This window comes from Streptomyces sp. NPDC001709 (genome assembly GCF_053596375.1).
This window is the reverse complement of the sequence record NZ_JBSFGB010000027.1, coordinates 57672-115099: the sequence shown is the minus strand read 5'-3', so window position 1 is coordinate 115099 and position 57428 is coordinate 57672. Positions and strand designations below refer to the sequence as shown.

At 69.6% G+C, this 57428-nt stretch carries 48 protein-coding genes and 2 tRNA genes (2 of these 50 cut by a window edge); 19 read left to right on the top strand and 31 right to left on the bottom strand.

Features of this window, described 5'->3' with window-relative positions:
• The 3 genes from ACWC0C_RS32835 to ACWC0C_RS32825 all read right to left on the bottom strand — a co-directional run.
• Positions 1–34, bottom strand: partial view of a TIGR03936 family radical SAM-associated protein gene (locus ACWC0C_RS32835; protein WP_449195111.1) — the 5' end (the start) only. The gene continues 743 nt to the left of window position 1, outside the view; the window shows 34 of its 777 coding nt (coding positions 1–34); the start codon lies at positions 32–34; its stop codon lies beyond the left edge, outside the window.
• Between the two features lie 46 nt (positions 35–80).
• The gene (locus ACWC0C_RS32830) at positions 81–1193 is read right to left on the bottom strand and encodes a hypothetical protein (protein ID WP_450867733.1); all 1113 of its coding nucleotides are present in this window, start codon (positions 1191–1193) and stop codon (positions 81–83) included.
• A gap of 96 nt (positions 1194–1289) precedes the next feature.
• A complete protein-coding gene (locus tag ACWC0C_RS32825; RefSeq protein WP_450867732.1) occupies positions 1290–1700 on the bottom strand; it encodes a VOC family protein in 411 nt (136 codons plus the stop codon).
• A 256-nt stretch (positions 1701–1956) separates the two neighbouring features.
• On the opposite strand from ACWC0C_RS32825, the gene ACWC0C_RS32820 reads away from it, so the two are divergent.
• A complete protein-coding gene (locus tag ACWC0C_RS32820) occupies positions 1957–3129 on the top strand; it encodes a serine hydrolase domain-containing protein (protein WP_450867730.1) in 1173 nt (390 codons plus the stop codon).
• A gap of 98 nt (positions 3130–3227) precedes the next feature.
• Here ACWC0C_RS32820 and ACWC0C_RS32815 read toward each other — a convergent pair whose 3' ends face one another.
• Positions 3228–3977 carry a glycosyltransferase family 2 protein gene (locus ACWC0C_RS32815; RefSeq protein WP_450867728.1) on the bottom strand — a complete coding sequence of 250 codons (750 nt, stop codon included), beginning with the start codon at positions 3975–3977 and terminating at the stop codon, positions 3228–3230.
• A gap of 289 nt (positions 3978–4266) precedes the next feature.
• Entirely contained in the window at positions 4267–4839 is a 573-nt protein-coding gene (locus tag ACWC0C_RS32810) for a hypothetical protein (RefSeq protein ID WP_450867727.1), read from the bottom strand.
• Positions 4840–5136: 297 nt separating this feature from the next.
• On the opposite strand from ACWC0C_RS32810, the gene atpF reads away from it, so the two are divergent.
• Positions 5137–5649: a F0F1 ATP synthase subunit B gene (atpF, locus tag ACWC0C_RS32805; RefSeq protein ID WP_449195116.1), complete on the top strand. Its 513-nt coding sequence runs from the start codon at positions 5137–5139 to the stop codon at positions 5647–5649.
• 10 nt (positions 5650–5659) lie between these two features.
• Here the strand turns inward: atpF and ACWC0C_RS32800 are convergent, their stop codons facing one another.
• Positions 5660–8665, bottom strand: a complete 3006-nt coding sequence (locus ACWC0C_RS32800) for a SpoIIE family protein phosphatase (protein ID WP_450867725.1) — start codon at positions 8663–8665, stop codon at positions 5660–5662.
• Here ACWC0C_RS32800 and ACWC0C_RS32795 point away from each other — a divergent pair.
• Positions 8664–8888 carry a hypothetical protein gene (locus ACWC0C_RS32795; protein WP_449195118.1) on the top strand — a complete coding sequence of 75 codons (225 nt, stop codon included), beginning with the start codon at positions 8664–8666 and terminating at the stop codon, positions 8886–8888. The genes ACWC0C_RS32800 and ACWC0C_RS32795 overlap by 2 nt on opposite strands.
• Positions 8889–8965: 77 nt before the next feature.
• Here the strand turns inward: ACWC0C_RS32795 and ACWC0C_RS32790 are convergent, their stop codons facing one another.
• Positions 8966–9370 carry a (2Fe-2S) ferredoxin domain-containing protein gene (locus ACWC0C_RS32790; protein WP_450867724.1) on the bottom strand — a complete coding sequence of 135 codons (405 nt, stop codon included), beginning with the start codon at positions 9368–9370 and terminating at the stop codon, positions 8966–8968.
• Positions 9367–11337, bottom strand: coding sequence for a heavy metal translocating P-type ATPase (locus ACWC0C_RS32785; RefSeq protein ID WP_450867722.1), 1971 nt, complete (start codon positions 11335–11337; stop codon positions 9367–9369). Before ACWC0C_RS32785 ends, ACWC0C_RS32790 begins: the two co-directional genes overlap by 4 nt.
• Before the next feature lie 109 nt (positions 11338–11446).
• Between ACWC0C_RS32785 and ACWC0C_RS32780 the strand changes: the two genes are divergently transcribed.
• Positions 11447–11851 carry an ArsR/SmtB family transcription factor gene (locus ACWC0C_RS32780; protein ID WP_449195121.1) on the top strand — a complete coding sequence of 135 codons (405 nt, stop codon included), beginning with the start codon at positions 11447–11449 and terminating at the stop codon, positions 11849–11851.
• Between the two features lie 1758 nt (positions 11852–13609).
• Entirely contained in the window at positions 13610–14689 is a 1080-nt protein-coding gene (locus tag ACWC0C_RS32775) for a S1C family serine protease (RefSeq protein ID WP_450867720.1), read from the top strand.
• A 412-nt stretch (positions 14690–15101) separates the two neighbouring features.
• Here the strand turns inward: ACWC0C_RS32775 and ACWC0C_RS32770 are convergent, their stop codons facing one another.
• From ACWC0C_RS32770 to ACWC0C_RS32720, 11 genes are all read right to left on the bottom strand, one after another.
• Positions 15102–17063: a TIGR03960 family B12-binding radical SAM protein gene (locus tag ACWC0C_RS32770; RefSeq protein WP_450867719.1), complete on the bottom strand. Its 1962-nt coding sequence runs from the start codon at positions 17061–17063 to the stop codon at positions 15102–15104.
• Between the two features lie 70 nt (positions 17064–17133).
• Positions 17134–18633 (bottom strand): CYTH and CHAD domain-containing protein, encoded by a 1500-nt coding sequence (locus ACWC0C_RS32765; protein ID WP_450867718.1) that lies wholly within the window; start codon positions 18631–18633, stop codon positions 17134–17136.
• Positions 18634–18736: 103 nt separating this feature from the next.
• Entirely contained in the window at positions 18737–19936 is a 1200-nt protein-coding gene (gene rodA, locus ACWC0C_RS32760; RefSeq protein WP_449195124.1) for a rod shape-determining protein RodA, read from the bottom strand.
• Positions 19933–22182 carry a penicillin-binding protein 2 gene (mrdA, locus tag ACWC0C_RS32755; protein ID WP_450867716.1) on the bottom strand — a complete coding sequence of 750 codons (2250 nt, stop codon included), beginning with the start codon at positions 22180–22182 and terminating at the stop codon, positions 19933–19935. The genes rodA and mrdA overlap by 4 nt, the downstream gene beginning before the upstream one ends.
• Positions 22183–22298: 116 nt before the next feature.
• Positions 22299–22976: a rod shape-determining protein MreD gene (gene mreD, locus ACWC0C_RS32750; protein WP_449195126.1), complete on the bottom strand. Its 678-nt coding sequence runs from the start codon at positions 22974–22976 to the stop codon at positions 22299–22301.
• 14 nt (positions 22977–22990) lie between these two features.
• Positions 22991–23932 (bottom strand): rod shape-determining protein MreC, encoded by a 942-nt coding sequence (gene mreC, locus ACWC0C_RS32745; RefSeq protein ID WP_449195127.1) that lies wholly within the window; start codon positions 23930–23932, stop codon positions 22991–22993.
• A gap of 164 nt (positions 23933–24096) precedes the next feature.
• A complete protein-coding gene (locus ACWC0C_RS32740) occupies positions 24097–25116 on the bottom strand; it encodes a rod shape-determining protein (protein WP_031158632.1) in 1020 nt (339 codons plus the stop codon).
• Between the two features lie 313 nt (positions 25117–25429).
• On the bottom strand, positions 25430–25843 hold the full coding sequence (gene ndk / locus ACWC0C_RS32735) for a nucleoside-diphosphate kinase (protein WP_449195128.1): 414 nt from the start codon (positions 25841–25843) through the stop codon (positions 25430–25432).
• Positions 25844–25904: 61 nt separating this feature from the next.
• Positions 25905–26267 (bottom strand): DUF4233 domain-containing protein, encoded by a 363-nt coding sequence (locus ACWC0C_RS32730; RefSeq protein ID WP_449195129.1) that lies wholly within the window; start codon positions 26265–26267, stop codon positions 25905–25907.
• A 7-nt stretch (positions 26268–26274) separates the two neighbouring features.
• Positions 26275–27789 carry a bifunctional tetrahydrofolate synthase/dihydrofolate synthase gene (gene folC / locus ACWC0C_RS32725; protein WP_450867714.1) on the bottom strand — a complete coding sequence of 505 codons (1515 nt, stop codon included), beginning with the start codon at positions 27787–27789 and terminating at the stop codon, positions 26275–26277.
• A gap of 204 nt (positions 27790–27993) precedes the next feature.
• Positions 27994–30618 (bottom strand): valine--tRNA ligase, encoded by a 2625-nt coding sequence (locus ACWC0C_RS32720; protein ID WP_450867712.1) that lies wholly within the window; start codon positions 30616–30618, stop codon positions 27994–27996.
• Positions 30619–30754: 136 nt separating this feature from the next.
• Here ACWC0C_RS32720 and ACWC0C_RS32715 point away from each other — a divergent pair, with 136 nt between their 5' ends.
• Entirely contained in the window at positions 30755–31759 is a 1005-nt protein-coding gene (locus tag ACWC0C_RS32715) for a hypothetical protein (RefSeq protein WP_450867711.1), read from the top strand.
• Between the two features lie 125 nt (positions 31760–31884).
• Here the strand turns inward: ACWC0C_RS32715 and clpX are convergent, their stop codons facing one another.
• From clpX to ACWC0C_RS32690, 5 genes are all read right to left on the bottom strand, one after another.
• Positions 31885–33171: an ATP-dependent Clp protease ATP-binding subunit ClpX gene (gene clpX / locus ACWC0C_RS32710; protein WP_449195133.1), complete on the bottom strand. Its 1287-nt coding sequence runs from the start codon at positions 33169–33171 to the stop codon at positions 31885–31887.
• Positions 33172–33342: 171 nt separating this feature from the next.
• Entirely contained in the window at positions 33343–34008 is a 666-nt protein-coding gene (locus tag ACWC0C_RS32705; protein ID WP_449195134.1) for an ATP-dependent Clp protease proteolytic subunit, read from the bottom strand.
• Between the two features lie 69 nt (positions 34009–34077).
• Positions 34078–34683, bottom strand: coding sequence for an ATP-dependent Clp protease proteolytic subunit (locus ACWC0C_RS32700; RefSeq protein WP_449195333.1), 606 nt, complete (start codon positions 34681–34683; stop codon positions 34078–34080).
• Between the two features lie 247 nt (positions 34684–34930).
• Positions 34931–36325, bottom strand: coding sequence for a trigger factor (tig, locus tag ACWC0C_RS32695; protein WP_450867710.1), 1395 nt, complete (start codon positions 36323–36325; stop codon positions 34931–34933).
• 178 nt (positions 36326–36503) lie between these two features.
• Positions 36504–36580: transfer RNA gene (locus ACWC0C_RS32690), tRNA-Pro, on the bottom strand.
• Between the two features lie 150 nt (positions 36581–36730).
• Here ACWC0C_RS32690 and ACWC0C_RS32685 point away from each other — a divergent pair.
• A tRNA-Gly gene (locus ACWC0C_RS32685) sits at positions 36731–36801 on the top strand.
• A 74-nt stretch (positions 36802–36875) separates the two neighbouring features.
• On the opposite strand, the gene ACWC0C_RS32680 is transcribed toward ACWC0C_RS32685, so the two are convergent.
• Both ACWC0C_RS32680 and ACWC0C_RS32675 read right to left on the bottom strand, forming a co-directional pair.
• A complete protein-coding gene (locus ACWC0C_RS32680) occupies positions 36876–39083 on the bottom strand; it encodes a protein kinase domain-containing protein (protein ID WP_450867708.1) in 2208 nt (735 codons plus the stop codon).
• A 65-nt stretch (positions 39084–39148) separates the two neighbouring features.
• Positions 39149–39343 (bottom strand): hypothetical protein, encoded by a 195-nt coding sequence (locus ACWC0C_RS32675; RefSeq protein ID WP_055703542.1) that lies wholly within the window; start codon positions 39341–39343, stop codon positions 39149–39151.
• 508 nt (positions 39344–39851) lie between these two features.
• Here ACWC0C_RS32675 and ACWC0C_RS32670 point away from each other — a divergent pair.
• Positions 39852–40973 carry an acyltransferase family protein gene (locus ACWC0C_RS32670; protein ID WP_449195137.1) on the top strand — a complete coding sequence of 374 codons (1122 nt, stop codon included), beginning with the start codon at positions 39852–39854 and terminating at the stop codon, positions 40971–40973.
• Between the two features lies 1 nt (position 40974).
• Here the strand turns inward: ACWC0C_RS32670 and ACWC0C_RS32665 are convergent, their stop codons facing one another.
• Together ACWC0C_RS32665 and ACWC0C_RS32660 are read right to left on the bottom strand one after the other, a co-directional pair.
• Positions 40975–41424 (bottom strand): HD domain-containing protein, encoded by a 450-nt coding sequence (locus ACWC0C_RS32665; protein WP_449195138.1) that lies wholly within the window; start codon positions 41422–41424, stop codon positions 40975–40977.
• A 68-nt stretch (positions 41425–41492) separates the two neighbouring features.
• Positions 41493–42665: a PP2C family protein-serine/threonine phosphatase gene (locus ACWC0C_RS32660; protein WP_449195139.1), complete on the bottom strand. Its 1173-nt coding sequence runs from the start codon at positions 42663–42665 to the stop codon at positions 41493–41495.
• Positions 42666–42840: 175 nt separating this feature from the next.
• On the opposite strand from ACWC0C_RS32660, the gene ACWC0C_RS32655 reads away from it, so the two are divergent.
• Positions 42841–44082, top strand: a complete 1242-nt coding sequence (locus ACWC0C_RS32655) for a GNAT family N-acetyltransferase (protein ID WP_450867707.1) — start codon at positions 42841–42843, stop codon at positions 44080–44082.
• A gap of 7 nt (positions 44083–44089) precedes the next feature.
• Here the strand turns inward: ACWC0C_RS32655 and ACWC0C_RS32650 are convergent, their stop codons facing one another.
• Complete coding sequence (locus tag ACWC0C_RS32650) at positions 44090–44899, bottom strand: Fpg/Nei family DNA glycosylase (RefSeq protein ID WP_450867706.1); 810 nt, start codon at positions 44897–44899, stop codon at positions 44090–44092.
• 176 nt (positions 44900–45075) lie between these two features.
• Positions 45076–45561, bottom strand: coding sequence for a ribose-5-phosphate isomerase (locus ACWC0C_RS32645; RefSeq protein ID WP_450867704.1), 486 nt, complete (start codon positions 45559–45561; stop codon positions 45076–45078).
• A gap of 227 nt (positions 45562–45788) precedes the next feature.
• Here ACWC0C_RS32645 and ACWC0C_RS32640 point away from each other — a divergent pair, with 227 nt between their 5' ends.
• The gene (locus ACWC0C_RS32640; protein ID WP_450867702.1) at positions 45789–47213 is read left to right on the top strand and encodes an amino acid permease; all 1425 of its coding nucleotides are present in this window, start codon (positions 45789–45791) and stop codon (positions 47211–47213) included.
• A gap of 252 nt (positions 47214–47465) precedes the next feature.
• On the opposite strand, the gene ACWC0C_RS32635 is transcribed toward ACWC0C_RS32640, so the two are convergent.
• The gene (locus ACWC0C_RS32635) at positions 47466–48047 is read right to left on the bottom strand and encodes a biotin transporter BioY (protein WP_449195144.1); all 582 of its coding nucleotides are present in this window, start codon (positions 48045–48047) and stop codon (positions 47466–47468) included.
• Between the two features lie 443 nt (positions 48048–48490).
• Between ACWC0C_RS32635 and ACWC0C_RS32630 the strand changes: the two genes are divergently transcribed.
• The 9 genes from ACWC0C_RS32630 to ACWC0C_RS32590 form a co-directional block, all read left to right on the top strand.
• On the top strand, positions 48491–49690 hold the full coding sequence (locus ACWC0C_RS32630) for an ROK family protein (protein ID WP_450867700.1): 1200 nt from the start codon (positions 48491–48493) through the stop codon (positions 49688–49690).
• Positions 49691–49906: 216 nt separating this feature from the next.
• Positions 49907–50950, top strand: coding sequence for an ABC transporter substrate-binding protein (locus tag ACWC0C_RS32625; RefSeq protein ID WP_450867698.1), 1044 nt, complete (start codon positions 49907–49909; stop codon positions 50948–50950).
• A complete protein-coding gene (locus ACWC0C_RS32620) occupies positions 50947–51795 on the top strand; it encodes an ABC transporter permease (RefSeq protein ID WP_450867696.1) in 849 nt (282 codons plus the stop codon). The genes ACWC0C_RS32625 and ACWC0C_RS32620 overlap by 4 nt, the downstream gene beginning before the upstream one ends.
• Positions 51771–52502 carry an ABC transporter ATP-binding protein gene (locus ACWC0C_RS32615; protein ID WP_449195148.1) on the top strand — a complete coding sequence of 244 codons (732 nt, stop codon included), beginning with the start codon at positions 51771–51773 and terminating at the stop codon, positions 52500–52502. The genes ACWC0C_RS32620 and ACWC0C_RS32615 overlap by 25 nt, the downstream gene beginning before the upstream one ends.
• Positions 52499–53833: an LLM class flavin-dependent oxidoreductase gene (locus tag ACWC0C_RS32610; RefSeq protein WP_450867694.1), complete on the top strand. Its 1335-nt coding sequence runs from the start codon at positions 52499–52501 to the stop codon at positions 53831–53833. The genes ACWC0C_RS32615 and ACWC0C_RS32610 overlap by 4 nt, the downstream gene beginning before the upstream one ends.
• A 21-nt stretch (positions 53834–53854) precedes the next feature.
• Complete coding sequence (locus tag ACWC0C_RS32605; protein ID WP_450867693.1) at positions 53855–54751, top strand: TauD/TfdA dioxygenase family protein; 897 nt, start codon at positions 53855–53857, stop codon at positions 54749–54751.
• Between the two features lie 126 nt (positions 54752–54877).
• Complete coding sequence (locus ACWC0C_RS32600; RefSeq protein WP_450867691.1) at positions 54878–56260, top strand: amino acid permease; 1383 nt, start codon at positions 54878–54880, stop codon at positions 56258–56260.
• 118 nt (positions 56261–56378) lie between these two features.
• Entirely contained in the window at positions 56379–57026 is a 648-nt protein-coding gene (locus ACWC0C_RS32595) for a superoxide dismutase (RefSeq protein ID WP_450867689.1), read from the top strand.
• A 175-nt stretch (positions 57027–57201) separates the two neighbouring features.
• Positions 57202–57428: the 5' portion of a DUF3887 domain-containing protein gene (locus ACWC0C_RS32590; protein ID WP_450867687.1), read on the top strand. It continues 217 nt past the right edge of the window; only the first 227 of its 444 coding nucleotides appear in the window; its start codon is at positions 57202–57204; the stop codon falls past the right edge of the window.

Sequence of the window (57428 nt, the reverse complement as noted above, 5' to 3'; positions counted from 1 at the left end):
CGCGCTTGGTGTAGCGCAGTCGGATGCGCTGCACCGCGGGTGCGGGCGGCGGGCCTTCGGGCTGTCGCTTGCCCAGTGTCCTAGTCCTTCGTGAGTGCGGTCCTACTGCTACCAAGAGTACGTGTCGCGGGCCCCTGAGGTTCCCGCCGGTCCACCGCGGCCGGCTGCCGCGGCTCGCCGAACAGCATCCGCCGGAAGTCTGCGCGGGCCTGCCGTACGGTCTCGCGGGCGCTGCCCAGTGCCTCGCGCACGGCCCGCCCCACCACGCGCGCGCCCTCGGCGACGGGCCGCAGGACGGCGTCCCGGACGAGGTGGCCGACCGTGGTGAGCACGGTCCGGTACACCCAGCGCAGCGGCTCCACGAAGATCCACCGGAAGAGGGTCCCGAGCGCGCGGCCGACGGCCCGCGAGATCCGTCCGGCGATCCGCCAGGCGTGCCCGAGGGCGTCGCCCACCTCGCGTGCCAGGACGGCGAGGAAGCGGCCGACGGGCGCCAGGGCCCAGCGCCACAACGCGAGGGCGGGCAGGACGAAGAGGACGCGGAGAATCCAGTACAGCGCGACCCCGATGCCGGCGGCGATCACGCCCAGCAGCCACCCCAGCCCTCGTACGCACCAGGCGACGGCACGCCCGACGGGCGCGAGGACCCGGTCGTACAGCCACCGCGCGGGGACGACGAGCAGATACCGGGCCAGCCAGGAGACGGCCGTGTACACGCCGATGCCCACGGCGGAGAGCAGGGCACCGATGCCCCGCAGCAGCCAGGTGACGACGTGCCCGATCGGGCACAGCACGCGCGCGTACACCCACGCGAGCCCGGCACCCGCCCCGCGCGCGAGCCAGGCGACGGCGTGCCCGACGGGGTTGAGGACGTACCGGTACAGCCACACGGCCGGTACGACGACGAGGACGGTGCCGAGCCAGGCGAGCGCCCTGCCGACGGGGACCAGGACATAGCGCCACAGGGCCGTGAACGGCCATACGAACAGGGCCGTTCCAACCCACAGCAGCGCCCGGCCGAGCGGCCTGAGCACGCTGTCCCGCAGAAACCTTCCGGTGACGACGAGCGCGTCCCACGCCATCCGCACCGGCACCACCAGCACCAGGACGACGATCCGCAAGGGGACACGGATCGCGACGGTGAGGCACCCTTCCGGCTGCCGGGGCTGGGGAGACGGCTTGTGCGGTTCCATACCGGGGTAGACGCCCGTGCCGCCCGTTCGGATCCGGCCGACGTCCAGGTCGTGAAGGTCAAGGATGTGTAGCCGCGGGTGCCGGAGCTGGTCGGCTCACCCGGGCAGGTTCAGCTGCCAGGAGACGCCGAACCGGTCGTTGACCCAGCCGAACTTGGCGCTGAAGCCGTGGTTTCCCAGCGGCATGAGCTCCGTGCCCTGCTCGGCGAGGGCCAGGTAGAGACGGTCGATCTCGGCCTCGTTCTCGCACTGCACGAACAGCGAGAACGCGGGGGTGAAGGTGAAGTCGTGTTTCGCGGGGCTGTCGATGCACATGAACTGCTCGCCGGCGAGCGAGAACGTCGCGTGCTGCACGCTCCCGTCCTTGCCGGGGCCATCGGCACCGTAGCGGGTGATGCCGACGACCTCGGCGTCGTCGAAGAGTGAGGTGTAGAAGGTCATCGCGTCCTCGGCGTTGCCCTCGAACATCAGGAACGGGGTGATCTTCTGCGACGTCGCGATCTCCATACGACTTGCTCCTTCGGCGCTGTCAGGCAGTCGGCATGGGGCCACGGTAGCGAGCAGCGGCGCCGGATCCCCAGGATGTGAAGCCAGGGGTGTCTAGGGGCCGAGTCAGGGGTGATCCCTGATGGAAGGGCGCCCCGGGTGCTGGATTCTCGTAGGCATGACGATCAAGCCTTCCTCCAGCCATCGTGCGACCGCCCGGGGGTCCCGGCGACGCACGCGAACGTGGGCGGCAGTGTCGTGCGCGGCCGCTACCGCCGTGGTCATCGGTGCGGCATCGCCCGCACCGGCCGCACCGGCCACGGCTGACGCGCACCGGGTCGCCGCAGCCCGACACGCTGACGGCTCACTGCCCGAGCTGGACCCCCAGGCGCTCCAGCAGGCGATCTCCAGCGCACCGGACCGGGTGACGGGGGTATCGGCGCAGGTCAACGGGCCGGCCGGACACTGGGCGGGGACATACGGAGTCGCCGACATCACGACGCGGCAGCCGGTTCCGGCCGACGGTCATTTCCGTCTCGGCAGCGTCACCAAGACCTTCATCGCCACCGTGGTCCTGCAGCTGACCGCCGAACACCGCGTCGACCTCGACCAGCCCGTCCAGCGCTACCTCCCGGACGTACTGCCTGCCTCCTACCCGCCGATTCCGGTTCGCACCCTGCTCGACTTCACCAGCAGCCTGCCCGAACTGACGGCCGACGACCTGCCGTCCACACCCGACGCCATCGTCCGGCACCGCTTCGACGACCACCCGCTGTCCGAGCTCGTCGCCAAGGCCGTCCGCCACGAACGGCCCTTCGCCGAGCCGGGCCACATGCAGGTCTACGGAGCCACCGGCTATTACGTCGCCGCCATGCTCGTCGAGAAGGTCACCGGCCACAGCTACGAGCAGGAGATCACCGATCGCATCCTGCGCCCGCTGCACCTGCGGTGCACCACCGCGCCCGAGACCGACCCCACGATCCCCGGCCCGCACGCCCACGGCTACCTCGCGGTCCCCCAGCCCGACGGGGGAAGCAGCCTGGCCGACGTCACCGAGCAGAACCCGCACGCCGGCGGCATGATCTCCACCACCGCCGACCTCGACCGCTTCCTGACGGCCCTGTTCCGGGGACGGCTCCTCGCACCCGCGCAGATGAAAGAACTGCTCACCGTCCCCGGCGTGGACTATCTGAACGGCGGTAAGAACGACCCGGGCCAGGGCAAGGCCTACTACAGCGCCGGCCTGATGCGCGCCACGGTTCCGGGCCGCGACGGCCGCCCCGGCGTGACGGTGTGGGGCAAGACCGGCAGCACCTACGGCTACACCGACGGCATGTTCACCACACCCGACCTCCGCCGCCGCCTGGTCTACTCCTTCAACCCCGTCACCGGCGGAGGCAACGACATGGCCCTGGTCAACCAGATCATCGGAGCCGCCTTCGCCTCATGAGCGGCTGACACTTCCGTCCACCGCCGGGAAGCCGGCGAGCCCCCGCTCCCCAGGCTGTCGCAGCCCGGGAAGGTCCCCACCGTGGCCGGGGCAGTACGTCAGTGCTCGGTGCCGGCCCAGGCTCGGATCGCCTGCGCATGTTCACGGATCAGGGACATCCGGGCCTCCCACTCCTCTCCGCTCCGATGGTCGGGGTGGGCGGTGATCTGGCCTCCGTGCTTGCGGTAGGCAAGTCCGGTCTCGCCGATGAACCATCCGTCCGCCAGGGCGTCCAGACCGAGGAGGAGTCCGGTGTCGCCGGAGGCAGGCAGGGCCATCCAGCCGCCCAGCAGTGCCAGCAGGGAGCGCCTGACGCACAGTGTGGCGGGGTGGACCTGTGGGCGGTGATGCTCGGTCCAGAAGCCGAACGCGCTTCCCCTGGGGAGCCGGCCCGGTTGCGGATCGCTCAATTCGAAGGAGACAGTGCTGCCGTCCTCGAGGAGATCGACGACCCGCGACGTGGTCCAGCCGATCGAGGCATGTTCCTCCAGCACGGCGATGTCACGTGCGAGGGTGCCGGGGGTGAGCTGGTCGTCGGAGTCCAGGGTCTTCACGTAGGTACCGGTCGAGCGCGCGAATGCCATGGTGCGTGCCACGTGGGGGCCGCCGGCGCGGGACGCCGAAATCCGGATCCGTGGATCGTCGGCGGGTAGATGCGACTGTGCGCGGACGTCGCTGCCGTCTTCCTGTACGCACCACTCCCATGACCATCCGCCGGGAAGGTCCTGGCACAGCAGAGAGGCGTAGGCGTCGGGAAGGAAACGGACAGCGCCGCTGTGTACGGGGGTAACGATGGAGACGACGTTCACGAAGTCTCTTCCTGGTTCGCGGGACGCTGGGCAGGGGACCAGTGCCGGCCGGGGGCACGCAGCGCCGTCGGCCTGGACAGGAGAACCTCGTCGATGGGCGGCGACGTCGGCTGGGGAACAGCCTCGCACAGCAGCCGAGGCTCCTGCGAGGCCGGTGTTGGATGCGTCGCTCGATCGGCACGCGCGTAGGGCTCACTCCCACATCCGCGCTACCTCGCTGCTCCACCCCGTGCGCGGTGACCTCCTTCATGCATGGCGCACACCTGGACATGCGAACTGTCGCTCTCGGTCAGGAGTCGCCCGTCTCTTGGCCCGTGTCCGTCATGCGGCGGGCCGACGCCTCTGCCCGGTCGGCATGGGCCAGAAGGCGGTCTCGACTGCGAGGCCACCACATCAGGTCAGCCAGGAAGAGCACGACCACCAGCCACGAGGCGATGGTCTCGCCGGTGGAACCCATCACGGTGTCGTACACGGCGAGAGCGACCGCGAACGCGGTGACGAGCAGGACGACCCAGCGGCGCAGCCGGTCCTCCTCTGCGGTCCGGCGCAGGGCGCCGGCGTACTCCACGACCAAGGGGGCCAGCCGGGGATCGTCGACGGCCTCGCCTCGCCGGGTGGCGCGTACCACGGCGGCGCGGTCGGCGCGGTTCATGCCCTTGGCCGCAGGCCAGATCCTGTCCATCCGGCGCGCCACTCGGGTCCCGTAGAACAGGCTCAGCACCACAAAGACCACCATGGCGGCCGCCCATGACTGCGCCTCGACGAGAGCGAAAGCCCCGAAGAAGACGCCGGCGGCAAGGCCCACGCCCGCGGCCCGGCCCACCGACCCCCGCTGCCACATCCAGCCCGGAACGAGAATCACCCGTTCACGGTGGCCATCACCCGTCAAGGACGCAACCACCGCACCGGCACGTCACCCCCAGCACACGCACACGGCGTACCACAGCGGACAGGGGCTGGAGAGCCACCTCGGCCGCGAGCTGTTCGAACGCCGGGCGCGCGCGGGGTGCCGACCCCAGCGGACGCCGCAGCAACTTCTTGCCAGCCGGGACGATTTATACGGTCCTATCCACCAAGTCGGCTGTGGCTCAGGTCAGTTGAGGGCAAACTCTTACCTGAAACACACCATAGAACTTCAATTTTTCCCTAAAGTCTTGGCATGGGAATTCTCATACCACGGCTCGCCCCGACGCTCGTGTGCGCGCTGACCTTCGCCGTGATCTTCGTCTGCCTGTCCAGGATCCTTCTGCCTCGGATCAACAAGGTCCTTGCCGAACGACGCGACGCCATCGACGGTCAGAGGGAACAAGCCGAGCGGACAGCGATCGAGGCCGGTGAGGTCCTCGCCAAGTACCGCGAGGAACTGGCCGAAGCCCGGCACGAGGCGGCTCGCCTGCGTCAGGAATCCTTGGAGCAGGGCACGCAACTGATCACTGAGATCCGCGCCGAGGCCTTGCGGGAACGCGAGACGATGATTGCGGAAGCTCAGGCACGGCTCGCGACCGACCGGGTGATCGCGGAAACAGAACTTCGCGGTGTCGTCGTGTCGTTGGCCACGGAGCTGGCCGGCCGGGTAGTCGGCGAGCCCATCGACAGCGTCGCCCGGGAAAGCAACATCGTGGACCGCTTCTTTTCCGACCTCGATGCCCGAAGCAGGGCCGGCTTGCAGTAGTCCTCGTACCTCACACCACCGGCAGAGGCTGTTCGGTCCAGATGGACTTGCCGGTTCGGGTGTGCCGCGTGCCCCAGCGCCGGCAGAGGGCGGAGATGAGCTGCAGACCTCGGCCACCCTCGTCGGTGACGGAGGTGTGGCGGATGTGCGGGGTGGTCGGGCTGGCGTCGGAGACTTCGCAGATCAATGAGCGGCTGCGGAGCAAGCGCAGCCGGATGGGGCCGCAGGCGTGCCGGACGACGTTCCCGACCAGTTCGCTGACCAGGAGCTCGGTGGTCATGATCAGGTCCTCATCGGCCAGGTCCCAGTCGGTGAGCTGGGCGCGGACCAGCTCACGGGCACGGCCTGCCGCCATCGGGTCCTCCGGCAACGGCCACTCCGCGACATTCTCCGCGTCCAGCGGGTGGGTGCGGGCCAGCAGCAGGGCGGCGTCGTCCACCAGCGCGCCTTGGGCGGGGAGGAGAGCAGAGGTGAGGGTGGTGCAGAGGGCGTCCAGGTCGGACGCGTCCGCCAGTGAGGTCGGCATGGCGTTCACGGACTGGAAGAGGAGCTCGGCGAGGCGGCTCATGCCGGTGGTGACGTCCCTGTCCTTGCTCTCGACCAGGCCGTCGCTGTAGAGGGCGAGCAGACTGTCGGCGGGCAGCAGCGTCTCGAGGGTTTCGAAGGGGGGAGCGGCCACCCCCAGTGGCGGGTCCGGCGTCATGGGCAGGAAGGTGACGGGGCCGCCGGGGTGGGCCACCGCCGGGGGCGGATGACCGGCGCTGGCGTACGACAGACGCCGGGTCACCGGGTCGTAGATGCCGTACAGGCAGGTCGCGAAGGCATCGTTACCCAGGTCGCCGACAATGGCGTTGAGGTGCTCCAGGATTTCGTCGGGTGGCAGCTCCAGCTCCGAGAGGGTCCGCACGGCCGTGCGGAGCCCGCCCATCGTGGCGGCCTCGGCCATGCCGTGGCCCATGACGTCGCCGATCACGAGCGCCACCCGGGCCGCGGACAGCGGGATCACGTCGTACCAGTCGCCGCCGACGTCGGCCCCCTGTTTGGCCGGCTGGTAGCGCGCCGCCGTCGTCACCTCGGGCAGCTCGGGCAGGGCCCGCGGCAGCAGGCTGCGCTGGAGGGTGCGGGCCCGGGTCGTCGCCTCGTCATAGAGCCCGGCCCGTTCCAGGGCCTGCGCGATCAGTCCGCTGAGCGCGGTCAGCAGTGTTCGTTCGTCATCGTTCAGCATCCGCGGTCGGCCGAAGGAGATCACCGCCGCGCCGATCTCGCGCCCCGACACCGCCAGCGGCAGAAAGGCCCACGCCTGCTTGCCGCCCTCCCGGATCAGGACCTCGGTGTTCGGGTATCGCTGCAGGAACTCCTCCGGGGAGGAGATGAAGAGCGTGGTGCGGGTGCGCAGGGCGTCCCCCACCGGGCTGGTGGTGTCCCTCACCGTCCACTGCCCGTCCAGAAGTCGGGTGAAGCGCTCCGAATAACCCCGGGAACCGACCACGGTCAGCCGGTCGCCGACCACGCCGAGCATGACGAGTCCGGTGGCCCCGAGGGGTGTCATCACGCCGTCGGCCACCGCCGCCATCACGTCCTGGGCCGTGACGGCCTCGGCCAGCTCCCGCGTGATCCGCTGCACCAGGGCCGCGCGCTCCGTGGCCGCCCGCTCCGCCGCGGCACGCTCGATCTCCCGCAGATGCCGCTCGGTGGTGTCGGTGATGTAGAGCGTGAGGCCTTGCGGCACCGGCACCAGCCGCAGGTGGTACCAGGACGCCCCGTCCGGCCCCGGTACGTCGAATCCGGCCGGTTGGCCCTCAGCCGCCGTGGCTCGGCACCGTTGCTCCAGCCCCGGCACGGCATGCAGCGCGGGAATGTCCCAGAGCAGGGCTCCGGCCACATCTCCCGCGGCGCCGAAGAGCCGCTCGGCGGCCTGATTGAGGAATCCGATGCGCCAGTCCGTGTCCAGGGAGACGAAGCCGTCGCTCATGTGTCGCAGCGCCCGCCCCACCGACTCGGCGGCGGTGTGCGTCTCGCTGCTGTCCCGGAGGGTGCCGATCACCTTCGCCGGTGTCCCCTCCTCGTCCGTGAGCGTCCGGGCGCGAGCCTCGATCCAGAGGTACGTGCCGTCCTGGCGCCGGACCCGGTACTCGTCCTGGAAGCCGCCACGGAGCTGGATGCCCATGTCGAAGCCGCTGACCGCCCCCGGCAGGTCGTCCGGGTGGATCAGCGCCGCCCACGCCTCGATGCCGCCGGCCATCACCGCCGGATCGATGCCGCCCAGCACCTCCTCGACGGGTCGGTCGGCGGTCAGATCGCCGGTACGCAGGTCCCAGGTGTACGTGATGGACGGCACCCCTTCCGCGTCCCGCGGGGGTGTCTCCCGTTCGGCGTCCCACGGGGGAGTCTCCCGCGGTCCCGGCCCGTTCTCCAGGGCGCGCAACAGGGTGGGGGACGGATTCAGGATCCCGGACGACCTGAGCCTCTCGGACATCCATGCCGCCACCTCGCTCAGAAAGGCGCACTCCGCCGCGCCGGGCTCGTCGCCCGGGGCGAACAGGACCGAGAGCGCGCCCCGTCGCCGGCCACCCGGAATGGGGACGGCCAGGTGAGCGATGCCGGCGGGGACTCGGGAAGGCCACAGGGCGGCGGGGTCCCGGCCGGGCACCGGGTCGGGCGGGGCCAGGTCGGGCTGCCACGTGAGGGTGTCCTCGCGGGCGGCCCTGCTGGGCGGCGCCGTGCCCCGTGCCGGGATGATCAGCCAGGGCCGGACCATCGACTCCGGCAGGCCGCTGTCGGCGACCAGGTAGAGGATGCCGCTCATGCCGCCGCCCGGGAGATGAACCATGCCGCCCAGGCCGTGCACCTCGGCCACCGCCTGCTGCAGCGCGGTCAGCAGCACTTCGACATCGCGCCGGTCCCTGTCCACGGCGTCGAGCAGCCGCATCCGCATGAGGTGCCGCTCCGAGAGCCGTACGTTCTGTACGGTCCCCGAGCCCCGCGGGTTGTGCAGCGGCTGAGAGGAGCGGGGCATGGACGGCTCGGTGTCGCGCGTATCGCCGGCTCTGGAATTCACCACTGTCGACAGTCACCTCCGCACGCCCCCTGGGCCGCATGGGTTCGGATGCGCACCTGCGGCGATCTACATCCGGGAAATCAATCTCAATCGGGCCAACTTAAGTGATTTCACCCGCTTGAGGGAACCGCTCGCATCACTTGACGGAAAGTGGGACCAGCTCACCCTTTGTCACCATTGAGGCTTTGGACTTGTGCGCCCGGAAGATCCGCATTGTCACGCCGTCGCCCGCTGGTGGGCCTCGGGTGCTGCTGCCGTTCAGCCCAGGATCTGTCCGCGAATGCGCCGGGAGGGCGTGAATGCGTAGAGGTCGAGCACCCCGGGCGGGTCGGCCAGCCCGGGGCCACCAGCGGCGATCCATGCGGCGATGTCATCGATGGCGTCAGGGTCGTTGACCAACCCCAGCCATACGGGCCGCCCGCCGGCAGCCCGCCCTTCGGCAGAGGGCTGGACGACCATGACGTTGGCGTGCTCGCAGGCGTCGAGGCAGCCGGTCAGCCTGACCTGCGCGGTTCCGGGAAGCGCCCGCCGCAGTCGAGCGAGCTGCCCGGCATGGTCCAGGTCGGGGATCTTCTCCGTGCCGCAGCAACAGCCACGGCACACGGTGACTGTGCAGCGGGCCGCTGCCGTGGAGGGGGCGGCCCTGCGGGCGCGACGGCTCACCGGTCCATCCCGGTGTGGATGCGGCGCCATGCGCCGTCGGCCAGCAGGCGCAGGCCGTTGAGGCCGACGATGACGGTGGAACCCTCGTGTCCGGCGACACCCAGCGGCAGCGGAAGGTGGCCGACCAGGTCCCAGATGACCAGGCCGGTGATGAACACCGCGGCGATCACCAGGTTCTGCACCACCAGACGGCGGGCCCGCCGGGAGAGCCCGATCACGGTGGGGATGGTCGCCAGTTCATCGCGCACCACCACGGCATCGGCGGTCTCCAGGGCCAGATCGGAGCCTGCTCGGCCCATGGCGATGCCGGTGTGCGCGGCAGCCAGGGCGGGGGCGTCATTGACGCCGTCACCCACCACGAGAACCTTCCGCCCGGCCTGCTCCAGTTCCCGCACCGCGGTGACCTTGTCCTGCGGCAACAGACCGGCACGCACGTCCACGATGCCGACCTCCGCGGCCAGCCGCTTTGCGGCGCGCGGGTTGTCACCCGTGACCAGCACCGGAGCGGCGCCGATCAGGCGGCCCAGCGCGGCGGTGGTGGCCGCGGCCTCCTCGCGCAGCCGGTCGGCGATGCCCAGCACACCCACCGGCGCGCCGTCAGATGTGACCAGTACCGCGGTACGGCCTTCCTCCTCCAGTCCGGCGGCGACCGCGGCCAACGGGTGAGTGCTGTCAAGCAGGCGAGCCGGGCTGCCTACCGCGATCGCACGACCGTCCACCGTCGCGGTGACGCCAGTGCCTGGTGCGGAGGCGAAGTCCTCCGCCAGCGGAATGCCGAGGTCGCGGGCGTGGGCGGCATCCACGATGGCGCGGGCCAGCGGATGCTCGCTAGGGCGTTCGGCCGCTGCCGCCAGCCGCAGCAGTTCCCGCTCGCTCAGGCCGGAACCGGCCAACGGGCGAATGTCGCTGACCCGCGGGGTGCCCTCGGTCAGGGTCCCGGTCTTGTCCAGCGCCACGGCATCCACCTGACCGAGCCGTTCCATGACCACGGCCGACTTCACCAGCACGCCCTGACGTCCGGCATTGGCGATCGCCGACAGCAGGGGCGGCATGGTGGCCAGCACCACCGCACACGGCGAAGCGACGATCATGAAGGTCATCGCGCGCAGCAGCGTGGACCGGACGTCGGCGCCGAACAGCAGCGGCAGGACGAACAGCGCCACTGTGGCAGCGACCATGCCCAGGGAATAGCGCTGCTCGATCTTCTCGATGAACAACTGCGTGGGTGCCTTGGTCCCGGAGGCCTCCTCGACCATGGCCACGATCCGTGAGATCACCGAGTCGGACGGGTCCCGCTCCACCTTCACCCGCAGTGCGCCCGTGCCGTTCAGAGTGCCGGCGAACACCTCGTCCCCGGCCTCCTTGGCCACCGGCAGCGGCTCACCGGTGATGGTGGCCTGGTCGACCTCGCTCGCTCCGTCCAGGACGCGGCCATCAGCTCCGACCCGCTCGCCGGGACGCACCACAATCGTGTCCCCGACGGCCAACTGTCCGGTGGGCACCTCGGATTCGGACCCGTCGTCGCTCAGGCGGGTCGCGGTAGCGGGCGCCAGATCGAGCAGGCCGCGGACCGAATCGACGGTGCGGGCGGTGGCGATGGCCTCCAGCGCGCCGGAGGTGGCGAAGATGACGATCAGAAGCGCTCCGTCCAGCACCTGCCCGATCGCCGCCGCTCCGAGCGCGGCGACGACCATGAGCAGATCCACGTCCAGGGTCTTGTCCTTGAGCGCCTGCAGGCCGGCCCAGCCGGGCTCCCAGCCGCCAGTGACGTAGACAGCCGCGAACAGCGGCCCCCACGACCATGCAGGTTCCCCCGCCAGACGGAGCGGCAGTGCGACCAGGAACAGCACCAGGGCGGCAGCCGCCCACCGGGCCTCGGGCAACGCGAAGATCCTCGTGCGCCGCCGGGGCGCCACCGTCTCGCGGGCGGCGCCGGTCTCGGCCGGGCGGGTGAGGGTGGAAGACATGGGAACGCGGTCCTTCGCAGGTTCGGGCGCGACGATCGACCCCACCACCGTAACAGGAACGAATGAAGAGGCATTCATGTATTCATGTGTGGTGCCGTAGCATGGGCGCATGGGTCACGGAGCCGCACCGCCAACCGGAAGCGTCCCGCGCAAACACCTGGACGCCGCCAGTGCCGCCAAGGTCGCCACCACCCTCCAGGCGCTGGCGACTCCCTCGCGGCTGCTCATCCTCGCGCGGCTACGCGAGGGCCCTCTTCCGGCAACCGAACTGGCGGCGGAAGTCGAGATGGAGCAGTCCGCCTGTTCCCACCAATTGCGACTGCTCCGCAACCTCGGCCTCGTCGTCGGCACTCGTAAAGGCCGGTCGGTGGTGTACTCCCTCTACGACAACCACGTCGCCGCACTCCTCGACCAGGCCCTCTACCACGTCGAACACCTCCGCCTCGGTTTGAGCGACACCCCGGCCACCGTTGAAGACTCGGAGCCGGAGCCGGTCGCAGCGCCGAACGCCTAGTCGACGGCCCGATCACCCGAACCGCCACGAGCGCGCGAAACAAACGAGCCCCTTCCCTGGATCGGGAAGGGGCTCAGTCGGCTGAGCGGCCATCAGAAGCGCGGCCGGGACGACCACGTCGGCAGCGAGGGGCGAGGACGCGGAACGCCTGCCGTAGCCGGTACGGCAGCCACCTCGTCCTCGCTCAGCCCCGCCAAGACGCGAATCACCCGATCGAGCGCCCCACTCGCCTCAGTGCGCGTGACCGCTCGAAGCCGGCGCCTTACCAGCGTTCTTGACCGTCAACGGGAGCAGCTTCTTGCCGGTCGGGCCGATCTGGATGTGGGTGTCCCTCTGCGGACAAGGCGCGCAGCGCACTGTGAGTTGTAGAGTCTGGAACATCTGAGTGATGGTGTTGACAGCAGCATCCGACCGGTTTTCATACCGAGTTGAGACGGAGACGCACGTATTGCTGGCACCTTCATCGTGCCACTCCACAAGAGTCACGTCTCCCTGGGGAGCCTTGACGGCACTGGTGGCAGCCGCTGGCGGTGAACTGATGATCGCGGGTGGGGACGGGTCACAGCTGGCTTTGGCGCGCCGGTAGCGCACCCGCCCAGGCAAACAAGCACTACCAAGAGTCCCAGGGACGCGCCTGGGACGGATATTCGCAAGCGAGGCAAAGCATCCCCTTCGAGAGGCGCCGGAGGATGGGTGAGCGGATTGTTGCTTTGTACGTGGATCCGGCAGCGGACTGCCCAAAACACCAACGAGCCCCCTCCCGGTCAGGGAAGGGGCTCAACGGGTCACACAGTCACACACAGCCTGGACACGGCCCTCAAACCCGCCTCAACCACCCGATCGAGTGCCTCGCCCACGTCAGTGCGCATGGCCACCCGAAGCCGGCGCTGGCCCACCGTTCTTGACCGTCAAAGGAAGCAACTTCTTCCCGGTCGGGCCGATTTATATGGCCGTGCCCATCTGCGGACAGATAGCCACCCACATCCGCCCTCTGCCGAGACGAGGGTGGTCGCCCACCTCCTCTCGCCGCCGCCTTCGTCGCTCCCTTGGCCGGCGCTCCTCGGGGACCGACAGCCTGGTCCCCGCCGCTCCCCGTGGTTACCCGCACAATCTGGCACGTGTCCGGCACGGGCGCGGTTGTCGGCTCTGCCTCGGATTACTCGTAGGTGGTCGCAGCTCGTAGAGCTCGTGCGAAGAAGCTCCAGTCCCCGACGAAGGCAGCCAGGTCTTCTCTGCTGCCGACATGGTCAGGAGAAGTGGTCATGAGCGGCACCCTACTTGGCACGCTCGTGGTTGGAGGGGGCTGGCGAACACCGCTTTAGGAGTTCGATCCGAGCCTGCTCCGGCTCCGGTCGGCGACTGGGGCGATAGTCGGACAGAGACGCTGGTGTACGCCTCCGTCCGACGTCCTTGATGTCAGCCGTGGATGTCAGAGCCTCTGTACCGATCACTCCAGCTTCCGCGAAGGCGGCGACGGGTCGTTGGTCACTGGCGAGCGGCCTCGGACGGCTCAGGGACGAGGCAATGATCAATCGCCGGACGTCCGCCACTCGTCCAGGCGGACCCGCACCTGGCAGTTGTGCGGGTGCCAGAACACCTCGCCCCCGACAGAGGCTCCGAGAGCAGGCAGCTCCATGCCGGGGCGCTCCGGGGTTGTCCCCGAGAAGAAATGCCCGAAGTCGGGCATACTGATCCGAGGGGGCAGACATTCGAGCTTCGGGTGAGGGGCAGTGCCGAGTATCCGAAGGGTGTCGTTCTATGAAGTACAGGGCCTTCATCATCGGAATGGTGACCGTCGCGCTGGCCGCATGCGGCGGCGGAAATGGCGCCGGCAAGATGACACCGAAGCAGGTCTTTGATCGGGCGTCCCCAGCGACTGTGGAGCTGCACGGCAACAGCGGCGGCGAAGAATCCGGCGGTACCGGATTTATCTACGACGCCGGCAAGGGTCTCATCCTGACCAACGCGCATGTCGTGCAAGGCCTTACTACGCTGAAGGCCAGGCTCAATGACCAAAGCGATGTTCCTGTGCGGGTCCTCGGCATTAATCCCTGCGAGGACGTGGCGGTCCTCACGTTCACCCAACCGCAGTCGAACCTGAAGCAAATCCCGTTGGGTGACAGCAGCACGGTTCAAAGCGCCGACGATGTGACCGCCCTTGGCTACCCGGCGTCCTACAGTGACCCGACGCACGAGAAAATCGTCTTCACCAGCGGTGTAGTTCAGACTCCGGACGTTGCCGCGTCCCCAGACGACTCGCTGCCCAAGTACTCATCCACGATCCAGCATTCCGCCACCATCAACTACGGAAATTCTGGTGGCCCCTTGCTCAACGACAAGGGGCAAGTGGTGGGCATCAATACCCTTACTAATCTCGGTACTGGAGAGCAGCCTGTTCAGGGGCAGTTTTACGCCATCAGTATCAACCACGTCAAACCATTGCTCAGCACCCTTGCCTCGGGCAAGGATGAGAACAATGCGGGCTGGATACTCTACCCCGTGTCACAGCTAAAAATGACTGACACCTTCAAATCCCTTGACCTCGGCGGCTCGGCGGACGCCGAGAAGGCTCAACAGCTCATTGACAAGAACAAAATCAATGGCATGTTTGTGTGGAGCGTCGACGAGAACTCTCCAGCTGAAAAGGCCAATCTCGGGACCGGAGACCTGATCGCTGACATCAAGGGCACACCCGTTTCCACGATGGCGCAGGTCTGCGACATCCTGCAATCTGCCCCGCCTGGTGAAACCCTCAAGACCGAGGGTGTCTACATCGTCAGCAACCAGCCTCAGCAACCCTTCGGTCAGGCATGGGAAGCCGACCTCGTCATCAAATGACATCGGTGCGATGAGCGCGCTGTACCCGCCGCAGTGTCAGGCTTTGGCCTGGAGCTGCTTGGAGCCGACCGCCCCAGCCACGACGGAGCCTTTCTCTGACAGTAAAGAGTTGTAACTCAGCTGTGTTTGGACGGCTCGACAGCACCAAGCCACGGACCCACATGCCACTGCGTACCAACGAGCCCCCTCCCAGTCAGGAAAGGGGGCTCAGGGGCCACACATTCCCGCACAAGCCTGGAACAGACCTCAGACCCACTCCACCTCGGAGACGATGTGTGGGGAACGTCCAGGGCTCGGCAGCGGCGCCGGCAGGCGAGGACCCGAAGCCACGACCGCAGCCGGCGCGGCGGCTACCTCCTCCTCGCTCGCCCCCGCCGGCGCCTCCATCACTCGATCGAGTGCCTCGCCCACCTCAGTGCGCGTGACCGCTCGAAGCCGGCGCCTGACCAGCGTTCTTGACCGTCAGCGGGAGCAGCTTCTTGCCGGTCGGGCCGATCTGGATCTGGGTGTCCATCTGCGGGCAGACACCGCAGTCGAAGCACGGGGTCCAGCGGCAGTCCTCGACCTCTGTCTCGTCGAGGGCGTCCTGCCAGTCCTCCCAGAGCCAGTCCTTGTCCAGGCCGGAGTCGAGGTGGTCCCAGGGGAGGACCTCCTCGTACGTGCGCTCGCGCGTGGTGTACCAGTCGACGTCGACGCCGAAGGGCACGAGCGCCTTGTCGGCGCAGGCCATCCAGCGGTCGTAGGAGAAGTGCTCGCGCCAGCCGTCGAAGCGGCCGCCGTCGTCGTACACGGCGCGGATGACCGCGCCGATGCGGCGGTCGCCGCGGGAGAGGAGGCCCTCGACGATGCCCGGCTTGCCGTCGTGGTAGCGGAAGCCGATGGAGCGGCCGTACTTCTTGTCGCCGCGGATCTTGTCCCGGAGCTTCTCCAGGCGGGCGTCCGTCTCCTCGGCCGAGAGCTGCGGGGCCCACTGGAAGGGGGTGTGCGGCTTGGGCACGAAGCCGCCGATCGAGACCGTGCAGCGGATGTCGTTCGCGCCCGAGACCTCGCGGCCCTTCTGGATCACGCGGGTCGCCATGTCGGCGATCTGGAGGACGTCGTCGTCGGTCTCCGTCGGCAGGCCGCACATGAAGTACAGCTTCACCTGGCGCCAGCCGTTGCCGTAGGCCGTGGCGACCGTACGGATCAGGTCGTCCTCCGAGACCATCTTGTTGATGACCTTGCGGATGCGTTCCGAGCCGCCCTCCGGGGCGAAGGTCAGGCCCGAGCGGCGGCCGTTGCGGGTCAGCTCGTTCGCCAGGTCGATGTTGAAGGCGTCCACTCGGGTGGAGGGGAGGGAGAGGCCGATCTTGTCTTCCTCGTACCTGTCCGCCAGGCCCTTCGCGATGTCGCCGATCTCCGAGTGGTCCGCCGAGGACAGGGACAGCAGGCCCACCTCCTCGAAGCCCGTCGCCTTCAGGCCCTTGTCGACCATCTCGCCGATGCCGGTGATCGAGCGCTCGCGGACCGGGCGGGTGATCATGCCGGCCTGGCAGAAGCGGCAGCCGCGGGTGCAGCCGCGGAAGATCTCCACCGACATGCGCTCGTGGACCGTCTCGGCCAGGGGGACCAGCGGCTGCTTCGGGTACGGCCACTCGTCCAGGTCCATGACCGTGTGCTTGGACACGCGCCAGGGGACACCGCTCTTGTTCGGGACCACGCGGGCGATGCGGCCGTCCGGCAGGTACTCGACGTCGTAGAACGCCGGGATGTACACCCCGCCCGTCTTCGCCAGGCGGAACAGGGCCTCCTCGCGGCCGCCGGGGCAGCCTTCGGCCTTCCACTCGCGGATGATCCGGGTCATGTCCAGCACGGCCTGCTCGCCGTCGCCGATGATCGCCGCGTCGATGAAATCGGCGATCGGCTCGGGGTTGAACGCGGCGTGGCCGCCGGCCAGGACGATCGGGTCGTCGTCCGTGCGGTCCTTGGACTCCAGGGGGATCCCGGCGAGGTCCAGGGCGGTGAGCATGTTGGTGTAGCCCAGCTCCGTGGAGAAGCTGAGGCCGAGCACGTCGAATGCCTTCACCGGGCGGTGGGTGTCCACCGTGAACTGCGGGACGCCGTGCTCGCGCATCAGCGCCTCGAGGTCCGGCCACACGCTGTAGGTGCGCTCGGCGAGGACACCGTCCTGCTCGTTGAGGACCTCGTAGAGGATCTGGACGCCCTGGTTGGGCAGGCCGACCTCGTATGCGTCCGGGTACATGAGTGCCCAGCGGACGTCGCACTCGTCCCAGTTCTTGACGGTGGAGTTGAGCTCTCCGCCGACGTACTGGATCGGCTTCTGCACGTGGGGGAGCAGAGCTTCGAGCTGCGGGAAAACCGACTCGACAGGCATCTCGCGAACCTTCATGAGCTGACAGGGGTGACCATCAAGCGTAACCCGCCCGGCGGACTCCCCCGTACGCTCAGCCGGCCGCCGCGGCCCTGGCCTCCTTCCACAGTCCGGGCAGCTCCGCCTCCGCCTGTGCCGCCCGCGTCTCCTCGCGCCCGTAGAGCACCCCGTACGTGAACGCGCTCTCCCCCGCCGCGTGCGCCACCGCGGACAGCTCGCGCAGGGTCAGTCGGGTCATGACGCTGTCCTGGTGCTCGCCGAGGAGGGTGGTGAGGGATTTCATGGCCTTGGTCAGGGAGCGGGCCGGTTTTCCGAGGGCCGGGGTGGCCGCCTCGGCTGCGTACCGGGTGCGCTTGGCCTTCTTGCGGGCCTCGTGCACGGCGACGTCGCGTTCCTCGCCGGGCGGGGCGCCGAGGGCCTGCTCGACCAGGGCGGACAGCGTGGCCAGGTCCTTGTCCACGGCCTTGGCCAGTGCCTTCTCCGGCTTTTTCCCGGCGGCCTTCCGCAGCGGCGGGTCGGCGAGGAGCCTGTCGAGGGTGTCGAGCAGGGTCAGATAGCGGCGGGAGTCCAGTACGCCGGTCAGATGGGCGTGGGCGCCGCCGTGCCGGGTGTCGGCCCAGGCCGCGAGGCGTTCGCGGACCGGACCGGTGACCAGGGCGGGCGCAAGGCCGTCGAGGGCGGCGGTCAGGCGTTCGGCCATCACCTCCTGGTCGCGGTCCAGGCCCAGCTCGCCGGCGAGCCACTTCAGCTCGGCCCCGATGGGGTCGGTGACGGTGCGGTCGAGGACGGAGCGGAAGCTGCGCAGGGTGCTGCGGGCGCGACGGGTGGCGACCCGCATGCGGTGCACGGAGTCGGGCACGTCGCGGCGGACGGCGGGGTCGAGCTCGACCAGTACGTCCCGCTGGGCGCGCAGATAGGCGAGGACATGGTCACCGGCGGTGACCGGTGGTGCGGGCTCGGCCTTCGTACGGCGGTGTCCTGCGGTCTGCTTCAGGGCCCGGGCGAGTTTCGACGGCGACTTCGAGGGGCGCACGCCCGCCTTGCGCAGCCGTTTCTCCACCAGGTCGAGGAAGGCGGGGTCGCCGTCGTCGGCCAGTTCCACCTCGATCTCGGTCCACTGGGCGGCGCCGCCTTCGCCGCCGAGGCGCTCGGCGGTGACGGCGTCGACACTCGCCTCGGCCAGCAGGGTGCCGTCGCCGTCGACGAGGTGGCGCACATCGCGGGCGGAACGCAGCCGGACCAGTGGGATCAGCTCGGCGTCGCGGACCCGGGAGCGGACGAGGGCGGCGATCTCCTCGGGGACGGTGTCGGAGAGCGGGGCCCGGATCTCGTCGCGCACGCCTGGTGCCACCGGGAACTTCAGATGCCAGCCGGCGTCCGAGCCTCCGGTGCGGCGGCGCAGGGTGAGGGCGGCCTCGGTCAGGCGTTGGTCGGCGGTGTCGTAGTAGGTGGCGTCGAGTTCCATCAGGCCCTTGTCGAGGACGGCCGCCACCCCGCCGACGCCGGTGAGGTCGGGCAGCCCGCTCTCGTCGGATTCGTACTTGCGCTCGATCTCGCGTTTCGCATCCGCCATGAATTGAATCTAGTGGCCTGCGGGGCGGTGCGGCAGGGGTGGGCCCGGGTGAATGGCCGGAAAATTCCCGTCATCCACCCGGTGAACGACCGCCTGAGGAGGCTTACGCCGACATGGGTCTCTGCACCTTGATCGACTGCAGTAGTCCCACGGCCACCCAGACCACGAACATCGACGAGCCGCCGTACGACACGAACGGCAGGGGCAGACCGGTGACCGGCATGATGCCGAGGGTCATGCCGATGTTCTCGAAGGACTGGAAGGCGAACCAGGCGACGATCCCGGCGGCCACGATCGTCCCGTACAGCTCGGTGGAGTCACGGGCGATACGGCAGGCGCGCCACAGCACCACGCCCAGCAGGAAGATGATGAAGCCGGCGCCGACGAAGCCCAGCTCCTCCCCCGCGACCGTGAAGACGAAGTCCGTCTGCTGCTCGGGCACGAACTGGCCGGTGGTCTGCGAGCCGTGGAAGAGGCCGGAGCCGGTCAGGCCGCCGGAGCCGATGGCGATGCGGGCCTGATTGGTGTTGTAGCCGACGCCGGCCGGGTCCAGGTCCGGGTTGGCGAAGGCGGCGAAGCGGTTGATCTGGTACTGGTCCAGGATGTGCAGCTGCCAGATGGCGATACAGCCGAGCACACCGGTGAGGAGCAGGCCGAAGATCCAGCGGTTGGAGGCGCCGGAGGCGAGCAGCACGCCGAGGATGATCGCCACCATGGCCAGCACCGTGCCGAGGTCGGGCATGAGCAGCACGATGAGGATCGGTACGGCGGCCAGGCCCAGCGACTGCACGACCGTGCGGTGGTCGGGGTACGGCTTGTCACCGGCGTCGACCCGGGCCGCCAGTATCATCGCCATGCCCAGGATGATCGTGATCTTCACGAACTCGGCGGGCTGGAGCGAGAAGCCGCCGCCGAACACGATCCAGTTGCGGCTGCCGTTGATGGTGGCGCCGAGCGGGGTGAGGACCAGCAGCACGCCGAGCAGCGAGATGCCGTAGAGGATCGGCACGGCGTTGCGCAGGGCGCGGTGGCCGAGCCAGAGCGTGCCGATCATCAGGGCGAACCCGATGCCGAGGTTCATCAGGTGCCGGACCAGGAAGTAGTACGGGTCGCCCTGGTTGATCTCGGTGCGGTTGCGGGTCGCCGAGAACACCAGCAGCGAGCCCAGCAGGGACAGCGCCAGGGCCGACAGCAGCATCGGCCAGTCCAGCCGCCGGGCCAGGGAGTCGCGGGCGAAGATCCTGGTCCAGCCGGCCCGGTCGGGGCCGTACCCGGAGACGGAGAAGCTGTTCGCGCCGGTCATGAGGGCATCCTCCGGCTTCCCCTCCGGCGAGGCCGCCTGCGGGTGTTGCGGTTGCGCGTGGTGGGCGAGGGCGAGGTGGCGGGCTGCTGGCCGTCACCGTTGCTGGGGTTGTCCTTCTGGGAGGCCTCGGCGTCCTTCGCCGGGTCGCCGCTGACCTTCGGGGCGTCGATGGTGCCGTCCGTGCGGACCTTCGGCAGGCCCTTCTGCGGCTCGGGCAGCAGCGCCCTCTTGTTGTCGATGGAGCCGTCGCCCTGGACGCCGTAGAGCGCGCTGTAGATGTTGCGCACGGCCTCACCGGCGGATCCGGAACCCGTACCGGCCTGGGAGATCGTCATGATCACCGAGTAGTCCTTGGAGTACGTGGCCAGCCAGCCGGTGGTCTGCTTGCCGTAGACCTCGGCGGTACCGGTCTTGCCGTGCAGCGGGATCTTGCCCTGCGGCCAGCCGTTGAACTTCCATGCCGCCGTACCGCGGGTGATGACGCCCGCGAAGGCGTCGTTCATGCCCTTGAGCGTGGCCTGGCTGACCGGCAGCTTGCGCTGCACCTTGGGCTTGATCTCCTGGACGGTCTTGCCGTCGGGGCTGACGATCGCCTTGCCGATGGTCGGGGCGTATTCGGTGCCGCCGTTGGCGACGGCGCCGTAGATCATCGCCTCCTGGATCGGCGTGACGAGCGTGTCGCCCTGGCCGATGGAGTAGTTGATCTCGTCACCCTCGCGCATCTTGTTGCCTTCGAGGCAGTTCTCGTAGGCGATCTTCTCGACGTAGGAGCCGTCCTTCTTGCCGGACTTGCACCAGGCGTCCTTGTTGGCCTTCCAGTAGTTCAGCTTCCACTGGCGGTCGGGGACGCGGCCGGTGACCTCGTTGGGCAGGTCGACGCCGGTCTCCTGGCCGAGGCCGAACTGGTGGGCGGTCTTGAAGAAGTAGTCCTTGGGCTGGCCCTGCTTGGGGTTGATGCCGCCGTCCTTCTTCCACTCCCGGTCGGCGAGGCCGTAGAAGACGGTGTCGCAGGAGACCTCCAGGGCGCGGCCGAGGGAGATCGGGCCGAAGTTCTCGCCCTCGAAGTTCTTGAAGACCTGGCCGCCGACCGAGTACGAGCTGGTGCACGGGTAGCCGCCGTCCCACACGTAGCCGGCGTTGACCGCGGCGGCCGTGGAGACCACCTTGAACGTCGAACCGGGGGCCGCCTGACCCTGTATGGCCCTGTTGAGCAGCGGGTAGTCGGAGTCCTTGCCGGTGAGGGACTTGTAGTCCTTGGCGGAGATGCCGCCCACCCACACGTTCGGGTCGTAGGTCGGTGCCGAGGCCATCGCGACGATCCGGCCGGTCTTGGCCTCCATGACGACGACGGCGCCGGAGTCGGCCTTGTAGTTCTCGCCGGTGTTCTTGTCGAACTGCTGGCGGGCGGCCTTCATCGCCTTGTCCAGCTCGTACTCGGCGACGCGCTGGACGCGGGAGTCGATGCTGGTGACCAGGTTCGAACCGGGCTCGGCGGCGTCCGACTTGGCCTTGCCGATGACCCGGCCGAGGTTGTCCACCTCGTAGCGGGTGACGCCGGCCTTGCCGCGCAGCTCCTTGTCGTACTCCCGCTCCAGGCCGGAGCGGCCGACCATGTCGGAGCGCAGATAGGGCGAGTCGGTGTCCTTGGCCTTCTGGATCTCGGCGTCGGTGACGGGCGAGAGATAGCCGAGCACCTGCGCGGTGTTGGACCTGCCCGGAGCCGGATAGCGGCGCACGGCCTCGGGCTCGGCGGTGATGCCGGGGAAGTCCTCGGAGCGCTCGCGGATCTGCAGAGCCTGCCGGGGCGTCGCCTCGTCGGTGATCGGGATCGGCTGGTACGGCGAGCCGTTCCAGCACGGCTGGGGGGTCTTGGCGTCGCACAGCCGGACCTTCTGGATGACGTCCTCGGGCTTCACGCCGAGGACACCGGCCAGCTTGGTGAGGACGGCCTTGCCGTCGTCCTTCTGCTTGAGCAGCTCCGTGCGGGAGGCGGAGACGACCAGACGGGTCTCGTTGTCGGCCAGGGGCACACCGCGGGCGTCCAGGATGTCGCCGCGCACGGCGGGGTCGACGACCTGCTGGACGTGGTTGCCGGAGGCCTCCTTCTGGTATTGGGCGCCCTCGCGGATCTGCAGGTACCACAATCGGCCGCCGAGCGTGCCGAGCAGGGAGAGGACGAGGATCTGGATCACGACGAGCCGGATCTGGACCCGTGGGGTCCGGCCGGTCTCGGGGATGTTGGTCACTGCGGCTGTCTCCCCCTCTCAGTGCGCAAATGCGAGTACACGTACAAATGATGAACGACCAGCCTGTGAGCCCGCGTTCCGCGACAGCTGCCCCGTTCGGGTGAACTCCCCGGCGCTCACAGCCGCTTGACCCCCTTGATCCGGCCGACCCGCGCGGAGCGGGTGCGGGCCTTGGCCTTCAGTGCGCCGAGGCCGCCGCGCTGGCTGCCGATGCGCAGGCCGGTGCCGGAGGAGAGCCAGCCGGTGGAGATGTCACCGGCCTTGGCGGCGGGGCCGGTCTCGGTCAGCGGGTCGTTGTCCGCGCGGCGGGCCAGCCACATGACCCCGGGGACCACGAAGGGGGCGAGCAGCAGGTCGTACAGGGCCGCCGAGAACAGCAGCCCGGGCAGGCCGACATGGCGGGCGGCGGTGTCGCCGACCAGCGCGCCGACGCCCGCGTACAGCAGCGTGGAGCCGATGGCGGCGGCCACCACGACGGCCATCGGGCCGGTCGCCGACTTCAGGCGGCCGTTCTCCGGCTTGATGAGCCCGGCGCAGTAGCCGATGACGCACAGCACGAGCGCGTAGCGGCCGGCCGCGTGGTCGGCGGGCGGGGCGAGGTCGGCGAGCAGGCCGGCGCCGAAGCCGACGAGGGCGCCGCCGACATGGCCGTACACCATGGCGAGGCCGAGGACGGTGAGCAGCAGCAGGTCGGGGACGGCGCCCGGCAGGTGCAGGCGGGCGAGGACGCTCACCTGGATCACCAGGGCCACGACGACCAGCGCGCTGGAGAGCAGGATCCGGTTGAGGCGCATGGAAGAGTCAGCTCCTACTGCTGCTGGCCGGTCGTGGCGTTCGCGTTGGCCGAGGGGGTCACCGTGACGGTCACCGTCGGCGTCGGGACCGGCTTGGGCTTGGTCGGCAGGACCTCGTCGCGTGGGTCCTTCTTCGGGGCCTGGACGACCACGCCGACGATGTCGAGCTTGGTGAAGCCGACGTACGGGGTGACGTAGATCGTGCGGGTCAGGCCGCCGTTGGAGGGGTCGACACGGGAGACCACGCCGACCGGCACGCCGGGCACGAACGGGCGGTCGGCCTGGGAGCCGAAGGTGACGAGCCGGTCGCCCTTCTTCACCTCCGCCTTGCCGTTGAGCAGTTCGACGCGCAGCGGGCGGTCGCCCTGCCCGGAGGCGAAGCCGAGTTCGTCGCTGCCCTCCATGCGGGTGCCGACGGTGAAGTCGGGGTCGTTGGCGAGGAGCACGGTGGAGGTGTCGGGGCCGACCGTGGTGACCCGGCCGACCAGCCCGTCGCCGTTGAGGACGGTCATGTCGCGCTTGATGCCGTCGTTCGCGCCGGCATCGATGGTGATGGTCCAGGAGAAGCCCTGCGCCGACCCTATGGCGATGACCTGGGCGCCCTTGATGCCGTACTGGCCGTCGCCGGCGATCTTCAGCATCTTGTCGAGCTGGTTCAGGCGGCTGCGGTTGCGGTCGTCGCTGCCGAGTTTCGCCTTGAGGGCCGCGTTCTCCTTCTCCAGTTGGGCGAGCCGGTCGTGACGGCCGCCGGAGTCACGGATCGCGGAGACGGCGTTGCCGACCGGCTCGACCGCCGAGGACAGCCCGTTCTCGACCGGGCCGAACACGGCGGCCGCGGCCTGCCGGGCACCGTCGACCGGGGAGTTCCTGCCCCCGCGGATGTCTACCGTGATCAGCGCGAATGCGATGGCAACCAGCAGGACCAGGAGCAGCCGGCTCTCTTTCGTGTCCCTCACGTGCGGCGGCCGTGCCCTTCCTCAATAGGAATTCGGGAGCCCCTTTGCGGGCGCGATAAGCGAAACGCAAACCCGAGGGGCCCATTTGTGGGAGCTTATGCCTCTAATCAACGATCCGCCGCACGAGAGGAGCACGTCTCGTACGGCGGAATCGAAGAGTTACGTCATCTGCGCGGCTGGGCGTCCAGGACCTGCTGCAACGCCTCGAACTCCTCGACGCACTTCCCGGAGCCGAGCGCGACACTGTCCAGCGGGTCCTCGGCGATGTGGATCGGCATCCCGGTCTCCCGGCGCAGCCGCTCGTCGAGGCCGCGCAGCAGGGCTCCGCCGCCGGTCAGAACGATTCCTCGGTCCATGATGTCGCCGGACAGCTCCGGCGGGCACTTGTCGAGGGTCGTCTTGACCGCGTCGACGATCGCGTTGACCGGCTCCTCGATCGCCTTGCGGACCTCGGCGGCCGAGATCACCACGGTCTTCGGCAGCCCGGACACCAGGTCCCGGCCGCGGACTTCGGTGTGCTCGTCGGCGTCGAGGTCGTACGCCGAACCGATCGTGATCTTGATCTGCTCGGCCGTGCGCTCACCCAGCAGAAGGCTGTATTCCTTCTTGATGTACTGGATGATCGCGTTGTCCAGTTCGTCGCCCGCGACCCGGATGGACTGGGCGGTGACGATGCCGCCGAGCGAGATGACCGCGACCTCCGTGGTGCCGCCGCCGATGTCCACCACCATGTTGCCCGTGGCCTCGTGGACCGGCAGGCCGGAGCCGATGGCGGCGGCCATGGGCTCTTCGATGATGTGCACCTGGCGGGCGCCGGCCTGGGAGGACGCCTCGATCACGGCGCGACGCTCGACGCCCGTGATGCCCGAGGGCACACAGACGACGACCCGCGGCCGGGCGAGGTAGCGCCGCTTGTGGATCTTCAGGATGAAGTAACGGAGCATCCGCTCGGTGATCTCGAAGTCGGCGATCACGCCGTCCTTCAGCGGGCGGACGGCGACGATGTTGCCCGGCGTCCGGCCGATCATCTTCTTCGCTTCGGCACCGACCGCGAGGATCCCACCCGTGTTGGTGTTGATCGCGACGACGGACGGCTCGTTGAGTACGATCCCGCGACCCCTGACGTACACCAGCGTGTTGGCGGTCCCGAGGTCGACAGCCATGTCACGGCCGATGAACGACATTGAGTTCCCCATCCGGATTCATCTGGCCTTCCTGAGCTTTTGAGGGCATGTCAGGACGGCGAGGCGGGTGCTGTGACGTGAAGGCTTCCATCGTAAACGCGCCTGCACGAACACTGCGCGAGGGTCTCCGCCATTGTCACCAGATGGCGGCCCGCCCCGCTTGTGGAGACGGTCCATCGGTGGCACGCGTTCCCCCGATCGCCAAGGCATATGCCAAGGGACGGCCGAAATATACGGCCGTCCCTGGTCAGGCGCCACCGGACAGAGCTGACGCCCACTCAGAAAAATTAGCGAAAATTCAAGCCGCCGCGACTCACGCCCGGCCCGGGAAGAAGATCTTCACCTCGCGCTCGGCGGACTCCTCGGAGTCGGAGGCGTGGATCAGGTTCTCCCGGACGATCACGCCGTAGTCGCCGCGGATCGAGCCGGGCGCCGCCGCGATCGGGTCGGTCGGACCGGCGAGCGCGCGCACGCCCTCGATGACCCGCTCGCCCTCGACGATCAGCACGACGACGGGACCGGAGGACATGAACTCCACCAGCGGCTCGTAGAAGGGCTTGCCGACGTGCTCGGCGTAGTGCTGCTCCAGCGTGGCACGGTCCAGGGTGCGCAGCTCCAGCGCGGTGATCTGCCAGCCGGCCTTGCGCTCGACACGGCTGATGATCTCGCCGGTCAGGCCCCGACGAACGGCGTCGGGCTTGAGGAGGACGAGGGTGCGCTGGGTCACGGAGCTGCTCCTTTTTCTGCGTGTGCGGTGGGATGAGGCTACAGGGCGTGCCGGGGCGCCCTTACGCAGCGTCAGCCGTGGAGGAGCCGGACTCCGCTTGCGCGGCGAATCTGGCCTTCGCCTCGTCCACCTTTCTCCCGAAGTGCACCGATGCCCACCACAGCGCCGCGAACACCACGCCCAGGAAGTACATGGTCGGCACGAAGACGCCGGAGGCGATCAGCGCGAGCTGCAGGGCCCAGCCGAGGGCCACCCCGCCGGGCCGGGTCACCATGCCGCACAGCAGCACGGACAGCACCATGGCGATACCGCTGACCAGCCACACCGTGGACACGGACAGGCTCGGGTCCTTCATGGCGACGAGCCCGGCGAACCCGATCACGAAGAACTCGCCGATCAGGGTCGAGGAGCACAGCGTACGCATGCGCGGATCAGCCCTTCCCCAGAAGCAGGCGGGCCTCGCCCACCGTGATGACCGAGCCGGTGACCAGCACGCCACCACCCGCGAACTCGCCCTCCTCCTCGGCCAGCGTGATCGCGGCCTCCAGGGCGTCCGGCAGCCGCGGCTCGACCTGCACCCGCTCCTCGCCGAACACCTCCACGGCGATGGCCGCCAGCTCGTCCGCGTCCATGGCCCGGTGGCTGGAGTTCTGCGTGACGACGACCTCGGCGAAGATCGGCTCGAAGGCCTCCAGCAGGCCCCGCACGTTCTTGTCGCCGCTCGCGCCCACGACCCCGATCAGCCGGCTGAAGTCGAACGCCTCCCGCACGGCCTCCGCGGTGGCCTCGGCGCCCGCCGGGTTGTGCGCCGCGTCCAGCACGACCGTCGGGGAGCGCCGTACGACCTCCAGACGGCCCGGCGAGGACACGGCCGCGAAGGCTTTGCGGACGGTGTCGATGTTCAGCGGCTCGGCGCGCTGGGCGCCCACGCCGAAGAACGCCTCCACGGCGGCCAGCGCGACGGCCGCGTTGTGCGCCTGGTAGGGGCCGTGCAGCGGGAGATACACCTCGGGGTACTCGCCGCCGAGGCCGCGCAGCGTGAGCAGCTGCCCGCCGACGGCGACCTGCCGGGCCACGACCCCGAACTCCAGGCCCTCGCGGGCCACGGTGGCGTCCACCTCGACGGCCTTCTTCAGCAGCACCTGCGCCGCTTCCACCGGCTGCTGGGCCAGGATCACGGTCGCGTCCTGCTTGATGATCCCGCCCTTCTCCCCGGCGATCTCCGCGGGCGTCTCGCCGAGGCGGTCGGTGTGGTCCAGGCCGACGGGGGTGATCACGGCGACATCGGCGTCGATGACGTTGGTCGCGTCCCAGGAGCCGCCCATGCCGACCTCGACGACCGCGACGTCCACCGGGGCGTCCGCGAAGGCCGCGTACGCCATGCCGGTCAGGACCTCGAAGAAGGACAGCCGGAACTCCTGCTGTGCGTCGATCATCTCGACGTACGGCTTGATGTCCTGGTACGTCTCGATGAACCGCTCGGCGGAGATCGGGGCGCCGTCCAGGCTGATCCGCTCGGTGATCGACTGCACGTGCGGGCTGGTGTAGCGGCCGGTGCGCAGCTCGAAGGCGCCGAGCAGGGCCTCGATCATGCGGGCGGTGGAGGTCTTGCCGTTGGTGCCCGTGATGTGGATCGAGGGGTACGAGCGCTGGGGCTCGCCGAGGACGTCCATCAGTGCGGAGATCCTGCTGACCGAGGGCTCCAGCTTGGTCTCGCCCCAGCGGGTGGCCAGGTCCGCCTCGACCTCGCGCAGGGCCCTGTCGACCTCCGGGTCCTCGGGCCGCGTGGGGACGTCGGCGACCGGCTGCCCGCCCTGGGTTCGCAGGGTACGGCTGCCGGCCTCGATCACGGCGAGATCGGGGTCACGGGTGGTCTCGGCTTCGATGATGTCGTCGAAGCCGTCGAGGGGGTCGGGGGTGTCGCTGGTGCCGGGGTGGTCGCTCACGGTGCCAGTCTACGGAGCGGCAGTGACAAAGGGCCGGTTTGGGGTGGCTGCTCGCCATTGCCGGGTGCGGGTACATGGGGGCTGGTCGCGCAGTTCCCCGCGCCCCTTGGGGAACTGCGGTGCCGGCGAGCGACCCGAGCCGCGGGCACGCGAAGGCCCCCGGAGCCTGTACGGCTCCGGGGGCCTCCGGCAGCGTACGAACGCTTACGCCTGCGGCAGCCGGTCCAGCTGGGCGGTGATGCGGGCGATGTCCTCCTCGGCCTTGGACAGACGCGTGCGGATCTTGTCCACCACGTGGTCCGGGGCCTTCGCGAGGAACGCCTCGTTGCCGAGCTTGGCGTTGGCCTGGGCCTTCTCCTTCTCCGCCGCCGCCAGGTCCTTGGCGAGGCGCTTGCGCTCGGCCGCCACGTCGATCGTGCCGGACAGGTCGAGCGCGACCTCGGCACCGGCGACCGGCAGGGTGGCCGTCGCCGTGAAGCTCTCGCCCTCCGGCTGGAGGCGCAGGAGCTGGCGGATGGCGGCCTCGTGCGGGGCCAGCGCCGTACCGTCCAGGGTCAGGCGGGCCGGGACCCGCTGGCCCGGCTGCAGGCCCTGGTCGGCGCGGAAGCGGCGGACCTCGGTGATGACCGACTGGAGGGTCTCGATCTCCCGCTCTGCCGCCGCGTCGCGGAAGCCGCTGTCCTTCGGCCAGTCGGCGATGACGACCGACTCACCGCCCGTCAGGGTCGTCCAGAGGGTCTCCGTGACGAACGGGACGACCGGGTGCAGCAGCTTGAGGGTGACGTCGAGGACCTCGCCCAGGACGCGCTTGGAGACCTCCGCGGGCTCGCCGCCCGCCTGGAAGACGGTCTTGGACAGCTCGACGTACCAGTCGAAGACCTCGTCCCACGCGAAGTGGAAGAGGGCGTCCGACAGCTTGGCGAACTGGAAGTCGTCGTAGAACGCGTCGACTTCGGCGACGACCGAGTTGAGGCGGGAGAGGATCCAGCGGTCCGTCGAGGACATGGCCGACGGCTCCGGCAGCGGGCCCTCCACCGTCGCGCCGTTCATCAGGGCGAAGCGGGTGGCGTTCCAGATCTTGTTGGCGAAGTTGCGGGAGCCCTGGACCCAGTCCTCGCCGATCGGGACGTCGACACCGGGGTTCGCGCCACGGGCCAGGGTGAACCTGAGCGCGTCGCTGCCGTACTTGTCCATCCAGTCCAGCGGGTTGACCGCGTTGCCGAAGGACTTCGACATCTTCTTGCCGAACTGGTCGCGGACCATGCCGTGCAGGGCGATGGTGTGGAACGGCGGGGTGTCGTCCATCGCGTACAGGCCGAACATCATCATCCGGGCGACCCAGAAGAAGAGGATGTCGTAGCCGGTGACCAGGACGGAGTTCGGGTAGAACTTCGCGAGCGACTCTGTCTGTTCGGGCCAGCCGAGGGTGGAGAACGGCCACAGGCCGGAGGAGAACCAGGTGTCGAGGACGTCGGTGTCCTGGTGCCAGCCCTCGCCGGTCGGCGCCTCGTCGTCGGGCCCGACGCACACGACTTCCCCGTTCGGGCCGTACCAGACCGGGATGCGGTGGCCCCACCACAGCTGGCGCGAGATGCACCAGTCGTGGAGGTTGTCGACCCAGTCGAAGTACCGCTTCTCCATCTCCTGCGGATGGATCTTGACGCGGCCGTCGCGGACGGCGTCGCCCGCCGCCTTCGCCAGCGGGCCGACCTTGACCCACCACTGCATCGACAGGCGCGGCTCGATGGTGGTCTTGCAGCGCGAGCAGTGGCCGACGGAGTGGACGTACGGCCGCTTCTCGGCGACGATCCGGCCCTCGGCGCGCAGCGCGGCGACGATGGCGGAACGGGCCTCCAGGCGGTCCAGGCCCTGGAAGGGGCCGTGCGCGGTGATGACGGCGTGCTCGTCCATGATCGTGATGGACGGCAGGTCGTGCCGCTGGCCGATCTCGAAGTCGTTCGGGTCGTGGGCCGGGGTGACCTTGACGGCGCCGGTGCCGAACTCGGGGTCGACGTGGGTGTCCGCGACGACCGGGATGGAACGGTCGGTCAGCGGGAGCCTGATGAGCTTGCCGACGAGGTGCTTGTAGCGCTCGTCGTCGGGGTGGACGGCGACGGCGGTGTCACCGAGCATCGTCTCGGCACGGGTGGTGGCGACGACGATGGTGTCGTCCCCCTCGCCGTACTTCATGGAGACGAGCTCGCCGTCGTCGTCCTGGTACTCGACCTCGATGTCCGAGATGGCCGTCAGACAGCGCGGGCACCAGTTGATGATGCGCTCGGCGCGGTAGATCAGCTCGTCGTCGTAGAGGCGCTTGAAGATGGTCTGAACGGCCTGGGACAGCCCCTGGTCCATGGTGAAGCGCTCACGCGACCAGGCGACACCGTCGCCCAGGCGCCGCATCTGTCCGCTGATCTGCCCGCCGGACTCGGCCTTCCACTGCCAGACGCGCTCGACGAAGGCCTCACGGCCGAGGTCGTGCCGGGACTTGCCCTCCTTGCCCAGCTCCCTCTCGACCACGTTCTGCGTGGCGATACCGGCGTGGTCCATGCCGGGCTGCCACAGCGTCTCGTAGCCCTGCATGCGCTTACGGCGGGTCAGGGCGTCGATGAGGGTGTGCTCGAAGGCGTGGCCCAGGTGCAGGCTGCCCGTGACGTTCGGCGGCGGGATCACGATCGTGTACGGCGGCTTGTCGCTCTTGGCGTCCGCCTCGAAGTAACCGCGCTCTACCCAGCGCTCGTACAGCGGGCCCTCTACATCGGCCGGCGCGTACTGGGTCGGCAGTTCGGAGTCGGGCGCGGGTGGCTGCTGCTGAGCGTTCTCGGTCACGGGGTCAGTTTAGAGGTGTCGCGGGCTCGTCCCGAAACGCGATTGTTCTGTAACGGTGCGGCCCCCGGTGCCGTGCGTTTCCTACGCCTGGTCCAGGATGTCAGGAACACATAAGCGTCCTAGGGGGAACCCAGAAATGAGCAACAACCAGCCGGGCCCGTACGGCCAGCCGCCCCAGCAGCCGGGTCCCTACGGCCAGCCGGGGCAGCCGGGTCCGTACGGCCAGCCGGGGCCCTACGGTCAGCCGGGCCAGCCGGGCCCGTACGGCCAGCAGCCGCAGGCTCCGCAGCCCGGCTACGGCTACCCCCAGCAGGCGCCTCCCGTCCCGCCGCAGCCGGGTTACGGCTACCCGCAGCAGGGCGGCGTGCCGCAGCAGCCGCAGCCGTACGGCCAGCAGCCGGGTCCCTACGGCCAGCAGCCCTACGGCATGCCGCAGCCTCCGGCCCCGGCCGGCGGCAAGAAGAAGACCGGCCTGATCATCGGCTCGGTGGCCGTGGTGGCGGCTGTGGCGGTGGGGGCGTACTTCGCGTTCGGCGGGGGCGGCGGCTCAAGCATCGCGGATGACGGGCCGCACAAGCTGACGACGCCGGAGTCGGTCATCAACGGCACGTACACGAAGCAGACGGACTCCGACTCCACGGACCCCAGCGACGCCAACAAATCGGACTACGAGAAGTGGGGCGTGAAGAACCCCACCGAGGTGAGCGCCAAGTACCAGAGCGGCAAGGGCCTCACCATGAAGGGCCTCGGTTTCAGTGGCGTCTACGGGACCGTCGACAACCCAGAGGCCGTCGTCGACGCCTTGTTCGCCAAGGCCAAGACGGAGTCCGAGAAGGACCAGAGCGGTTCCGACACCAAGGGCAAGCTGATCGGCAGCCCCGAGGCCGTCCACCCGGCGGGCTTCTCCAACGGCGTCATGAAGTGCCAGATGGCTCAGATCGACACCAGCGGCTCGTCGTCCTCGGAGGCGGGGGTGCCGAAGACCATGCAGTTGCCGATCTGCGTCTGGGGCGACCACAGCACGGTCGCTGTCGTCACGTCGTTCAGCGTCGCCTCCATCGCCTCCGGCCAGGGCGGCTCGATCAACGACGCCGCGGAACTCACGGCCAAGCTGCGCAACGACGTGCGCGTCAAAGCCTGACGGCGTCAGCCGGTACGACAGGGGTCCCGGACGGTTCGCCGTCGACAGGGGCCTGAAACGGACCTCGCACGGGCTTGAACGACGCGGACACGGCCGCCACTTCGCAAGAGGTGGCGGCCTTGCCGTTACGCCGACTTCTGCTCCCCCGACCCCCGCCCCCGCGCATCCCGGGGAATCAGCGTCGGGTTGACGTTGGACAGGACCACATCCGCCGTGATGACGACGCGGGCCACGTCCTTGCGGGACGGGACCTCGTACATCACGCCCTGGAGGACTTCCTCCATGATGGCGCGGAGGCCTCGGGCGCCGGTCTGGCGGAGGATGGCCTGGTCGGCGATGGCCTCCAGGGCCTCGCGCTCGAAGTCCAGCTCCACGCCGTCGAGTTCGAAGAGGCGCTGGTACTGCTTGACCAGGGCGTTGCGGGGTTCCACCAGGATCTTCAGCAACGCCTCGCGGTCGAGGTTGTGGACCGAGGTGATCACGGGCAGACGGCCGATGAACTCCGGGATCATGCCGAACTTGACCAGGTCCTCCGGCATGACGTCCTCGAAGACGTCCTTGGCCTCCAGCTCGCGCTTGGAGAGGATCGTGGCGCCGAAGCCGATGCCCTTCGCGCCCGCCCGGGCCTCGATGATCTTCTCCAGGCCGGCGAAGGCACCACCCACGATGAACAGGACGTTCGTCGTGTCGATCTGGATGAACTCCTGGTGGGGGTGCTTGCGGCCGCCCTGGGGCGGGACCGAGGCCGTGGTGCCTTCGAGGATCTTGAGGAGGGCCTGCTGGACGCCTTCGCCCGAGACGTCGCGGGTGATCGACGGGTTCTCGCTCTTGCGGGCCACCTTGTCGATCTCGTCGATGTAGATGATCCCGGTCTCGGCCTTCTTGACGTCGTAGTCCGCCGCCTGGATCAGTTTCAGGAGGATGTTCTCGACGTCCTCGCCCACATAGCCCGCCTCCGTCAGCGCGGTCGCGTCGGCGATCGCGAAGGGGACGTTCAGCATGCGCGCCAGGGTCTGCGCGAGGAGTGTCTTGCCGGAGCCCGTGGGGCCCAGCAGGAGGATGTTGGACTTCGCCAGCTCGATGGCGTCGTCACGGCCGTTCGAGCCGCCGTTCTCGCCCGCCTGGACCCGCTTGTAGTGGTTGTACACCGCGACGGAGAGGGCCTTCTTCGCCGCCTCCTGGCCGACTACATAGCCTTCGAGGAACTCGTAGATCTCGCGGGGCTTGGGCAGCTCCTCCCAGCGCACCTCGCTGGTCTCCGCGAGTTCTTCCTCGATGATCTCGTTGCAGAGATCGATGCACTCGTCGCAGATGTACACACCGGGCCCTGCGATGAGCTTCTTGACCTGCTTCTGGCTCTTGCCGCAGAACGAGCACTTGAGCAGATCGCCGCCGTCACCGATGCGTGCCACGGTGTGCTTCCCCTTCGCCTGGGAGACGCCCGGACGCTTTCGAGTCCAGCGGCTCCTGGTGCTGCCTTATGTCCGACGGTACCTTGCCGGGCCCGGTGTTCGGGCCCCCCTTGGCAGGGTTCACTTTGACGTGCACCGTGCCAAGGGGGGCTCAGAGTATGCCTGTCCGCGTCAGCGGACCGAGGCGTTGTTCAGCTTGCGGGTGGAGATGATCTGGTCGACGAGGCCGTACTCCAGCGCCTCCTCGGCCGTGAGGATCTTGTCGCGCTCGATGTCCTCGCGGACCTGCTCGATCGGCCGGTTGGAGTGCTTGGCCAGCATGTTCTCCAGCTGCTCACGCATCCGGGTGAACTCGTTGGCGATGATCTCCAGGTCGGAGAGCTGACCGCGGCCGGTGGAGCCCGCCGGCTGGTGGATCAGCACGCGGGAGTTCGGCAGCGCCATGCGCTTGCCGGGCGTACCGGCGGCGAGCAGGATGGCCGCGGCGGAGGCCGCCTGGCCCATGCAGACCGTCTGGATGTCGGGCTTCACGAACTGCATCGTGTCGTAGATCGCCGTGAGGGCGGTCATGTCGCCACCAGGGCTGTTGATGTAGATCGAGATGTCCCGGTCCGGGTCCATCGACTCCAGGCACAGCAGCTGCGCCATGACGTCGTTGGCGGAGGCGTCGTCGATCTGGACGCCCAGGAAGATCACGCGCTCCTCGAAGAGCTTCGCGTACGGGTCGTACTCGCGGATGCCCTGGGAGGTGCGCTCGACGAAGCGCGGGATGACGTAGCGGCTGTCGGGGCGAGGCCCCTCGTACATGCCGCTGACGGCGCCGGGGAAGTTGCTCATGGGGTGTTCACCGTCCTGGTGGCGTTCTGGGGGCTTCGGTCTCGGCGGTGCGTGGCGTGGCCGGGCCGGTCAGGCACCGGTGCCGCCGCCTCCCGGAACACCGGAGGCATGCGTGATGATCTCGTCAATGAGACCGTACTCCTTGGCCTCATCCGGGGTGAACCAGCGGTCGCGGTCGCCGTCGCGGATGATCGTCTCGACGGTCTGGCCGGAGTGCTGCGCGGTCAGCTCGGACATGCGCTTCTTGGTGCGCAGCAGGTACTCGGCCTGGATCTTGATGTCCGAGACCGTACCGCCGAGGCCCGCGGAGCCCTGGTGCATCATGATGTCCGCGTGCGGCAGCGCGAAGCGCTTGCCGGCGGTGCCGCCGGTGAGCAGGAACTGGCCCATCGAGGCCGCCATGCCCATGGCGATCGTGACCACGTCGTTCGGGATGTACTGCATGGTGTCGTAGATCGCCATGCCGGCCGTCACCGAACCGCCGGGGCTGTTGATGTAGAGGTAGATGTCCTTGTCCGGCTCGGCGGCAAGGAGCAGCAGCTGCGCGGTGATCTTGTTGGCGATGTCGTCGTCAACCTGCTGGCCGAGGAAGATGATCCGCTCGCCGAGCAGCCGGTTGTAGACCTGGTCGCCGAGGCCACCACCGATGGAAGGCTCGCCGGCGGCGGAGGGCATCAGATTCGTCACGTATCCACCTGCTCGTCTTACGACGGCGCCGGGCCGTCTCATTGTTCTGCCTTTCATGGACCCTAACGCGATGGTCCCTTCGGGGAATCCCGGGAATGCGGGTGTTCGCCGGGGGCGTAGCGGAGGGCTCCGCCGGTTCGACCGGTCAGGTCGGGACTCGCCCCCGGTACGACAGACGGGCCCCCGGGGATAGTCCCCAGGGGCCCGTTGTACGTCCTTCAGAGGCGCCGTAGGGTCAGCCCTCGGTCTTCTCCTCGGCCGGGGTCTCGTCCGCGCCCTCGGCGGCCTCGACCGTCTCGATGGCGGCCTCGGTCTCGTCCTCGTCGTCCAGGTTGACGATCTCGCCGTTGGTGTCCTTCACCGTGGCGGCCTCGACCACGACGGCCAGGGCCTTGCCGCGGGCGACCTCGCCGACCAGGAGCGGCACCTGGCCACCCTCGACGACGGCCTGGGCGAACTGGTCGGGGGACATGCCGGAGGAGGCCGCACGCCGCATGAGGTGCTCGGTGAGCTCCTCCTGGTTGACGTTCAGCTGCTCCTTCTTGACCAGCTCGTCGAGGACGAACTGGGTCTTGATGCCCTTGACCGCGGCGTCCCGGGTCTCGGCCTCGAACTCCTCGGCGGTCTTGCCCTGGATCTCCAGGTACTTGTCGAGGGTGAGGCCCATCTGGCCGAGCTGGTGGTGCTCCAGGTTGTGCTTGCGGGTGTTGACCTCGTCCTCGAGCAGCTTCTCGGGGACCGGGACCTCGACCAGCTCGAGCAGCTTCTCCAGGACGCGCTCCTGGGCCTGGGTGGCCTGGTCGAACTGCTTCATGTTGGCCAGGCGCTTGCGGCTGTCGGCCTTCAGCTCGTCCAGGGTGTCGAACTCGGAGGCGAGCTGCGCGAAGTCGTCGTCCAGCTCGGGGAGCTCGCGGGCGGCGACCTGGGTGACCTTGACGGTGACCTCGGACTCCTTGCCGGCCGCGGAGCCGCCCTTGAGCTCGGAGGTGAAGGTGGCCTCGCCACCGGCCTCCAGGCCCTTCACGGCGTCGTCGATGCCGTCCAGCAGCTCACCGGAGCCGATGGTGTAGGAGACGCCGTTGGCGATGCCGTCCTCGAGGACCTCTCCGTCGACCTTGGCCTCCAGGTCGATGGTGACGACGTCGCCGTCCTGGGCGGCGCGCTCGACCGGGGAGGTGGAGGCGAAGCGCTCACGGAGCTGCTCGACCGACTTGTCGACGTCCTCGTCGGTGACCTCGACGGCGTCGACCTCGACCTCGATGCCGGAGTAGTCCGGGATCTCCAGGGCCGGGCGGACGTCCACCTCGGCGGTGAAGTTCAGCGTCTCGCCGTCCTTCAGCTCGGTGATGTCGACGTCGGGCTGGCCCAGCGGGCTCAGCTCGGCCTCGTTGACCGCCTCGGTGTAGAACTTGGGCAGCGCGTCGTTGACGGCCTCCTCCAGCACCGCACCGCGGCCGAACCGCTGGTCGATGACACGGGCCGGGATCTTGCCCTTGCGGAAGCCCTTCACCGTGACCTGCTGGTTGATCTTCTTGTACGCCGCGTCGAGGCTGTCCTTGAGCTCCTCGAAGGGCACCTCGACAGTGAGCCGAACCCGGGTCGGGTTCAGGGTCTCCACGGCGCTCTTCACGGTTCGGTCTCCTTGTGGCTGACTTCTTGGGTTTCGCCGGAGCCAGACAGGTCCGGCGGATTCGCCGCCCGGAGGAGTACGTAGGCCGCGGGGGCCGGGTCACACGGGCGCGCAGCTTGCATAGTAACCGCAGCCGGTCAGCGCCCCAAAAGGCGATCATCACGACGTCGTGGACAAGTGGTCGGGGTGGCGGGATTTGAACCCACGGCCTTCCGCTCCCAAAGCGGACGCGCTACCAAGCTGCGCCACACCCCGTCTGGTGCGACACGTAGGGTACATGCCCCGGGCGTTTCCGTCGGCCGCATTCTTCCAGGCGGGCCGCGTGGTCGAACTCGTTGGCCTCGGCGGCGCGCGACCCGCTACGATGCCTTCAGTGCCGCGGTCGCCGACCTGCGGCGCACTGTTGCGGGCGTAGCTCAATGGTAGAGCCCTAGTCTTCCAAACTAGCTACGCGGGTTCGATTCCCGTCGCCCGCTCTGCATGCCGAAGGCCCAGGTGAGGGGATGTTTTCCCGCTCCCTGGGCCTTCGGTGCGCTCGAAGCCGCCGTGTTCAGAGGTCCTTGACGTTCACCGTGTAGACCGAGCGCAAGCCGTAGGGCACGTACAGGGCGTCGCCCACCAGGACGAGCGGCGGGTGGGTGCCATGGGCGGACAAGGTCGTACCGCCGTCGTCGCGGCCCGGCGAGGTGGCCACGACACTTCCGGTGCGGGCGTCCAGGGCCGCCAGGCGGCCGGTGCCCGAGGCGATGTAGACGCGGTCGGCGGTGGCCAGCGGCGGGCCGGGCTGTTCGACCGTGGAGTCGCTCTGCCAGCGCAGACGGCCGGTGAGCGGGTCGACGGCGCGGATGCTGCCGCTGGTGCGGGTGAAGTAGGCGGTGCCGTCGGCGAGGCCCAGGGTGGCGCCGCTCTCCGGCTGGGACAGGCGCACGGTGGTCACCACGTGCGTGGTGCCGGAGATCAGGGTCAGCGAGCGCACCGCGGGGGGATCGGGCGCGACAACGTCGGGGCCGAGGACGAGGTGGCCGCCGGTCAGGCCCAGCAGGGTCCGGTTGCCGTCGACCGTGACCGTCCAGCGGGGCCGTCCGGTGTCCGGGTCGAGTTCGGTGACGCTCGTACGTCCGGATTCGGCCTTGTCGGTGTAGGTCGTGCAGAGCAGGTACGGCCGTCCGCCGGCCCCCTGCAGCGCGCAGGTGTCCTTGCCGCTGACGGCCGCCGGCGGCAGCCGGTGCTGCCACAGGACCTCGCCGTGGCCGGCGCCCAGCAGGGCATAGGTGTCGCCCTTCTCGCCGTACACGGTGATGAGGCCCCGCTTGGTGACCAGGGCGTAGCCGCCGTCGGTGTAGGTGGTGACGGAGCGCTCGGTCAGGGACTGCCCGTCGTCGGTGACCGTGGTGTTGGCGTCCTCGGGCAGCGCCAGGTGGGCCGGGCGGGTGGGCTTCTTCCACAGCACCTCGCCGGTGGCCACCCGCAGCGCCTGGACGGTGTAGTGGGTCGTCGTCGGGTTGTCCTGCGCGTCCGGATCGCCGCCGGCGGCGTCGTAGACGTACGCGACGCCGCCCGCCCCGAAGCCGAAGACGGTGCCGCTGTCCCCCGGGCTCGAGGTCACCGGCCTGCCCCAGGCCTGGCGGCCGTCGGCGAGGGCGAAGCGGGCGGCCAGGACGCCGTCACCGGCGCAGACGAGGGAGCCGCCGGTGGCGGCGCAGCGGTTGAAGGAGCCGTTCGGGCCCCCGACGGAGACGACCTTGGCCTGGCGGTGCCAGGGCTGCCAGCCGGCGGGCAGGTCGGCGCCGGACACGTCGCCGCGGTCGGTGACGGCGGTGACGGCCAGCGCCGCCAGGACGGCTGTCAGGGCGACGGCGGCCGGCCACCACCGGCGCCGGTGGCGTCGTACCGGCTCGGTGGGCAGCCCGGCGCGATCGGGCCGCTCGATGGGCGGCCGGTCGGGGAGCCGGCCCTCGCGCAGCACGTACAGGAGCTCGTCGGGGGTCGGCCGGGTCTTGGGGTGCTTGTCCAGGCAGAGGCGGACGAAGGGGAGCAGTTCGTCGGGTACGCCGTCGAGGTCGGCGGTGCCCTCGACGACCCGGGTCGCCGTCTCCCAGTGGCTCGCGCTGTCGAAGGGGCCGCGCCGGGTGGCGGCGTACACGAGGACCGCGCCGAGGGAGAAGACGTCGGTGGCCGGGCCGACCTCGTGCGGGGAGGTGAACTGCTCGGGGGACATGAAGGGCGGGGTGCCCATCACCCGGCCGGTCTGGGTGAGGGCGTCGGCGGAGGTGGACTCGACGGCGCGGGAGACGCCGAAGTCGATGACGCGCGGGCCGTCCTCGGCGAGCATGACGTTGGCCGGTTTCAAGTCCCGGTGGACGACCCCCGCGCGGTGGATGTCACGCAGGGCCTCGGTGAGGCCGGCGGCGAGTTCGCGCAGCCGGTCCGGGGTCAGCGGGCCGTGGCGGCGGACATGGGTGCCGAGGTCCTCGCCGGGGATGTAGAGCGTGGCCATCCAGGGGCTCGGGGCGTCGGCGTCCGCGTCCACCACGGGGGCCGTGAAGGCGCCGCTGACCTGGCGCGCGGCGGCCACCTCGCGGCGGAACCGGATGCGGAACTCGTCGTCGTCGGCGTACTGGCCGTGGACGACCTTGACCGCGAGCCGACGGCCGGAGGCGGACCTGGCGAGGTACACCACGCCCATGCCGCCGATGCCGAGGCGGTCCTCGATGCGGTAGCCGCCTATCTCCGCCGGGTCCGTGTCGCGCAGCGCCATCCCCGTACGTACCCCCGTGGTGTGAAGTTGTTCAGCGTGTTCCGATCCGCGGGCCCCGCTCCGGGTCAGAACTTGATCGAGCTGATCGAGTCGGCTATCGAGTTCAGGAAGCGGTCGATGGACGGGGCCATGCCGGTCGAGGCGAGGAAGAAACCGAAGAGGACCGCGACGATCGCGGGCCCCGCCTTGATGTTCCCCCCTCTCAGCAGTACTACCAGGATGATCGCCAACAGCAGCACCACAGACAGTGAAATGGCCACAACTGATCACACCCTCGGTCGGTCCCTCTCCCGGCCCGGGGGTACGGCCCGCGCACCCCCGCCAGGTCCATCGTGCCACCAACCCGGCCGCCTCATGCGGCCCGTGACACAACGTCGGACACGGGACCGGCACGGGCGACCCGCCGCACAGGAATTCGACGGGCATCCACACGTAACTTCCCGGGGAATTACGCGACTTGGTTTCTCTCTACACACACCACGTGCACACCTAATTCGAATTGATGACGAATCGATGACACAGAGACGACGTATGCCCCATTTAGTCGGGATGAATAGGGACATCAGGGGTGAACTGACGACCCCTGCCGGGATATCGACGAGTGCCCGAAGCCGTTAACCAGGAATGATTGCGAGGGTTTTACGAAATCCCACGGACGCCGCTAGGGTGCCTCAGATGTTTGACGCCGCCTCGTCCCCCGGCCAGAACCGCAGGCCGCTCCCCCCGGCACAGTCGCCGGCGGACGGAGCGCCCGGTGCGCGTACCCCGATGAGTGCGCGGAAGGGACCGGCGAAGGCGGACAGACCCGGCGAACACCGCGATGACACTCGGCGCGAGGGCAAGCAGCGCGACGCGTTCTTCGACAACGCCAAGTACCTGGCGATCGTGCTCGTCGCGATCGGGCACTCGTGGGAGCCGCTGAAGAGCGACAGCCGCGTCCTCCAGGGCGTGTACGACGTCGTCTACACCTTCCACATGCCGGCGTTCGTCCTCATCTCGGGCTATTTCTCCCGCAGCTTCGACCTGAGCCCGCCCCGCCTCAAGCGGCTGCTCACCGGCGTCGCCGTGCCGTACATCGTCTTCGAGACGGCCTACTCGCTCTTCGAGCGCTACTTCAACCACAACCCCGGACAGGACATCAGCCTCGTCTACCCCATCTACCTGACGTGGTTCCTGTGCGCCCTGTTCGTCTGGCGGCTGACCACGCCGATCTGGAAGCTGGTGCGGTGGCCGGTGCCGCTCGCCCTCGTCGTCGCCATGCTGGCGACGACCTCCTCGCACATCGGCGACGTCCTGAACATGCAGCGCCTCCTGCAGTTCCTGCCGTACTTCGTGCTCGGGCTGTCCCTGAAGCCGGAGCACTTCCGGCTGGTGCGCCGCCGCTCGGTGCGGATCCTGTCCGTGCCGGTGTTCGCGACCGCGCTGCTCGTCGGCTGGTGGGCGGCGCCACGGATGAACACCGCGTGGTTCTACCGCCGTGACTCGGCGCCGGGGCTGGGCGCGCCCTGGTGGACCGGTCCGGTCATGACGCTGGCGATGTTCGGCTGCGCGGTGCTGCTGACCGCCTGCTTCTTCTCCTGGGTGCCGGGCCGCAAGACCTGGTTCACCGCACTTGGCGCGGGCACGCTCTACGGCTACCTGCTGCACGGCTTCCCGAGGAAGGCCGGCGAGTACCGCGGCTGGTTCGACCACGCCTGGCTGCACGCCCCGCTCGGCGAGATCTTCATGACCGTCCTCGCGGCCACCGTGGTCACCCTCCTGTGCACCAGGCCCGTGCAGCGCGTGTTCCGGTTCGCGATCGAGCCGAGGATGGAGTGGGCGTTCAAGCAGGACGCGGCCGAACTCGCCCGCGAGCGTCAGCGGACGGCACGCGAGAAGGTCAGCGCCTAGCTCACCCATGCCCCAGACCGAGAAGTGCGCGCATGCGGGCGTACTTCTCGGTCAGTCGTTTCCGGGTCGGCCCGTCCAGGACCGCCAGCCGCTCCGGGTCCGCGTTGTGCGCCAGGTCGGCCTCCTTCACCAGCCGCGCGCCGTCGGTGGCGAGGATCCGCCGCGCGTACGCCTCCGGCTCCTCCCCCGGCCGCTTGGTGAGGGCGTCCACGATGGCCTTCGTACGCGCCGTCAGCGCCGCCTGTTCGAGCCACTCGCGGGTCAGCGCGTCGTCCTCGACGGAGTCGTGCAGCCAGGCCGCCGCGATCTGCTCCGCGTCCCCGCCCCGGGCACGCACGCCCCCGGCGACGGCGGCGAGATGGTCGGCGTAGGGCCGTCCCGCCTTGTCGGTCTGTCCTTCGTGGGCGGCACGGGCGAGGGCCTCGACCTCGGCGAGCGTGAGCTGTGTCATGCGTCCAGTGTCCCAACGGCCGTACCGGGCGCCCGAGAGCGGGCCCCAGCGGGACAGCGGGTCAGCGGTCAGCGGGTCAGCGGGGCGGCCTGGCGGCAGATGAGGAGGAGGGCCCGGTCGTCGTTGACGTCCCTCGCGACCGCCTCGATGAGGTGCCACGCGGCGCCGTGGAAGCCGCCGGCGACGTAGCGGTCGGCCTCGCCGGTGAGGCGGTCGATGCCCTCGACGATGTCGCGGTCGGAGGTTTCCACCAGACCGTCTGTGAACAGCATCAACACGTCTCCGGGCCGCAGCGAGCCCTTCACGGGGTCGAACTGGGCGCCGTCGTACACACCGAGCAGCGGCCCCTCGGCCGCCTTCTCCTCCCAGCGCCCGCTGCCCGCGCTCAGCTGGAGCCCCGGCGGATGTCCCGCGGAGTACAGCTCGTAGTCGCCGGAGTCGAGGTCCAGGACGAGATGGATGGAGGTGGCGAAGCCCTCGTCCCAGTCCTGGCGCAGCAGGTAGCCGTTCGCGGCCGGCAGGAAGGCGTGCGGGGGAAGGGAGCCCAGGAGGCCCCCGAAGGCCCCCGACAGCAGCAGGGCGCGCGATCCCGCGTCCATGCCCTTGCCGGAGACGTCCGTGAGCACGACCTCCAGCGTGCGGCCGCCGTTCGTGCGGGAGGCGACGACGAAGTCACCGGAGAAGGACTGACCGCCGGCCGGCCGCAGCGCCATCTCGTGGTGCCAGCCGTGCGGCAGCTTCGGCAGCTTGCTCTGCACCCGGATCCGCTCGCGCAGGTCGAACAGCATGGTGCCGCCGCGCCGCCAGGGCACGCCGACCCGGCTGCGGAACTGGGCGGTGAGCAGCCCGAAGAACCCGCAGGCGGCGACGACCAGGACCACGCCCGGAGTGACCCGCGAAGGCCCTTCCGTGTACGGGCCGAGCCGCACCGACTCCACGATCAGCGCGGTGGCCCCCGCCGCGTACAGGCCGAGCAGGCTCGCCGGACGCAGCAGCAGGCCACCGGCGATGATCGGCAGCACCAGCGTGGCCGGGGAGCACCACACCGAGTCGACCAGGGTCATCGCCATGAGGACGGGGATGGTGAGCAGCAGCCCGACGAACGCGATCCAGTCGGAGCCGTCGCCGCGGAAGTAGTCCACGGCGCTTCTGCGCAGGCCGGTGCGGGCCCGGTGCCACTGCATCTTCCACCGGGCCGTGAACGTCTCGGCCTTCGCGCGCCGCTCTCGTCCTGCTGCCATCAGTTCGGGACCCTATCCATCGGACCGGCTGCTTGGCACGGGAGGTCCCACTTGTCCCCCGTGCGAGGCTCCACTTCGCGGTTCGTCCCCACAGTCAACGGCACGCGAGGCCATCGCGCCGCCGTCCGGGAGAAATTCGCTGGCTCGTCCCGCAATGCCCTGATAGGCATGGCCCATGGGGACTGACTGGGGAACCGGGTTGAGGGTGCTGCGCGAGTCCGACTGGGACCGGTGGTACGGCACCTTGTGCCGCGCCTTCAGCGCTTCGACGGTACAGCCCGAGGAACGCGAACTGGACAGGACTCTCACCGAGTTCGACCGTTCCCTGGCCGTCTGGGACGGGGACGAGATCGTCGGGGCTGCGGGCGCGTTCAGCTTCCGGATGTCCGTGCCGGGCGGGGCCGTGGTCCCGGCGGCCGGCGTGACCATGGTGGGGGTCGTCGCCACGCACCGGCGGCGCGGGGTGCTGACCTCGATGATGCGCCGGCAGCTGGACGACATACGGGCGCTCGGCGAGCCGCTGGCGGTGCTGACCGCCTCCGAGCCCGCGATCTACGGCCGCTTCGGATACGGCGCGGCCACCTTCCGTACGACCGCCGAGATCGACACGAGCCGGGTGACACTGTCCCTGCCGCCCGGGGTCGAGGACGTACGGCTGCGCTACGCGGCGCCCGCGGACGTCCTCGACGCGTGCGAGGCGGTCTACGCGGCCCTGGTGCCGCTACGGCCCGGAATGCTGGCCCGGCAGCCCGGGTGGGAGCGGGCCGGTCTCCTGGACCCGGAGAGCGACCGGGACGGGGCGTCGGCGCTGCAGTGCGCGGTCGCCGAACGGGACGGCGAGATCACCGGGTACGTCCGCTTCACCACCAAGATCGACTGGGGTGAGAGCGGGCACGACGGCACGGTGCACCTGAAGGACCTGGCCGCGCTCGATCCCGTCACCGAGGCCGCGCTGTGGCGGTTCCTGTTCGGCATCGACCTGATGACGACGCTGTCGGTGGAGTCGCGGCCGGTGGACGACGCCTGGCGGTACCTGGTCTCGGACACCCGCCGCTGCCGGCCGCGCCTGAGGGACGACGCGTACGTCCGTCTCGTCGACGTCGGTACGGCACTGTCGGCCCGTACGTATCAGGCGCCCGTGGACGTCGTGCTGGAGGTGGAGGACACCTTCTGCCCGTGGAACGCCGGGCGTTGGCGCCTGACGGGCGACACCAAGGGCGCGTCCTGCCAACGGACGTCCGACGCGGCCGATGTGACCCTGTCCGTACGGGAGTTGGGCGCGGCCTATCTCGGCGGGGTGACCCTGCTGTCACTCGCGGCGGCCGGGCGGGTACGGGAGCGGCGGCCGGGGGCGCTGACGGAGGCGTCGGTGGCGTTCGGCTCGGCGGTGGCACCTTGGCTGCCGCACGGCTTCTAGCGTTCGGTCACCGTTTCTGACAGGTGGGGCACCAGAAGAGGTTGCGGGCGGCGAGGCCGGCGGTGCGGATCTCGTCGCCGCAGATGTGGCAGGGCTGGGCGGCGCGGCGGTAGACGTACACCTCGCCGCCGTGGTCGTCGACGCGGGGCGGGCGGCTCATGGCCTCCGGGGTGTGCTCGGGCCGTACGGTGTCGATCCTGTTGTTCCGCACCCCTTCGCGCATCAGCGAGACGAGGTCGGCCCAGATGGTCCGCCACTCGGCCGGGGTGATGTCCTTGCCCGCGCGGTACGGGTCGATGCCGTGCCGGAAGAGGACCTCGGCGCGGTAGACGTTGCCGACGCCGGCGACGAGCTTCTGGTCCATGAGCAGCGCGGCGATCGTCGTACGGCTGCGCGAGATCCTGCGGTACGCCGCGCTCGGGTCGGCGTCCTCGCGGAGCGGGTCGGGGCCGAGGCGGTCGTGTATGGCCTGCTTCTCGGTGTCGGTGATCAGCGCGCAGGTGGTGGGGCCGCGGAGGTCCACGTACGCCGTGTCGTTCGCGAGACGGAGGCGGACCGTGTCGGTGGGCGGGGGTGCGGGGGCGTCACCGAAGCCGACCTTGCCGAAGAGGCCGAGGTGGATGTGGACCCAGTCGGTGTCCCGGAAGCGGAGGAAGAGGTGCTTGCCGTGCGCTTCGGTGGCCGTCAGCGCGGCTCTGTCCAGAAGGGCGGCGGCGTCGGAGAACTTGCCCTGGGGGCTGGTCACCCGCGGGGCCGTGCCGAGGAAGCGGGCGGCGTAGTCCTGGGCCAGCCGATGGATGGTGTGCCCTTCCGGCAAGGCTAAGGTGTCCTTTCCAACCAATGCGTCGCCCACCCGCCCACCCGACTCGTTTGGCCGAGGGGTGGACGAGCGGGCCGGGTGGCATTGCGGCCGACCGGCGAAGGGGCGGGCCTTCCGTCTTCTCTCCAGCCGAAGCAAGCCGGGGCCGGGGGCGGAGCCCCCGGGAGGTCGGCCTACTGCTGGGGGTGGTGTGCCGGGATCGGCGGCAGGTCGCCCGTCGTCTCGTACGCCGACAGCATGTCGATGCGGCGGATGTGACGCTCGTCACCGGAGAACGGCGTGTTGAGGAAGGTCTCGACGAACTTCGTCGCCTCCTCCGTGCTGTGCATGCGCGCACCCACGGCCACGACGTTGGCGTTGTTGTGCTGCCGGCCGAGCGACGCGGTCTCCTCGCTCCAGGCCAGCGCCGCCCGCACGCCCTTCACCTTGTTCGCGGCGATCTGCTCCCCGTTGCCGGAGCCGCCGATCACGATGCCGAGGGCGTCGGAGTCCGCGGCCGTACGCTCGGCGGCGCGCAGGCAGAAGGGCGGGTAGTCGTCCTGGGCGTCGTAGATGTGCGGCCCGCAGTCGACGGGCTCGTGCCCCGCCGCCTTGAGCCAGTCGACGAGGTGGTTCTTGAGTTCGTAGCCCGCATGGTCGGAGCCGAGATACACGCGCATGCCATGAGTGTGACACGCCCGATCCGGGGGAGCAGCCTCGGGTGGGAACGCCGGATCGCCGGATCGCCAAGCCAGGAAGAATGTGAGCGGGCCCATAGAACCTCAAGGGAACCTCAAGGTAACGATACGGATTCAGAGGTTCCCGAATTCGTTCGCCTCGGATTCACTGGACCGCCTCGTACACCGCTCATACGAGCCGCCCCTCCTGGTGCAAAGGAAATCCGTCCATGACCCCTGGTTCGGGCCTCCAAGCAGGACTCAAGAACCGCCATCTGTCGATGATCGCGATCGGTGGTGTCATCGGAGCCGGCCTCTTCGTCGGTTCCAAGACCGGTATCGCCACCGCGGGACCGGGCATTCTCCTGTCGTATGCCCTCGTCGGCACCCTCGTCGTCCTCGTGATGCGGATGCTCGGCGAGATGTCCGCCGCCAACCCCACCTCCGGCTCCTTCTCCGCGCACGCCGACCGTGCCCTCGGCCGCTGGGCCGGCTTCTCCATCGGCTGGCTCTACTGGTTCTTCTGGGTCGTCGTGCTGGCCGTCGAGGCCACCGCCGGCGCCGAGATCCTCCACGGCTGGGTCCCGAACGTGCCGCAGTGGGCCTGGGCGCTCATCGTGATGACCGTGCTGACCGCGACCAACCTGGTCTCCGTCGGCTCCTACGGCGAGTTCGAGTTCTGGTTCGCCGGTATCAAGGTCGTGGCGATCAGCGCGTTCATCGTCATCGGTCTGCTGGCCGTGTTCGGCGTCCTGCCGGGCGTGCACGCCGACAAGGCCTCCTTCGGCAACCTGACGAACCACGGCGGCTTCCTGCCGCACGGCCCCGGCGCGATTCTCACCGGTGTGCTGCTGGTCGTCTTCTCCTTCATGGGCAGCGAGATCGCGACCCTGGCGGCCGGCGAGTCGGAGGACCCGCAGGGCGCGGTGACCAAGTCCACCAACAGCATCATCTGGCGTATCGGCGTCTTCTACCTGGGCTCGATCCTGGTCGTCGTCTCGCTGCTGCCGTGGAACGACCCGTCCATCAAGAAGGACGGCTCCTACGTCGCCGCGCTGGACTCCCTCGGCATCCCCAACGCCGGTCAGATCATGAACGTCATCATCCTGACCTCGGTGCTGTCCTGTCTCAACTCCGGCCTCTACACGGCCTCCCGCATGGCGTTCTCGCTGGGCCAGCGCGGTGACGCCCCGAAGGCCTTCGCCCGCACCACCTCCCGCGGTGTGCCGATGGCGGCCATCCTGGCGTCGGTCGTCTTCGGCTTCGTGGCGGTCTTCTTCAACTACGCCTACCCGAAGACCGTCTTCCTCTTCCTGGTCAACTCCTCTGGAGCGGTCGCCCTGTTCGTGTGGCTGGTCATCTGCTTCTCGCAGCTGCGGATGCGGAAGATCATCCAGCGGGAGGCACCGGAGAAGCTCGTCGTGAAGATGTGGCTGTATCCGTACCTGACCTGGATCACGGCCGTCTTCATCGTCGGCGTCCTCGGCTACATGCTCACCGACACCAAGGGCGAGAGCAGCGGCCGTACGACCGTGCTGCTGTCCGTGGGGGTGGCGGCGGTCGTGGTGCTGGTCGCCGTGGTGAAGCAGAAGCTCCAGGCGAACCGCCCGGTCCCGGCCGCCGAGGCCCCGGCCGACAAGGTGTCCGTCGGCTGATCCGCCCTCCGGCTGACCATGGCCGCATGACCTGACGGAACCTGTCAGGTCATGCGGCCTTGCTGCATGCCGTGACACCTACGGGGACGACCACCTCGGCCTGACCCTCCTGCGCCCTGGTGACGCCGGTTACGGACGTCGAGCGCGCCGGTGAGCTGCGACCCCGAAACGCGAAAGAGGCTCGCCCGGACCAAGGAGACCCCTGACCCGGCGAACCTCTTCCGCAGGAACTACGGCGTCGGCGCATGACTCCTAGCGCTTGTTCGCGAACTTCCAGGCGGTGGGCAGCGCACCCATCGCCAGGGCGGCCTTGAGGGCGTCGCCGATCAGGAACGGGGTGAGGCCGAGCGCGACGGCCTTGGAGAGGGACATGTCGGCGGCGACGGCCAGGTAGGGCACGCCGATCGCGTAGATGATCGCCTCGCCGAGGATCATCGTGCCCGCCATCCGCAGCGGCGAGCGGTCGGCGCCGCGCCGGGCCAGGGCGCCCACGGCGGCCGAGGCGAGCAGCATGCCGAGGATGTAGCCGAAGGAGACGGCGCCCGAGCCGGACGTGCCGCCCGCGAACCACGGCACACCGGCGACACCGGCGAGCGCGTACAGGGCGAGGGAGAGGAAGCCGCGGCGGGTGCCGAGCGCGGTGCCGACGAGCAGCGCGGCGAAGGTCTGGCCGGTCACCGGCACCGGGGAGCCGGGCACCGGGACGGCCAGCTGCGCGGCGAGGCCGGTGAGCACGGCGCCGCCGACCACGAGGGCGGCGTCGCGCACGCGGGAGGCGGGAAGGAGGTCGGCGAGGACGGCGCCGGGGCGGGCGACGACGGTGGCGGTGCTCATGGGGACTCCGCGAGTGGTGTGGGCACGTGGGAACACCGTGACGCTATACCGGCCGCCGCGCGCCGATCACCGTCAGTGCTCGACAAAGGCGGGAACTGACCCTTGGTGGGCTCCAAACAAAGGATGCAGGTTACACCGGGGAGGGCGTGATACCGGTCACTGAGGTGAAGTGGCGCATGGTACGGGTGGACCTGACGCCGCGTCTGTAGGGTTCCACCAACGCCCCGGTGACCGTCTCGCCCGTCGGTCGCCGTCTGGGCAGCGCGGGGGCGCTTTGCTAGCTTCGAACGCATGGTTGCCCAGGCCCGGTACTTCACGTCGCGTCGCTATGTCGACCTGCGACGCCAGGGCACGGCCACCTGTCGCCGCCCGGCTTAGCGGCGCCCTGCGGTGTGCCGCTGCTCTCCGAGACGTGTCGGCCCCGTTCCCGAGGACGGTCCTCCATGCCCCGTACCGCGGTATCCCCCCTTGTCTCGCCCGTTCCACGTGCCGCCGACCGCGACCGGCTGCGCACCAGCGCCAGTGTCGTGCTGCGGTCCGTGCTGGAGCACGGGCCGGTGGCGCGCAGCACCATCGCCCGGCTGACCGGGCTGTCGCCCGCGTCGGTGACCGAGCACTGTGCCCGGCTCACCGGTCTCGGTCTGATCCGGGAGTCGGCGGCTCCCCGCCGCTCGAACGGGGTGGGCCGGCCTCATGTGCCCGTCGACCTGGACGACACCGGGTTCCTGGTCGGCGGGGTGCATGTGGCCGTGCCGTACACGACGGTCGCGCTGCTGGATCTGCGCGGACGGGTGGTGGCCCGGCGCGAGCTGAAGCACGAACGCACCGATCCCGGCTGGGTGCTGGCGCGGGCCGCCGGCGCGCTCTCCGAGCTGCTCGCCGGGGTGCCGGGCCGCCGGCCGCTGGGCGTCGGGGTGGCGGTCGGCGGCTGGGTGGACCGGGAGACGGGCACCGTGGTCGAGCACGAGCTGCTGGGCTGGCGCGAGGTGCCGGTGCGGGAGCTGCTCGGCGCCCGCACCGGCCTGCCGGTCCATGTGGACGGCCACGCACGGGCGTTGGTGAACGGGGAGCGGCTGTTCGGGCGGGCCCGGGGCAGCCGGAGCGTGCTGCATCTATTCGTGGGCAATGTGGTCGACGCGGCCTTCGCCACCAACGACGAGGTGCACCACGGGCCGCGTTCGGCGGCCGGGGCGATCGCGCATCTGCCGGTGCCGGGCGGCACCGAGCCCTGCCCGTGCGGCCGTAGCGGCTGCCTTCAAGTGGAGCTGAGCGAGCGGACGTTGTGTCGGCGGGCCCGTGCGGCCGGGGTGATCGGCTCGGCCAATCCGATGCATGTGGTGGCCGCCGCGGCGGCCGGGGACGCGGTGGCCCGGCGGCTGCTGGTCGAGCGGTCCCGGGCGACCGGGCGGGCGGCCGGGCTGCTGCTCGATGTGCTCAACCCGGAGACGGTCGTCGTCACCGAGGTCGGTGCCCTCCACTTCGAGGAGTGCCTGGGCGCGCTGCGGGAGGCGGCCGGAAATCGCCGTACGGCGGCGGTGCTGCCGACGAGTTTCCCGGATTCCGTGCTGGCGGTCGCGGGCGGTTCAGTGGCCCTTGACGTGGTGTTCCGGGATCCGTTGGGCGCGCCACCTGAGGCTATTTAATTCAGAAACTCCGAATGTTGACAGGAGTCGCTCATGGCCAGGAACATGCTGGTCATGAGCCACCTCACGAGCTGTCGCACCGTCTGTTGCTGACATATTGCCGCGCATGAAGCGTGTGTTTCCCGCTGCGCGGGTCTGCGTGAGTTCTCTTCCCCCGGCTTGTCTTTCCCGGATTTCTTCCCGCCTTTCCAGCCCTTTTCTCCCGGGAGTCCTCCCATGCACCGTCGTGTCTTTCTCACCTCCTTGCTGGGCGCGTCCACCGCCGCCGTGGGCCTCAGCGGCTGCGCGAAGGGCGATGCCGCCGCCGACACCCAGGGCGCCGCGACCAAGCCGCTCGCGGACAAGGTCCCGGCGGGCACCAGCCTGAAGATCGCCTCGTACCTGGGCCAGCAGCAGCTGCAGTTCCGGCTGGCGAAGCTGCCCAAGCTGCCGTTCACGGTGTCGAGCTGGGTGAACATCGGCGCCGGACCGGATGTCATCAACGCCTTCCGCGCGGGGTCCCTGGACCTCGCCAACAACGCGGGCATCCCGCCGATCCAGGCGCACTACCAGGGCTTCGACGCCAAGATCGTGGCGATCGACATCACCCGCAAGCCCAACTACCTCTTCGCCACCAAGCCCGGCAGCGACATCCACACCGTCGACGACTTCAAGGGCAAGCGGCTCGCCTTCTCGCAGGGGCAGGCCCAGGGCGTCGTCCTGCTACGGGCGCTGAAGAAGGCGGGCCTCGGGTACGACGAGGTGAAGCTGGTCCCGCTGACCAGCAACCAGTTCCTCACCGCCCTGCAGTCCGGGCAGGTCGACGTGGCCCCGCTCGCCAACAACCAGGCGCCCGCGTATCTGAAGCAGTACGAGGCGAAAGGCGCCCGCACCATCCCCACCGATGTCGTCGACCTGCTCAACCTGCTGTGGGCGCCGCAGTCCGTGCTGAACGACCCCGCGAAGGCCGCCGCCATCGCCGCCTACATCTCGCAGTGGGCCCGGGGCCAGGTGTGGCAGTACGAGCACCCGGACGTCTGGAACGAGGAGTTCTACGTCAAGACGCAGAACCTGACCCTGGAGCAGGCGCGGGGCATCGCCAAGCTCGCCAACAAGCCGCTGTTCCCGACCGGTTGGGACGAGGCGGTCAAGTGGGAGCAGGAGACGGCCGATCTGCTGGCCGAGGGCGGGTTCGTGAAGAAGTTCGACGTGTCCTCGCTCTTCGACCACCGCTTCGAGTCGATCGCCGCAAAGGCCGTACCCGAGGAGTACCGGAAATGACCGCCGTGACCACGACGACGACCGCCGTCGCGGCGGCGGAGGCCGGGGAGGTCCCCGAGGTCCGCAGGCGCAGGCGTCTGTCCCCCGGCCGCCGGCTGCCGGCCGCCCGGCTGCTCGGCCCCCTCGTCGTCCTCGCCGTGTGGGCCGCCGCCTCCGCCGCCGGAGCGCTCGACACGGGTGCCGTCCCGGCTCCCTGGACGGTCATCTGGACCGCCGGTCATCTGTGGACCGCCGGCACCCTGCCCACCGACATCCTGACCTCGCTGGAGCGGGCCGGATACGGCTTCGCGATCGGTCTGGCCGCAGGGGTGCTGCTCGCGCTCGCCGCCGGGCTCAGCCGGACCGGGGAGGCGCTGATCGACGGGACCGTGCAGTTCAACCGGGCGATCCCGACCCTCGGCCTGATCCCGCTGTTCATCCTCTGGTTGGGCATCGGCGAGACCTTCAAGGTCGCCATCATCGCGATCGTCGTCTACATCCCGATCTATCTGAACACGCATGCCGCGCTGTCCGGCATCGACGGCCGTTACGTCGAACTCGCGGAGGTGCAGGGCCTGTCCCGGCTCGCCTTCGTCCGCCAGGTGGTGATCCCCGGCGCGCTGCCCGGATTCTTCGTGGGACTCCGGCTCGGTGTGACGGGCTCCTGGCTGGCCCTGGTGGTGCTGGAGCAGATCAACGCCACCAGCGGCCTCGGCTACATGATGTTCCAGGCGCAGAACTACGGCCAGACCGACGTGATCCTGGTCGGCCTGCTGATCTACGGCGTCTTCGGCCTGGTCTCCGACAGCGTGGTCCGTCTCGTCGAACGGAGGGTGCTGTCGTGGCGCCGCACACTGAGCAACTGACCCGCCCCGCCGTCCGGCTCCGCGGCCTCACCCGCTCCTTCGACGGCCGTACGGTCCTCGACGGCATCGACCTCGACCTGCCCGCCGGCCAGTTCACGGCCCTGCTCGGGCACAGCGGCTCGGGCAAGAGCACCCTGCTGCGGGCGATCGCCGGGCTCGACCACGAGGTCACGGGCGGGGGCCGGCTCACCGCGCCCGAGCGGGTCTCGGTCGTCTTCCAGGACTCCCGGCTGCTGCCCTGGCGCCGGGTGCTGGACAACGTCCTGCTGGGCACCGACGGCAGGGACGCCGAGGAGCGGGGCCGGGCCGCCCTCGCGGAGGTCGGGCTGCAGGGCCGTGAGCGGGCCTGGCCGGGCGAGCTGTCCGGCGGCGAGGCCCAGCGGGCCGCGCTCGCCCGCTCCCTGGTCCGTGAGCCCGAACTCCTGCTGGCCGACGAGCCGTTCGGCGCGCTGGACGCGCTGACCCGCATCAGGATGCACAGCCTGCTGCGCGACCTGTGGCAGCGCCACCGCCCGTCCGTGCTGCTGGTCACCCACGACGTCGACGAGGCGATCGTGCTCGCCGACCGGGTCCTCGTCCTGGACCAGGGCCGCATCGGACTCGACCTGACCATCGACCGCCCCCACCCGCGCTCCTACCGCGAGCCGGTGCTGGGCGAGTACCGCGAGCGGCTGCTGGCCGCACTGGGCGTCACGGAGGACCGGTGACACGCAGAACACTCCATCTGAACGCGTTCCTCATGGACACCGGGCACCACGAGGCGTCGTGGCGGCTCCCAGAGAGCGACCCGTACGCGCACGTCGACCTGGAGCATTACGTGCGGCTCGCCCGGATCGCCGAGCGCGGCACCTTCGACTCCCTCTTCCTCGCCGACGGCCCCCAGCTGTGGGGCAACCTCGCCCAGCGCCCGGCCGGCGCCCTGGAACCGCTCACCCTGCTGACCGCGCTGGCGACGGCCACCGAGCACATCGGCCTGATCGCCACCGCCTCCACGTCCTACAACTCGCCCTACAACCTGGCCCGCAAGTTCGCCTCGCTGGACATCATCAGCGGCGGCCGGGCCGGCTGGAACATCGTCACCACGGCGGGAGCCGAGGCCGCCCGCAACTTCGGGCTCGGTGAAGAGCCCCCGCACGCCGAGCGGTACGCCCGCGCGGCCGAGTTCCTCGACGTGGCGCTGAAGCTGTGGGACAGCTGGGAGGACGACGCGATCGTCGCCGACAAGGCGGCCGGCGTCTGGGGCGACGACAGCAAGATCCATCCGCCCCGCCACCAGGGCACGTACTTCAGTGTGGCGGGCGCCCTCAACGTGCCCCGCACACCCCAGGGCTACCCGCTCCTGGTGCAGGCGGGGTCGAGCGAGGACGGCAAGGCCTTCGCCGCCCGGTACGCGGAGGCGGTGTTCACCGCACAGCAGACCATCGAGGACGCGCAGGCCTTCTACGCCGACCTCAAGTCCCGGACGGTACAAGCGGGAAGGGATCCCGGGCACATCAAGGTGCTCCCCGGCATCGTGCCCGTGCTCGGCTCGACCGAGGCGGAGGCGCGGGCGGCGGAACAGCTGCTGGAGGACCACATCGTGTACGACCACGGGGTCAGCCGGCTGGAGAACCTTCTGCAACTGCCCGCCGGAACACTGGAGTTGGATGCCGAACTCCCCTCCGACCTGCCACCCGAGTCCGCCGTCGAGGGCGCCAAGAGCCGCTACACACTCGTGGTCGAGCTGGCCCGGCGCGAGCGGCTCACCGTCCGGCAGCTGATCGGCCGGCTCGGCGGCGGGCGAGGCCACCTCACCTTCGCCGGGACGCCCGAGCAGGTCGCCGACCAGATCGAGACCTGGTTCACCCGGGGCGCCGCCGACGGCTTCAACATCATGCCCGCCGTGCTGCCCTCCGGGCTGGACGCCTTCGTCGAGCACGTCGTACCGCTCCTGCGCGCCCGCGGCCTGTTCCGCGAGGAGTACGGCCCCCGCCGGACCCTCCGGGAGCGCTACGGCCTGCCCCGCCCCGCCAACCAGCACATCGCAGCCCTCGTCTGACCGCGTCTGAAAGGAACCGCCATGTCCATCGAGATCACCAAGGTCACCGCACGCGTCGGCGCCCGTGTCTCCGGCGTCGACATCACCCGGCCGCTCGCCCCGGAAGAGGTGGCCGAGATCCGTGAGGCCCTGAACGTCCACAAGGCGCTCGTCTTCGACGCGGGCGGCCTGGACGACGCCGGCCAGCAGGCCTTCGCCCGGCACTTCGGCGACCTCACCACGGCCCACCCGACGGTCGGCGCGGTCGACGGCGCCCCGAACGTGCTGCCCGTGGACAGCGAGCGGGGCCGGGCCAACCACTGGCACACCGACGTCACCTTCGTCCTCAACCCGCCGCAGGCCAGCACCCTGCGCTCGATCACGATCCCGCCGTACGGCGGCGAGACCCTGATCGCGAACGCGGCCGCCGCCTACCGGGACCTGCCCGAGCCGCTGCGCCGCCTCGCCGACACGCTGTGGGCCGAGCACACCAACGACTACGACTACGCCGTACCGGACGAGGAGATCGACGAGGAGCAGGCCGCCCAGCGCGCCCAGTTCACGTCCATCGGGTACCGCACCGCCCATCCGGTGGTCCGGGTGCACCCGCTGACCGGGGAGCGCGGCCTGTTCATCGGCGGGTTCGCGCAGCGGATCGTGGGCCTGTCGACCGGCGAGTCCCGCAAGATCCTGGACCTGTTCCAGGCGTACGTCACCCGCCCGGAGAACATCCTGCGCCACCGCTGGGCGGAGGACGAGCTGGTGCTCTTCGACAACCGGATCACCCAGCACTACGCCATCGACAACTACGACGGACGGCCGCGCCGGCTGCACCGGGTGACCGTCGCCGGTGACGTCCCGGTCGGCGTCGAGGGCAAGGAGAGCTACTCGATCGAGGGCGACGCCTCGCACTACACCCCGGTGTCGGCAGCCGCGTAGTCGTCCGTTCACCCTGCGTGTGGCGAGTGTCCGGATACTGGGCGGCCCCTCCGTGTGAGCGGACGGGCCGCCCAGACTGGCGGGGTTTTTGCCCGCCCATTGCCTTCGCCCGGGAGAGCCGCGCCCATGCCCACCAGCACCACCACGGAGACGCCGCCGCAGGAACAGGGCGCCTCCCTCTCCCACGGCCTCAAGCAGCGCCACCTGTCGATGATCGCCCTGGGCGGCGTCATCGGTGCCGGCCTGTTCATCGGCTCCGGCGCGGGCATCGCCGCCGCCGGCCCGTCCATCGTGGTCGCCTACACGCTCTCCGGCCTGCTGGTGATGCTGGTGATGCGGATGCTCGGCGAGATGTCGGCCGCCTACCCGTCGTCCGGTTCCTTCTCCGCGCACGCCGAGCGGGCGATCGGCCCCTGGGCGGGCTTCGCGGCCGGCTGGTCGTTCTGGGTGCTGCTGTGCACGGCCGTCGGCCTGGAGGGCATCGGCGCCGCGCACATCGTCTCCGGCTGGCTGCCCGGCACCCCCGAGTGGCTCTGGGTGGCGCTGTTCATGGTCGTCTTCTGCGGGGCGAACCTGGCCGCCGTGAAGAACTTCGGCGAGTTCGAGTTCTGGTTCGCCGCGCTGAAGGTCGGCGCGATCAGCCTGTTCCTGATCCTGGGCGTGCTCGCCATCGCGGGCGTGCTGCCCGGCACGGACGCCCCCGGCACCTCGAACCTCACCCATTTCCTGCCGCACGGCGGCAACGGCCTGATCATCGGCCTGCTCGCGTCCGTCTTCGCCTACGGCGGCCTGGAGACGGTCACCATCGCGGCGGCCGAGTCGGAGAACCCGGTCAAGGGCGTGGTGTCCGCCGTCCGTACGGCGATGTGGCGCATCGCGCTGTTCTACATCGGCTCGATGGCGGTCGTCGTCACCCTGGTCCCGTGGGACTCCAAGGAGGTCGTGACGAAGGGCCCGTACGTCGCCACGCTCGACCACCTCGGCATCCCCGGCGCGGGACAGCTGATGAACGTGGTGGTCTTCGCCGCCCTGCTGTCCGCGATGAACGCCAACATCTACGGCTCCTCGCGCATCGCCTACTCGCTGGTCGAGCGCGGGCAGGGCCCGAAGGTGCTGGCGAAGCTGTCCGGCGGGGTCCCCCGGATCGCCGTCCTCACCTCCTGCTTCTTCGGGTTCGTCTGTGTGGTGCTCAGCTACTGGCGCCCGGACGACGTCTTCCCGTGGCTGCTGAACATGATCGGCGCGGTCATCCTGGTCGTCTGGGTCTTCATCGCGGTCTCCCAGCTGCTGCTGCGCCGCCGCGTGGAGCGCGAGGCCCCCGAGAAGCTGGTCGTGCGCATGTGGGCGTTCCCCTGGCTGACCTGGGCGGCGCTGGCCGGCATGGCCGCGATCTTCGTCCTGATGGCCCGCGAGCAGGACACCCGGGTCCAGCTGTACTCCACCGGTGGCATGACCCTGTTCCTGGCGGCGGTCGGCTACGTCTGGCAGCGGGCCCGCGCCAAGCGCTGACCCCTCCTCGGCAAGGCCCCCGCGTACGACACGCGGGGGCCTTTGTGTTGTCCGCACGCTCTTGTTGCTAGCGTGTAGTTGCAAGCTTTTTGCAATAAGGTTCCGGAGGGGATCACCCATGCCCGTCTACACGCTGCCCGACCTGCCCTACGACTACTCCGCGCTGGCCCCCGTGATCAGCCCGGAGATCATCGAGCTGCACCACGACAAGCACCACGCGGCCTATGTGAAGGGCGCCAACGACACGCTGGAGCAGCTCGCCGAGGCGCGGGACAAGGAGTCGTGGGGCTCGGTCAACGGCCTGGAGAAGAACCTGGCCTTCCACCTCTCCGGCCACATCCTGCACAGCGTCTACTGGCAGAACATGACCGGTCCGAAGGACGGCGGCGGCGAGCCGCTCGCGGCCGACGGCGTGGGCGAGCTGGCGGACGCGATCACGGAGTCCTTCGGCTCCTTCGCCGCCTTCAGGACCCAGCTGTCCAAGGCCGCGGCCACCACCCAGGGCTCCGGCTGGGGCGTGCTGGCGTACGAGCCGCTGAGCGGCCGCCTGATCGTGGAGCAGGTCTACGACCACCAGGGCAACGTCGGCCAGGGCTCCACCCCGATCCTGGTCTTCGACGCCTGGGAGCACGCCTTCTATCTCCAGTACCGCAACCAGAAGGTGGACTTCGTCGAGGCCATGTGGCAGGTCGTGAACTGGCAGGACGTCGCCCGCCGTTACGAGGCCGCCAAGTCCCGCGGGAACGCCCTGCTGCTCGCTCCCTGAGCCCCCGAGTCGTCCTGCCTCGTGATCGTCTTCTCACCCTTCACGGCGGCAGGCGGATGAACGGAAAACCCCGTGAGGACCTGACTCACGGGGTTTTCCCATACCCGCAGGGCAGGTTGAGCGAGAGCAGCGACCCCGGCATGCGAGGGCCGGGCGAGAGGCGCAGGATGAAGATATGTCCGACCAAGACATCGCACGCCGCGGCAGGCGGCGACTCGTCCGGACGGCGGCCTCGGTCGCACTGGCCGCGTCCGCGCTGCTGCCGGCCACCGGTTCCGCACTGGCCGCGCCCAAGGACGACACGGTCGCCCTGCAGACGCTCGATGACATCGTCAAGGGCGACTACAAGGCCGCCACCGCCCACTTCGACACGACCATGCACAAGCGCCTGCCACCGGACGC

What these genes read in the sequence shown, in the direction of transcription:
- ACWC0C_RS32630 (WP_450867700.1), top strand. Translation starts at nt 48,491, where the DNA reads ATGCCCCGTACCGCGGTATCCCCCCTTGTCTCGCCCGTTCCACGTGCC.
- ACWC0C_RS32670 (WP_449195137.1), top strand. Translation starts at nt 39,852, where the DNA reads ATGAGTGCGCGGAAGGGACCGGCGAAGGCGGACAGACCCGGCGAACAC.
- ACWC0C_RS32715 (WP_450867711.1), top strand. Translation starts at nt 30,755, where the DNA reads ATGAGCAACAACCAGCCGGGCCCGTACGGCCAGCCGCCCCAGCAGCCG.
- ACWC0C_RS32640 (WP_450867702.1), top strand. Translation starts at nt 45,789, where the DNA reads ATGACCCCTGGTTCGGGCCTCCAAGCAGGACTCAAGAACCGCCATCTG.
- ACWC0C_RS32730 (WP_449195129.1), bottom strand. Translation starts at nt 26,267, where the DNA reads ATGCGTACGCTGTGCTCCTCGACCCTGATCGGCGAGTTCTTCGTGATC.
- ACWC0C_RS32705 (WP_449195134.1), bottom strand. Translation starts at nt 34,008, where the DNA reads ATGAGCAACTTCCCCGGCGCCGTCAGCGGCATGTACGAGGGGCCTCGC.
- ACWC0C_RS32825 (WP_450867732.1), bottom strand. Translation starts at nt 1,700, where the DNA reads ATGGAGATCGCGACGTCGCAGAAGATCACCCCGTTCCTGATGTTCGAG.
- ACWC0C_RS32795 (WP_449195118.1), top strand. Translation starts at nt 8,664, where the DNA reads ATGGACGGCTCGGTGTCGCGCGTATCGCCGGCTCTGGAATTCACCACT.
- ACWC0C_RS32740 (WP_031158632.1), bottom strand. Translation starts at nt 25,116, where the DNA reads ATGTCGTTCATCGGCCGTGACATGGCTGTCGACCTCGGGACCGCCAAC.
- ACWC0C_RS32595 (WP_450867689.1), top strand. Translation starts at nt 56,379, where the DNA reads ATGCCCGTCTACACGCTGCCCGACCTGCCCTACGACTACTCCGCGCTG.
- rodA (WP_449195124.1), bottom strand. Translation starts at nt 19,936, where the DNA reads ATGACCGGCGCGAACAGCTTCTCCGTCTCCGGGTACGGCCCCGACCGG.
- ACWC0C_RS32660 (WP_449195139.1), bottom strand. Translation starts at nt 42,665, where the DNA reads ATGGCAGCAGGACGAGAGCGGCGCGCGAAGGCCGAGACGTTCACGGCC.
- ACWC0C_RS32635 (WP_449195144.1), bottom strand. Translation starts at nt 48,047, where the DNA reads ATGAGCACCGCCACCGTCGTCGCCCGCCCCGGCGCCGTCCTCGCCGAC.
- ACWC0C_RS32655 (WP_450867707.1), top strand. Translation starts at nt 42,841, where the DNA reads ATGGGGACTGACTGGGGAACCGGGTTGAGGGTGCTGCGCGAGTCCGAC.
- ACWC0C_RS32765 (WP_450867718.1), bottom strand. Translation starts at nt 18,633, where the DNA reads ATGGCGGATGCGAAACGCGAGATCGAGCGCAAGTACGAATCCGACGAG.
- ACWC0C_RS32780 (WP_449195121.1), top strand. Translation starts at nt 11,447, where the DNA reads ATGGGTCACGGAGCCGCACCGCCAACCGGAAGCGTCCCGCGCAAACAC.
- ACWC0C_RS32665 (WP_449195138.1), bottom strand. Translation starts at nt 41,424, where the DNA reads ATGACACAGCTCACGCTCGCCGAGGTCGAGGCCCTCGCCCGTGCCGCC.
- ACWC0C_RS32600 (WP_450867691.1), top strand. Translation starts at nt 54,878, where the DNA reads ATGCCCACCAGCACCACCACGGAGACGCCGCCGCAGGAACAGGGCGCC.
- mreD (WP_449195126.1), bottom strand. Translation starts at nt 22,976, where the DNA reads ATGCGCCTCAACCGGATCCTGCTCTCCAGCGCGCTGGTCGTCGTGGCC.
- ACWC0C_RS32625 (WP_450867698.1), top strand. Translation starts at nt 49,907, where the DNA reads ATGCACCGTCGTGTCTTTCTCACCTCCTTGCTGGGCGCGTCCACCGCC.
- ACWC0C_RS32775 (WP_450867720.1), top strand. Translation starts at nt 13,610, where the DNA reads ATGAAGTACAGGGCCTTCATCATCGGAATGGTGACCGTCGCGCTGGCC.
- ACWC0C_RS32605 (WP_450867693.1), top strand. Translation starts at nt 53,855, where the DNA reads ATGTCCATCGAGATCACCAAGGTCACCGCACGCGTCGGCGCCCGTGTC.
- ACWC0C_RS32800 (WP_450867725.1), bottom strand. Translation starts at nt 8,665, where the DNA reads ATGCCCCGCTCCTCTCAGCCGCTGCACAACCCGCGGGGCTCGGGGACC.
- ACWC0C_RS32645 (WP_450867704.1), bottom strand. Translation starts at nt 45,561, where the DNA reads ATGCGCGTGTATCTCGGCTCCGACCATGCGGGCTACGAACTCAAGAAC.
- ACWC0C_RS32700 (WP_449195333.1), bottom strand. Translation starts at nt 34,683, where the DNA reads ATGCCCTCCGCCGCCGGCGAGCCTTCCATCGGTGGTGGCCTCGGCGAC.
- ACWC0C_RS32680 (WP_450867708.1), bottom strand. Translation starts at nt 39,083, where the DNA reads ATGGCGCTGCGCGACACGGACCCGGCGGAGATAGGCGGCTACCGCATC.
- ACWC0C_RS32770 (WP_450867719.1), bottom strand. Translation starts at nt 17,063, where the DNA reads ATGCCTGTCGAGTCGGTTTTCCCGCAGCTCGAAGCTCTGCTCCCCCAC.
- atpF (WP_449195116.1), top strand. Translation starts at nt 5,137, where the DNA reads ATGGGAATTCTCATACCACGGCTCGCCCCGACGCTCGTGTGCGCGCTG.
- ACWC0C_RS32830 (WP_450867733.1), bottom strand. Translation starts at nt 1,193, where the DNA reads ATGGAACCGCACAAGCCGTCTCCCCAGCCCCGGCAGCCGGAAGGGTGC.
- ACWC0C_RS32785 (WP_450867722.1), bottom strand. Translation starts at nt 11,337, where the DNA reads ATGTCTTCCACCCTCACCCGCCCGGCCGAGACCGGCGCCGCCCGCGAG.
- ACWC0C_RS32620 (WP_450867696.1), top strand. Translation starts at nt 50,947, where the DNA reads ATGACCGCCGTGACCACGACGACGACCGCCGTCGCGGCGGCGGAGGCC.